Annotated in this window: 48 protein-coding genes (1 of these 48 running past the window's edge); 23 read left to right on the forward strand and 25 right to left on the reverse strand. The window is 65.1% G+C overall.

Features of this window, described 5'->3' with window-relative positions; genetic code table 11:
* Nucleotides 1-15 precede the first annotated feature (15 nt).
* The 7 genes from SFA35_RS10230 to SFA35_RS10260 all read left to right on the forward strand — a co-directional run bounded on the left by SFA35_RS10230 (nucleotide 16) and on the right by SFA35_RS10260 (nucleotide 5482).
* A complete protein-coding gene (locus SFA35_RS10230; RefSeq protein WP_320577877.1) occupies nucleotides 16-537 on the forward strand; it encodes a GNAT family N-acetyltransferase in 522 nt (173 codons plus the stop codon).
* A gap of 278 nt (nucleotides 538-815) precedes the next feature.
* Nucleotides 816-1691, forward strand: coding sequence for a manganese catalase family protein (locus SFA35_RS10235; protein WP_320577879.1), 876 nt, complete (start codon nucleotides 816-818; stop codon nucleotides 1689-1691).
* 67 nt (nucleotides 1692-1758) lie between these two features.
* Nucleotides 1759-1965 (forward strand): hypothetical protein, encoded by a 207-nt coding sequence (locus tag SFA35_RS10240; RefSeq protein ID WP_320577881.1) that lies wholly within the window; start codon nucleotides 1759-1761, stop codon nucleotides 1963-1965.
* A 127-nt stretch (nucleotides 1966-2092) separates the two neighbouring features.
* Nucleotides 2093-2887, forward strand: a complete 795-nt coding sequence (locus SFA35_RS10245) for an SRPBCC family protein (RefSeq protein ID WP_320577883.1) — start codon at nucleotides 2093-2095, stop codon at nucleotides 2885-2887.
* Entirely contained in the window at nucleotides 2887-4056 is a 1170-nt protein-coding gene (locus SFA35_RS10250; protein WP_320577885.1) for a zinc-dependent alcohol dehydrogenase, read from the forward strand. Before SFA35_RS10245 ends, SFA35_RS10250 begins: the two co-directional genes overlap by 1 nt.
* Before the next feature lie 197 nt (nucleotides 4057-4253).
* On the forward strand, nucleotides 4254-4532 hold the full coding sequence (locus SFA35_RS10255; RefSeq protein ID WP_414058510.1) for a hypothetical protein: 279 nt from the start codon (nucleotides 4254-4256) through the stop codon (nucleotides 4530-4532).
* Between the two features lie 35 nt (nucleotides 4533-4567).
* Nucleotides 4568-5482 (forward strand): alpha/beta hydrolase, encoded by a 915-nt coding sequence (locus SFA35_RS10260; RefSeq protein WP_320577887.1) that lies wholly within the window; start codon nucleotides 4568-4570, stop codon nucleotides 5480-5482.
* 40 nt (nucleotides 5483-5522) lie between these two features.
* Here SFA35_RS10260 and SFA35_RS10265 read toward each other — a convergent pair whose 3' ends face one another.
* The 4 genes from SFA35_RS10265 to SFA35_RS10280 form a co-directional block, all read right to left on the reverse strand.
* On the reverse strand, nucleotides 5523-6386 hold the full coding sequence (locus SFA35_RS10265) for an alpha/beta hydrolase (protein ID WP_320577889.1): 864 nt from the start codon (nucleotides 6384-6386) through the stop codon (nucleotides 5523-5525).
* A gap of 416 nt (nucleotides 6387-6802) precedes the next feature.
* Nucleotides 6803-9427 (reverse strand): RNA-binding domain-containing protein, encoded by a 2625-nt coding sequence (locus tag SFA35_RS10270; protein ID WP_320577891.1) that lies wholly within the window; start codon nucleotides 9425-9427, stop codon nucleotides 6803-6805.
* 391 nt (nucleotides 9428-9818) lie between these two features.
* Nucleotides 9819-10205 carry a DoxX-like family protein gene (locus SFA35_RS10275; protein ID WP_320577892.1) on the reverse strand — a complete coding sequence of 129 codons (387 nt, stop codon included), beginning with the start codon at nucleotides 10203-10205 and terminating at the stop codon, nucleotides 9819-9821.
* Nucleotides 10202-10654, reverse strand: a complete 453-nt coding sequence (locus SFA35_RS10280; RefSeq protein ID WP_320577894.1) for a thiol-disulfide oxidoreductase DCC family protein — start codon at nucleotides 10652-10654, stop codon at nucleotides 10202-10204. Before SFA35_RS10280 ends, SFA35_RS10275 begins: the two co-directional genes overlap by 4 nt.
* 156 nt (nucleotides 10655-10810) lie before the next feature.
* Here SFA35_RS10280 and SFA35_RS10285 point away from each other — a divergent pair, with 156 nt between their 5' ends.
* The 3 genes from SFA35_RS10285 (at nucleotide 10811) to SFA35_RS10295 (ending at nucleotide 13214) form a co-directional block, all read left to right on the forward strand.
* Entirely contained in the window at nucleotides 10811-11920 is a 1110-nt protein-coding gene (locus tag SFA35_RS10285) for a saccharopine dehydrogenase family protein (protein WP_320577896.1), read from the forward strand.
* Complete coding sequence (locus SFA35_RS10290) at nucleotides 11917-12387, forward strand: hypothetical protein (protein WP_320577898.1); 471 nt, start codon at nucleotides 11917-11919, stop codon at nucleotides 12385-12387. Before SFA35_RS10285 ends, SFA35_RS10290 begins: the two co-directional genes overlap by 4 nt.
* Before the next feature lie 137 nt (nucleotides 12388-12524).
* Nucleotides 12525-13214: a DUF3313 domain-containing protein gene (locus tag SFA35_RS10295; protein ID WP_320577900.1), complete on the forward strand. Its 690-nt coding sequence runs from the start codon at nucleotides 12525-12527 to the stop codon at nucleotides 13212-13214.
* Nucleotides 13215-13236: 22 nt separating this feature from the next.
* On the opposite strand, the gene SFA35_RS10300 is transcribed toward SFA35_RS10295, so the two are convergent.
* Nucleotides 13237-14244, reverse strand: a complete 1008-nt coding sequence (locus tag SFA35_RS10300) for an HAD family hydrolase (protein ID WP_414058511.1) — start codon at nucleotides 14242-14244, stop codon at nucleotides 13237-13239.
* Nucleotides 14245-14369: 125 nt separating this feature from the next.
* Between SFA35_RS10300 and SFA35_RS10305 the strand changes: the two genes are divergently transcribed.
* Entirely contained in the window at nucleotides 14370-15470 is a 1101-nt protein-coding gene (locus tag SFA35_RS10305) for an AI-2E family transporter (protein ID WP_320577902.1), read from the forward strand.
* A 57-nt stretch (nucleotides 15471-15527) separates the two neighbouring features.
* Here SFA35_RS10305 and SFA35_RS10310 read toward each other — a convergent pair whose 3' ends face one another.
* Both SFA35_RS10310 and SFA35_RS10315 read right to left on the reverse strand, forming a co-directional pair.
* Complete coding sequence (locus tag SFA35_RS10310) at nucleotides 15528-15785, reverse strand: hypothetical protein (protein WP_320577903.1); 258 nt, start codon at nucleotides 15783-15785, stop codon at nucleotides 15528-15530.
* Nucleotides 15786-15867: 82 nt separating this feature from the next.
* On the reverse strand, nucleotides 15868-16527 hold the full coding sequence (locus SFA35_RS10315; RefSeq protein ID WP_320577905.1) for a hypothetical protein: 660 nt from the start codon (nucleotides 16525-16527) through the stop codon (nucleotides 15868-15870).
* A 437-nt stretch (nucleotides 16528-16964) separates the two neighbouring features.
* On the opposite strand from SFA35_RS10315, the gene SFA35_RS10320 reads away from it, so the two are divergent.
* Entirely contained in the window at nucleotides 16965-22484 is a 5520-nt protein-coding gene (locus tag SFA35_RS10320) for an AAA family ATPase (protein ID WP_320577906.1), read from the forward strand.
* A 98-nt stretch (nucleotides 22485-22582) separates the two neighbouring features.
* A complete protein-coding gene (locus tag SFA35_RS10325; protein WP_320577907.1) occupies nucleotides 22583-22993 on the forward strand; it encodes an ester cyclase in 411 nt (136 codons plus the stop codon).
* On the opposite strand, the gene SFA35_RS10330 is transcribed toward SFA35_RS10325, so the two are convergent.
* Nucleotides 22994-23446, reverse strand: a complete 453-nt coding sequence (locus tag SFA35_RS10330) for a MarR family winged helix-turn-helix transcriptional regulator (protein ID WP_320577909.1) — start codon at nucleotides 23444-23446, stop codon at nucleotides 22994-22996. It abuts the gene before it with no gap.
* A 196-nt stretch (nucleotides 23447-23642) separates the two neighbouring features.
* Here SFA35_RS10330 and poxB point away from each other — a divergent pair, with 196 nt between their 5' ends.
* Nucleotides 23643-25361: a ubiquinone-dependent pyruvate dehydrogenase gene (gene poxB / locus SFA35_RS10335; RefSeq protein WP_320577910.1), complete on the forward strand. Its 1719-nt coding sequence runs from the start codon at nucleotides 23643-23645 to the stop codon at nucleotides 25359-25361.
* Between the two features lie 19 nt (nucleotides 25362-25380).
* Here the strand turns inward: poxB and SFA35_RS10340 are convergent, their stop codons facing one another.
* Nucleotides 25381-26148 (reverse strand): SDR family NAD(P)-dependent oxidoreductase, encoded by a 768-nt coding sequence (locus SFA35_RS10340; RefSeq protein ID WP_320577913.1) that lies wholly within the window; start codon nucleotides 26146-26148, stop codon nucleotides 25381-25383.
* Between the two features lie 131 nt (nucleotides 26149-26279).
* Between SFA35_RS10340 and SFA35_RS10345 the strand changes: the two genes are divergently transcribed.
* Together SFA35_RS10345 and SFA35_RS10350 are read left to right on the forward strand one after the other, a co-directional pair.
* Nucleotides 26280-27200 carry a LysR family transcriptional regulator gene (locus SFA35_RS10345; protein ID WP_320577915.1) on the forward strand — a complete coding sequence of 307 codons (921 nt, stop codon included), beginning with the start codon at nucleotides 26280-26282 and terminating at the stop codon, nucleotides 27198-27200.
* Nucleotides 27201-27545: 345 nt separating this feature from the next.
* Nucleotides 27546-28961 (forward strand): MFS transporter, encoded by a 1416-nt coding sequence (locus SFA35_RS10350; RefSeq protein WP_320577917.1) that lies wholly within the window; start codon nucleotides 27546-27548, stop codon nucleotides 28959-28961.
* 157 nt (nucleotides 28962-29118) lie between these two features.
* Here the strand turns inward: SFA35_RS10350 and SFA35_RS10355 are convergent, their stop codons facing one another.
* The 7 genes from SFA35_RS10355 to SFA35_RS10385 are packed head-to-tail and all read right to left on the reverse strand — an operon-like array spanning nucleotide 29119 to nucleotide 35607.
* Nucleotides 29119-30159: an ABC transporter substrate-binding protein gene (locus SFA35_RS10355; RefSeq protein ID WP_320577919.1), complete on the reverse strand. Its 1041-nt coding sequence runs from the start codon at nucleotides 30157-30159 to the stop codon at nucleotides 29119-29121.
* A gap of 14 nt (nucleotides 30160-30173) precedes the next feature.
* Entirely contained in the window at nucleotides 30174-31307 is a 1134-nt protein-coding gene (locus SFA35_RS10360) for an FAD-dependent oxidoreductase (RefSeq protein WP_320577921.1), read from the reverse strand.
* Nucleotides 31304-32644: an NAD(P)/FAD-dependent oxidoreductase gene (locus tag SFA35_RS10365; protein WP_320577923.1), complete on the reverse strand. Its 1341-nt coding sequence runs from the start codon at nucleotides 32642-32644 to the stop codon at nucleotides 31304-31306. Before SFA35_RS10365 ends, SFA35_RS10360 begins: the two co-directional genes overlap by 4 nt.
* Nucleotides 32641-32931, reverse strand: coding sequence for a (2Fe-2S)-binding protein (locus SFA35_RS10370; RefSeq protein ID WP_320577925.1), 291 nt, complete (start codon nucleotides 32929-32931; stop codon nucleotides 32641-32643). Before SFA35_RS10370 ends, SFA35_RS10365 begins: the two co-directional genes overlap by 4 nt.
* On the reverse strand, nucleotides 32931-33725 hold the full coding sequence (locus SFA35_RS10375) for an ABC transporter permease (protein ID WP_320577927.1): 795 nt from the start codon (nucleotides 33723-33725) through the stop codon (nucleotides 32931-32933). The genes SFA35_RS10370 and SFA35_RS10375 overlap by 1 nt, the downstream gene beginning before the upstream one ends.
* A gap of 2 nt (nucleotides 33726-33727) precedes the next feature.
* On the reverse strand, nucleotides 33728-34582 hold the full coding sequence (locus SFA35_RS10380; protein ID WP_320577929.1) for an ABC transporter permease: 855 nt from the start codon (nucleotides 34580-34582) through the stop codon (nucleotides 33728-33730).
* A complete protein-coding gene (locus SFA35_RS10385; protein ID WP_320577931.1) occupies nucleotides 34579-35607 on the reverse strand; it encodes an ABC transporter ATP-binding protein in 1029 nt (342 codons plus the stop codon). The genes SFA35_RS10380 and SFA35_RS10385 overlap by 4 nt, the downstream gene beginning before the upstream one ends.
* Before the next feature lie 251 nt (nucleotides 35608-35858).
* On the opposite strand from SFA35_RS10385, the gene SFA35_RS10390 reads away from it, so the two are divergent.
* The gene (locus SFA35_RS10390) at nucleotides 35859-36698 is read left to right on the forward strand and encodes an IclR family transcriptional regulator (protein ID WP_320577933.1); all 840 of its coding nucleotides are present in this window, start codon (nucleotides 35859-35861) and stop codon (nucleotides 36696-36698) included.
* A 12-nt stretch (nucleotides 36699-36710) separates the two neighbouring features.
* Here the strand turns inward: SFA35_RS10390 and SFA35_RS10395 are convergent, their stop codons facing one another.
* On the reverse strand, nucleotides 36711-38336 hold the full coding sequence (locus tag SFA35_RS10395) for a methyl-accepting chemotaxis protein (RefSeq protein ID WP_320577935.1): 1626 nt from the start codon (nucleotides 38334-38336) through the stop codon (nucleotides 36711-36713).
* Between the two features lie 232 nt (nucleotides 38337-38568).
* Between SFA35_RS10395 and SFA35_RS10400 the strand changes: the two genes are divergently transcribed.
* Nucleotides 38569-39108: a hypothetical protein gene (locus tag SFA35_RS10400; protein ID WP_320577938.1), complete on the forward strand. Its 540-nt coding sequence runs from the start codon at nucleotides 38569-38571 to the stop codon at nucleotides 39106-39108.
* A 1505-nt stretch (nucleotides 39109-40613) separates the two neighbouring features.
* Here the strand turns inward: SFA35_RS10400 and SFA35_RS10405 are convergent.
* The 4 genes from SFA35_RS10405 to SFA35_RS10420 form a co-directional block, all read right to left on the reverse strand.
* Entirely contained in the window at nucleotides 40614-41531 is a 918-nt protein-coding gene (locus SFA35_RS10405; protein ID WP_320577940.1) for a PfkB family carbohydrate kinase, read from the reverse strand.
* Nucleotides 41521-42990, reverse strand: a complete 1470-nt coding sequence (locus SFA35_RS10410; protein ID WP_320577943.1) for a purine-cytosine permease family protein — start codon at nucleotides 42988-42990, stop codon at nucleotides 41521-41523. Before SFA35_RS10410 ends, SFA35_RS10405 begins: the two co-directional genes overlap by 11 nt.
* Nucleotides 42991-43146: 156 nt before the next feature.
* The gene (locus SFA35_RS10415) at nucleotides 43147-44160 is read right to left on the reverse strand and encodes an ADP-ribosylglycohydrolase family protein (RefSeq protein WP_320577945.1); all 1014 of its coding nucleotides are present in this window, start codon (nucleotides 44158-44160) and stop codon (nucleotides 43147-43149) included.
* Entirely contained in the window at nucleotides 44157-44870 is a 714-nt protein-coding gene (locus SFA35_RS10420; protein WP_320577947.1) for a GntR family transcriptional regulator, read from the reverse strand. Before SFA35_RS10420 ends, SFA35_RS10415 begins: the two co-directional genes overlap by 4 nt.
* Nucleotides 44871-45201: 331 nt before the next feature.
* Here SFA35_RS10420 and SFA35_RS10425 point away from each other — a divergent pair, with 331 nt between their 5' ends.
* Complete coding sequence (locus SFA35_RS10425; RefSeq protein WP_320577949.1) at nucleotides 45202-46509, forward strand: MFS transporter; 1308 nt, start codon at nucleotides 45202-45204, stop codon at nucleotides 46507-46509.
* Between the two features lie 1193 nt (nucleotides 46510-47702).
* Here the strand turns inward: SFA35_RS10425 and SFA35_RS10430 are convergent.
* Genes SFA35_RS10430 through SFA35_RS10445 form a run of 4 tightly spaced genes read right to left on the reverse strand, consistent with a single transcriptional unit; the run spans nucleotide 47703 to nucleotide 51093 of the window.
* Nucleotides 47703-48338, reverse strand: coding sequence for an N-carbamoylsarcosine amidohydrolase (locus SFA35_RS10430; protein WP_414058512.1), 636 nt, complete (start codon nucleotides 48336-48338; stop codon nucleotides 47703-47705).
* Nucleotides 48339-48359: 21 nt separating this feature from the next.
* Nucleotides 48360-49112, reverse strand: a complete 753-nt coding sequence (locus SFA35_RS10435; protein ID WP_320577952.1) for an Asp/Glu racemase — start codon at nucleotides 49110-49112, stop codon at nucleotides 48360-48362.
* Nucleotides 49109-49948 carry an alpha/beta hydrolase gene (locus tag SFA35_RS10440; protein ID WP_320577955.1) on the reverse strand — a complete coding sequence of 280 codons (840 nt, stop codon included), beginning with the start codon at nucleotides 49946-49948 and terminating at the stop codon, nucleotides 49109-49111. The genes SFA35_RS10435 and SFA35_RS10440 overlap by 4 nt, the downstream gene beginning before the upstream one ends.
* On the reverse strand, nucleotides 49945-51093 hold the full coding sequence (locus tag SFA35_RS10445; RefSeq protein WP_320577957.1) for an FAD-dependent monooxygenase: 1149 nt from the start codon (nucleotides 51091-51093) through the stop codon (nucleotides 49945-49947). Before SFA35_RS10445 ends, SFA35_RS10440 begins: the two co-directional genes overlap by 4 nt.
* Before the next feature lie 319 nt (nucleotides 51094-51412).
* Between SFA35_RS10445 and SFA35_RS10450 the strand changes: the two genes are divergently transcribed.
* The 4 genes from SFA35_RS10450 to SFA35_RS10465 form a co-directional block, all read left to right on the forward strand.
* A complete protein-coding gene (locus SFA35_RS10450) occupies nucleotides 51413-52465 on the forward strand; it encodes a 2,5-dihydroxypyridine 5,6-dioxygenase (RefSeq protein WP_320577959.1) in 1053 nt (350 codons plus the stop codon).
* Between the two features lie 108 nt (nucleotides 52466-52573).
* On the forward strand, nucleotides 52574-53017 hold the full coding sequence (locus SFA35_RS10455; RefSeq protein WP_320577961.1) for a MarR family winged helix-turn-helix transcriptional regulator: 444 nt from the start codon (nucleotides 52574-52576) through the stop codon (nucleotides 53015-53017).
* A gap of 70 nt (nucleotides 53018-53087) precedes the next feature.
* Nucleotides 53088-53627, forward strand: a complete 540-nt coding sequence (locus tag SFA35_RS10460; RefSeq protein ID WP_320577963.1) for a (2Fe-2S)-binding protein — start codon at nucleotides 53088-53090, stop codon at nucleotides 53625-53627.
* Nucleotides 53620-56614: the 5' portion of a molybdopterin cofactor-binding domain-containing protein gene (locus tag SFA35_RS10465; protein ID WP_320577966.1), read on the forward strand. It continues 584 nt past the right edge of the window; the window shows 2995 of its 3579 coding nt (coding positions 1-2995); it begins with the start codon at nucleotides 53620-53622; its stop codon lies beyond the right edge, outside the window. The genes SFA35_RS10460 and SFA35_RS10465 overlap by 8 nt, the downstream gene beginning before the upstream one ends.

Genomic DNA, 56614 nt, shown 5'->3' on the forward strand with positions numbered 1-56614 from the left:
CCCTGGTAGCTGGCGATGGAATGGTTTGACCCGATGCGCGACTTCTTCGCTTCACGAGGTATGCGCCACTATGCAATGACCGTATCGCTACCCGAGGTGGACATCGTGGCGCGGCGGGTAAAGAGCCAGGCCCACAGCTTCGCCTATCCGGCGCCTGCGTACATGGCATTGATCGAGGCGAACGGGGTGGTGGGGCATGTTCACTATGGCCTGAGTCCGCTGCGCGATCGCCTGTACATCTACAGGCTCGAGATCGAGCCGGAGCATCGTCGGCAAGGCTTGGCGCTGTCCACGCTATGGCGCTTGCACCTGCAATATCGCCTGCCCCTGGTGTCCCTGCAGCCGGTCTCGGCGTTCTGGGCTTCGGCGGCAGTCATCCTGGGGCAGGCCGGGGCGCATATGTCCACCGCCCATGCCAGCCTGGAGTCCTGCCGCTGGGCATTCTTGCAGCCCTTCGAAGAATGTCTGCCGCCCATCGGCGAGTTCCTGGAGTCGCCGCAGTGGGCTGGCATTCTCAACGCCATGGGCGCTGCGTGAAATTTCTCTTATAGCCTGTTATTGTTGTGCGCCAACTATAAGTTCGCCATTAGTTGCGGTTTTACTCCGCCTCATTACCATCGGTCACGAACTAGATAGATAGCTTTTATGGGCTCGATTGCCGAGGTTTATGGAACGTTTCGTCCCGCGCCGCTCGTCTCGCCGTATAAAAATCAATGAATAACTTTTCATCCTCCGCCTCTCTGAGTTCTGACTGCGTTGCAGTAAGCCCTTGAAATGGGCAAACGCTTCCAACAGAGAAAGCCTGAGGAATCGACATGTTCATTCACAACAAGCGTCTTCAATATACCGTGCGCGTTGCTGCGCCCAATCCTGGCCTGGCCAACCTGCTGCTAGAGCAGTTCGGTGGCGCCCAGGGCGAACTGGCGGCGGCCGCGCGTTACTTCACCCAGGGTCTGGCCGAAGACGATCCAGGGCGCAAAGACCTGCTGATGGACATCGCCACCGAGGAGCTCAGCCACCTGGAGATCGTCGGTTCAATCATCTGCATGCTGAACAAAGGCGCCAAGGGCCAGCTGGCCGAGGGCGTTCAGGAAGAAGGCGAGCTGTACCGCGCCATCAACGGCGCCGGCAACGACTCGCACATCACCAGCCTTTTGTACGGCGCCGGCGCGCCCCTGGTGAACTCGGCCGGCGTGCCCTGGACCGCCGCTTACGTGGACTCGATCAGCGAACCCACTGCGGATTTTCGCTCCAACATCGCCGCGGAGGCGCGCGCCAAGATCGTCTACGAGCGCCTGATGAACGTGACCGATGATCCTGGTGTGAAAGAGGCGCTGGGCTTTTTGATGACCCGCGAAATCGCCCACCAGCTGTCGTTCGAAAAAGCGCTGCATGCCATTCAGCCGAACTTCCCCCAAGGCAAACTGCCGGGCATGCCGGAGTTCACCAACAAATACTTCAGCATGTCCGAGCCAAGCCTGCGTGGCCCGTGGAACGAGGGCGGGCAGTGGGAATACGTCGAGTCGCCGACGCCGGCCGTCGATGGCGGTGACGGCTCGGCGTCGGTTGAATTGAGCAGCGCTGATATGCAGGTGCTGGAAGCGCTGAAGTTGCGTACCCAGTCCGACCCTTCGGCCAACCCGGTGACTGGCGCCGATCTGGGCTCAGGGCTGGTGCAGGGCAAGGAATAAGTCTCAATGACCCTGCCGCGCGGTGACCGCCGCGCGGCACTGTTATAGCCACTATGGAGATCCACCCATGAAATCATCAGAACTTCGCGCGGCCAAAACTATGGCCCAGCTTTACTCGTCGAGTTTGCAGGCATTTGAAAATGAGGCGGTCCTGGCGTGCAGGGCGTTACAGGTGACGATGGCAATCAATACGTTTGGCGTAGGAAAGTTGCTGCCGAACAACTTGCCTAATCATTTTCCAACATCGCTCGAACGCTCGCCTGCCAACCCTTGACGCGCCATTTATTCTGGCCGCCGCGCGGCACCGTTCAGCGGGGCGGCGAGAACCCGTCTAAAGCAGAATGAACGCGCTGCGCAGGCCTTGATCACTTTTAGATCATCCTCATCGTGCAGAGCGAACCATGCCTAGACACCTTCCCTCGACGGCAGTCACATCTGTCGCCCCGTCGCGCGAGCATCCAAACCTGGGACCTGCGCAGCGGCTGTTTTCGATATCTGCTGGCCTGGCCCTGATCCTCAACGGCCTCAGGCACCGTAGCCCTCTGGGCGTCGTGCAGGCGGCCGTCGGCCTGGGCGCCGCCTGGCGCGGCTATACGGGTGTGTGCAAGCTGACCCATCAGCTCGACCACACGGCCTATGAGCACTTCCTGCAGAAGGACGCCGGGTGGAGCAGCAGCAAGGCCGTGTCGCGGTCCGTCACCATCAACCGCCCGCGCGCAGAGGTGTTCGCCTTTTTTCTTGATCCGCACAACCTGGCGCCGCTGATGCCCTGGGTTCAGAGCGCCCAGGCCATCGATGCCCACAGCTCGCGCTGGACGGCATCCGGCCCGCTGGACAGGCAACTGAGCTGGACGATCAAACAGAACGTCATCCGCCAGGACCAGGCCCTGCAATGGGACACCGCTTACCAAGGGCCCTGGAAGCACCGCATCGAGGCCAGCTTCAGTGACGGGCCTCAGGGCAGGGGGACGGAGGTGAGGGTGGTGCTGGCCGTCGAACCCTACCCCGGCAGCGCCGCCTATGCGCTGGCCAGCGCCATTGCCCAGTTCACCGACCGAGCCGTGCTCAACCTGTTGCGCCAGATCAAGCAGCAGCTGGAAACCGGCGAAGTGGCCACCAACCGGATGCATGCCGATCACCAGGCGGCCAAGGCCAGTGCGCCGATTACCCTCGATCAGCCGCAGGAGGATTGGTGATGCGCGCATTGACCTGGCAGGGCCCCAACCATCTGCAAGTCGACACCGTCGATGACCCCACGATCCTCAATCCGCGCGACGTGATCATCCGCGTGACCTTGTCCTCGGTGTGCGGCTCCGACCTGCATCTGCTGGGCGGCTACGTGCCGAGCATGCAGGCGGGCGACATCATCGGCCACGAGTTTCTCGGCGAGGTCGTCGAGACCGGATCAGCCGTCACTGGCCTGCACAAAGGCGACCGGGTCATCACCATCTCTATCATCGGCTGCGGCGAGTGCGAACACTGCCAGCGCAGCGACTTCTCGTGCTGCGACAACTCCAACCCCAACCCTTCGGCCACCGACCTGGCCTATGGGCAGCCCTGCTGCGGCATCATCGGCTACAGCCATGCCTTCGGCGGCTACGCCGGCAGCCATGCCACCTACATTCGAGTGCCCTTCGCCGACGTCAACCTGTTCAAGGTGCCCGAAAGCGTCACTGACGAACAGGCGGTATTCGTTTCGGACGCCGCGCCCACCGGCTACTTCGCCGCCGACCAGGCCGGCATCCAGCCCGGTGACACCGTGGCGGTGTGGGGCTGCGGCGCGGTGGGCCTGATGGCCATCAGCAGCGCCTGGTTGCTGGGCGCCGGCCGAGTCATCGCCATCGATCGCATCCCCGAGCGGCTGCGCCTGGCTCGGCAGAAGGGCAGGGCCGAGGTGATCAATTACGAGACCACCGATGTGCACCAGGCGCTGCTGGAAATGACCGGAGGCCGCGGCCCGGATCGCTGCATCGATTGCGTGGGCATGGAAGCCCACGGCACCGAGGTCGACTACCTGTACGACAAGACCAAACAGCTGCTGCGCCTGCACACCGAGCGCGGCACCGTGCTGCGCCAGGCGATTCGCGCCTGCCGCAAAGGCGGCACGGTGTCGATCGTCGGGGTCTACGGCGGCCTGCTCGACAAATTTCCCATGGGCGCCATCGTCAACAAGGCGCTGACACTGCGCGCCGGCCAGCAGCCCGGGCAACGCTATGCCAAGCGTCTGTTCGAGCACATCGAAAAGGGCGAACTGGACACGGCTTACCTGCTCACTCACCCGATGAGCCTGGAGGATGCAGTGCAGGGCTATGCCATGTTCAAGGAGAAAACCGACCATTGCCTGCGGGCGGTTTTCAAACCCTGAAGGGCTTGCAGCAGAAAGAGCGGTTAAGCCGGAGGGCCGCTGTTTCAGCCGCGTCCGGCATTTAGAGGGCATGTGATGGTGCCTTTTGACCAGTTGTTTGGGCGGCTGGATTATTAACAAAGAGCGGCGTACGCTGCCCGCGCACAGGTGTAATGCGCTCACCGGATTGGCAGGCCGTGAGACTCTGACGGTGCGTAATGGTAGCCACCGCCAACGGCGAGAACGTTTCAGTCATATTCACCCGGGAGACTCGCGCCTTGCTGGACGGATTGCTGAGCGCGCTGGCGGAGTTCATCACTGAGCTCATTCTCTATCCCATTGGATGGCCAGTGCTGAAACTGCTCACCTTGGGCAAGTACCCCGTCAAGGGCTCATGGTTGGCTGAAACCAATCAGGCCAACTGGACCCGAGCTACAGGGCTGGCTGTTCTGGTAATCGCGGTGATGGCTGCAGCTCACCAGTTTTCCGGCTATTAGCCTGCGTTTCCATCCACCGACCGAGTGAGTTCCCCATGAATCGCCGTCAATTTATTCTGGGCAGCGGTACGGCAGTGCTGATGCTGAAGTTTGCGGCCGCTCAGGCCAAGGATCAGATCACCCAGCGCGAAACCATCGAACTGTGGGGCGGCCAGCCGCCAGGGGGAGGGGGCCCTTCGGGTGACGAACAGCTGACGTCGAGCGGCGCTCTGAGCAACATTGCTCGCCCTTGTCTGCAAGTGTTCAGGCCGCTCAAGCCCAATGGCAAGGCGGTGATGGTCGCTGCCGGCGGGGGCTATAAACGAATGGAAATGGCCAGTGAGGCATGGCCAGCGGCGACCTGGCTGACGGATCGAGGCTATACCGCTTATGTGCTGGTCTACCGTTTGCCAGATGAGGGTTGGCACGACGGCAACGTTGTGGCGCTGCAGGACGCGCAGCGGGCGCTGCGCATCGTTCGTAGCCGGGAACCTCATGTGACCCTGCTGGGTTTTTCGGCGGGGGGGCATCTGCTGGGTATGGTCGCCACCCAGGGTGACGCCCAGTCCTACCCACCGCAAGACGCTGTCGATGCCCAACCGGCCATGGCTGAAGGCGCGGCGTTGATCTATCCGATCATCACCTTGCAAAGTCCCTACACCCATACCTCGACCCACAAGATACTGGTGGGGCCGCACGCCCGGGCGCAGGACGAAGCGCAGTGGTCGGTGCAAAACCGTGTCACTGCCCGCACACCGCCGATGTTCCTGGTGCAGGCAGAAGACGATCCGATCTCCGATCCGCAGAACACGCTGATCATGGCGGCGGCCTGTGAGCATCAACAGGTTGCAGTGCAGATGTATCGGTACACCACAGGCGGCCACGGCTTTGGTCTCGGCAAACCGGGCACGCCGACGATGCAATGGCCTGAACACTATGAGCAGTGGCTGAGCCGCCTGGGTTCGGCTTAGCCACGGTGCTCATCTACCCGATGACCCAGAGCAGCGACGATCAACCCTTCCAGGGCGCCAGAAACTTCAACAACAGCGCGTTCACCTGTTCCGGCTGCTCCTCCTGCGGCAGGTGGCCGCACTGCTCGATGGCGTGGGTCTCCAGGTCGTCGGCCATCTCGGCCCAGACCTTGGGCATGTCGAAGAGCTTGCCCACCGCCTGAAAGTCCGCGCCCCACAACGACATCGTCGGCACCGAAATCTTGCTGTCGGCATCTTCCTGGTCCTGAGCGACGTCGGTGGCGTTGGCGCGGTAGTCGGCCATCGCCCCACGCACAGCGCCCGGCGCCTGATAGGCCTTGACGTAGGTGTCGAAGGCTTCACCGGTGATGGTTTGCGGGTCGTGGCACCAGTCGGAAAAGAAATGCCGCAGCCAGATGTGCTCGCGTCCAGCGATCAATGCCTCCGGCAGGTCCGGGACCAGGTGAAACAGAAAGAACCAGTACGCTTGGGCAATCTTGGCGTCCAGCTCACGGGAGACGACGCGGGTGGGCACATTGTCCATCACCACCAGTCGATCGAGCAGCGGCGCAAAATCCTTGGCAAAGCGTGTGGCCACCCGAGCGCCGCGGTCATGACCCACCAGCGCGACCTTGGGAATGTCCAGCTCGCGCATCAGCTCGCGGATGTCCAAAGCCATGTTGCGCTTGTCGTAGCCGGTGGCAGGCTTCTCGGTCTCGCCGTAACCGCGCAGGTCCGGCACTATGACCCGGTAACGCTCGGCGAGCACCGGAATCTGAAAGCGCCACGCATAGCCGGTTTCCGGAAAACCATGCAGCAGAATCACCGGCGGCCCATCGCCGGCCTCGACGACATGCTGGCGAATGCCGTTGGCGTTGACCGAATAGCTTTTCAAGCTGGACATGACGACCCCTGTGAGATGTGGTGCTGTGATGGCAGGCCAGCGTCGGCGAGCAAAAAACGGCCTTGGCCGTGCGGGCTTTGAATGCTGGACAGGATGATGGGTATGACGGGCGTGGGGGGCGGGTCGTTCAGTTGGAAGGGGCGATGGGGGTGGATTCGTTTCAGGGCTTTGGTGATGGTTGTAGTGGTCGACTGATCTCGGACACTGCGTTAATTTTTCTGGGGAGCGGCAGGCGCAAAGCCTTCGTTGAACTGGTCACGTGGCAGTCAATTGAATCAATTGAAGCAATGTGCATTATCAATACTTAATGCATGAGTTTCTGTAGTGGCTGATTAAGATTGTCGCCCTGATACAAATAAACACAAGAGAGGGGCCTGCATTGGCCCCTCTGAGTACAGCAGGATTTTCAACTCGAGTTAGCTTATGTATTTTTTGAGTCGAAGACGAAGTTCATCCAACCCTAGCTTAAAGGCTTCCACGAGGTCCTCATCAACCCCTTCCTGCTTCTTGATTGTGCCGTGAATGTGTGCAAGCGTTTCGAGCTGAACGTTCATTGCGGCTTCGGTTTTCGCGTTAAAGTCATCACGCTGCTCGACTGCATCCCACCACGCTTTAAGATACTCCAAGCCTATGTAGAGGATGCGCGGGCTTCGAACAAACGAGTCAAAACAGAATACTGAGGCAAGCCAGATGTCGATGTAATCGTCTGCATCAGAGGTATTGTTCTTTGTTAGATAAAAATAAGTTGCTAAAAGGTTCTTTCGGGCCTGTTTGAGATCTACAACTGCTCCGGTAGCCTTGTTCATTTTGAAAACATTATTAATTTCAATGCCTGCTTCTCGACAACGGGAAGCCGCAGACATGTAGCTCCGAGCCTTAATGTCGATTTGAGCTAGGTTTTCAACGGCATTAGCTCTTGCGAGCAAAATGTCCACATCAGGCACTTTTTTCTCGCTGAAAGCTGTAATGTCTAATACTCCACTCCAATCACCCATTAACGATTTAGCTTCTATCCATAATGTTAGTAGCTCTGGGCGTCTACATTCGAGTTCATGTGCAGTGCGCAAGTTGACCTCTGCCTTTCGAGGGTCCGGTTGCTCGATTTGCAGGTAGGCACGCCCAAGGAGACATTTTACGTCAGGATGATTTGGGTGCTGCTTGTCGAGTACAATACTGTGTTCCAGAGCTTCGTCTGGTGCTCCAGCTGCCCACAACGACACGATTCGTTTCACGTCATAGCCAATGTCTTTTTTTGACTTGCCATTTTTTGATCTCGACTTAGCGCAATCTGATTCAATCCGTTTTGGATTCTTAATTTTTTCTTTCAGGATGTCCTTCATCATACGGATGCTTGAAGGGACTGCGATCCGGTTTCCGCCCGGAAGATGAGATTCTGCGTTAGTGATGAGGTGGTATCGCCTTAGCTCCGCAAAATCGTCTCTTACCTGTTGCTCACTTCTAGTGAGTATAGTGCTAAGTTCAACTAAGTGGCTCTCGGAGAGAATGCACAACGCGTACAAGGTTGCGCGTGCAGCGTCGGAAAGTTGGTCAAGTTCCCTCTGAAAAGCGAAGCGGCGTACGTCTTCTCCATCGGCGTTTTGCCATTTGATCAACGCCTTTTCAACTGACTCCCCTAGAGATACCAATCGAAGTACCGAGGAAGCAAATGTTGGAGAACCTTCAGTCAAGACATGGAACCGTTCAGTACGCTTTGCATTGGCCTCAAAGCGTGTATGTAGCTCTAGCGCTTCTGACGTCATGTTAATGAAATCAACAAACTCGTCGAATTCTAGGCCCTTTACTCGGATGACTTGCCCTGCGCCGGCACCCAAATCCAAACGAGCTGTTAGCAACGCTCGTGAACCTACAGGAGACTTTCCTATAGTTTGGCTGAATATGGATAGCAGTGTATGGAAGGTGTCGTGTTGCTGATCTGGCTCGAGTGAATCGATATCATCAATGACTATTAGTGCTGGCATATCACGCAGTGCGTTGATGGTTAGCTCGATTAACTCTTCTCGTGAGGCGTCTTCCTTGACTTCTTCTTCTAGCAAGCCCAGCTCAAGGCAAATTTTTCTGAGCATGCTATCAGTGCCTTCAAAGTCTACTCGCGTGGAGGCGACGTATTTTCCCTGCACTGCGGTAAAAAACTGCTTCTTCGCGCTGAGCCAGACAATCTTCTGGAATTCGAACGGTGCTGCGCGCGCTACCTGCTCGCTAAATTCGCGGGCAAGAGCTGTCTTGCCAACGCCCCCAATCCCAGCAAGGAGTTTCACTGGATTGAAACGGTCGACGAACCATTTCCATAAACTTGATATGTAAGCCTCTCGTCCTACAAAGTCGATGAAACCAGGATCCCTAGGACCCAAATTAGTATCTAGGATCGGCAAATTCGTAACATAACGCTCAGCATTTATAACACGCCTGCCCGGCGTGTACAGAAGCGCAAAGTTTTCTGTGGACTTGGCCGGAATGCATTGGTCGTCCACTCGTAGGTAGATGTCATTCCGGCTGAATGCGCGCTTAGTATTTTTTTGATCAGCGTCTTTAGTGAATTGGACCGGGATTTCATTGTCACCCCGTTTGGGAATGAAAAGCAGACCAACTGTATATCTTTTAGCTTGTGCGGTGACGGCGTGTTTCTCAAAGAAACAAGGGATTTTCCGCCCCGTGAAAGCGGTAATGCGCTTGTTAAATTCGTCGCAGTCGAATTCCCCTTCGAACCCAACAATCTCCTTCGGGCTGTCCTTAACGCCTACGACAATATATCCACCGTAAGAGTTATGGAAGGCAACAGCGTCTTTGATGATTTCGCAAAGCGCACCATCGTATATCGCTGATTCTTCTTGCGTAAGCTTCTTGCCCTTGGTTTTCTGTGGAAGGAGAAGCTTGTAGTCCCATAACTCACGCTCATACTCCAACGGTATACCCTTGGGCAGCAAAGCCTCAATCACAGCTGAGCCAATTTCACCTTGAGTCGCCAGGGTGTAAAGGGTATGGCGATGCATGAAAACATTGCTACTTGGTTCGTTAGAGCTCATTGATTCCCTTCCTATGATCAAAACTGGCTGGCACGATTACAGCTGTTAGCCCGAGATTTGCCATTATCAGTGTTTCCAGGGCAAAAGGCTATCATGCGGATAAGGATATCATTAAGCTCAAATTATGTAAGTCGACGCCATCACTGATATTCAAGATCAAATGACTGCTCCGTGTCGAAATCGATATCTTCGTCCTAGCCCCCAGGTTTGGCATCGAGTTGCCGCCCGACTCGCACTCTGCCGCACGCGCTAACGATATCGCTTTGTCTACCCTACTGAAGCCTGCCACTAACCGTACCTGATTCCTGGGAAGCGCCTGACTGGCCTCTTTTGGCCGATCGCTGCCCCCGAACGAAGGGCCGCTTCGGGTCGTTATCTGCCCCTACGGCACCTACAGAACCTTCCCCCAACCCCCACCCGTCACCCACCCAATCCAACCCAACGCCATCCCCGCCACATTCAACGTCACCGGATTGAACGCATCGACCAGCATCGCCGGCTGCACCACCGCCACATCCACCAGCAATGCCAGCAAGATCGCCCCGCTGAACAGCAACGGCCACGCCAACCTGGGCAAAAACACCAACACCGCCGCCAGCACCAGCTCGGCCACGCCGGCCGCCTGGGACAACCAGGCCGCGTTTTCCAGGCCGTGGGCGCGCAGCAGCAGCTGTTCGCCGGGGCTCAGCTGGATGAGTTTCGGCACCAGGCCGTGGTAGGCGAACATGAACGCCAGGCTGCCCCGTGCCAGCCAGTGCACCTGGCGGACCGGGTTCACTGTGGGCCCTGGAGAAAGCGCCGCGGGTGATCGGCGGTGGGCAGCAGGCAGACGTCGTGTTTGCCGAACAGGCGATAGCGGTTGAAGGCAATGCGGTCGTAGGCCCAGTCACGCAACCACTGCGGCACCACCCGCAGCCCGCGCAGCAGCGGCCAGGCGGCGGGTAACTGCGCAGCCACCTCGAAGAACGCCTCCGAGCGCACCCAGTAGTGCCGGTCGCGGATCACTGCCATGGTGTCGAAGGCATCCTCGGGCAAGCCGGCCCAGGCCAGCAGGGCCTGGCCTTCAGGGGACTGGACCGTGGCCAGGCGCACGCGATGCTGGCGGTCATGGCGGATCAGAAACTTTGCCCAGCCGTTGCACAGCTTGCAGACGCCGTCGAACAGCACCACGGTTTCACCCGCGGCCTGCAGCGGCGCGGGAGTAGGGCGGACTCGTGAGGTCGGCATGGCTGAGGCTCAGGGGGTGGATGAGGGGCATTGTATGCCGCGCGCGCCATTGAACGGCAAGTCACACCTAGTTACTCTTGCCCGGGCAATCACTGCACCCAGCATCGCCGCATCCAACGCCGCGACTATTGCCGCAACCGCATTCAAGGAAGAGCCATGCGCATCATTGTCATCGGAGGGCTGGGCAACTTTGGCGCGCGGATCTGTCAGCGGCTCGCGCAAGTGCCTGGCTTGCAGGTCATCGCTGCCAGTCGCAGGCCGCACCACAGCGTGCACAGGTTCGAGTCGGGCGTGACCCTGGCGACGGTCGCCCTGGATATTTTTGCTGCCGACTTCCAAGCCCGTCTGGTTGCCGCGGCGCCCGAGCTGGTCATTCACTGCGCGGGGCCGTTTCAGGGGCAGGACTACCGGGTGGCGCTGGCGACCTGCGCGGCGGGCGCGCACTACCTGGATCTGGCCGATGGCCGAGATTTCGTTGCCCATTTCGCGGCCCAGGTCGATGCAGCGGCCAAGGCGGCGGGGGTGCTGGCGGTGTCCGGCGCCAGCAGCGTTCCCGGGTTGTCTTCGGCCGTGGTCGACCAGCTGGGCCAGTCGCTGGCGCGCATCGACGCCATTGGTACGGTCATCGCCCCTGGCCAGCAGGCGGCCAGGGGGGTCGCCACCATCCAGGCGGTGTTCGGCTACGCCGGCCAGGCGTTCGCCCGCTGGAACGGCGGGCGCTGGGCCCGGCAATATGGCTGGCAGGATATCCGCCGCTTCAGCTTCGCCGGGTTGGCGCCACGCTGGGGGGCGGCGTGCGACGTACCGGACCTGGCGTTGTTCCCCGAACGCTACCCCAGCGTGCGCGATGTCGAGTTTCATGCCGCCCTGGAGTTGACCGTGCAGCATGTTGCGCTCTGGGTGGCTGCGGCGCTGGCCCGGCTGGGCATCCGCCTGCCGATGGCGCGTTGGGGTGCAGGCCTGGACCGGCTCAGTGCGCTGGTGCTTGACCGTTTTGGCAGCGACGTCGGCGGCATGCGCGTGCAGGTGAGCGGGCTGCGGGCGGACGGCGCAGCGCGTTGCCTGACCTGGGAGCTGACCGCGCCGGCCGGGCACGGGCCGCAAATCCCTTGCATGGCGGCGGTCCTGCTGGCCTGCAAGCTGGCCAGGGGCGAGCTGGCGCTTCGCGGGGGCCGCACCTGCATGGGCTTGCTGACTCTGAAGGAATTCGACGCCGAGTTTCAGCGCTGGAATATCCAGACGCAGATCACCGAGCAAGCGCGATGAGCCGGCGCCGAATCGTGCTGGTCATGCCGGCCAGCGCTGCCCAGGTCTTCGAAGCCTTTCACAACCACAGCCTGCGTACGCAGTGGGACACGCTGTTGTCGCGGGCGGCGGTGGAGGGCGGCGGCTCGCATCCCTACATAGGGGCGATCAGCGTGAATGAGGGGCGCGGCTGCAAGCGCCTGTTCGCCATGCGCACTCGCTTCGTCAACTACCGGCCGCCTTTGGTGGCCGCAGCGGTGCTGGTGGAGCCGGCAGGTTGCTTTCACGGGTGGGCTGCGTCCATGCGCCATCGCGAGATCGATGGCGCGTCTTCGCAATTGATCTACACCTTCAGCGTGCAGTTGCGGCCCCGCTGGCTGGGTCGTGTGCTCGACCCGCTGGTCAACCGGATCTTCGAATGGGAAACCCGCCGGCGGTTCGCGGCGATGGCGCACTGGCTGCGAGCGCGCAGAAGTCAGGCAGACTGAATGCCCCGGCGTAATGCTGTTACTCGAGCAGAAAAATAAACGGGCTGCCTGCCTCGCTGTTGCTAGGCTCGAACTCTGGCTATGGCCATGGCATCGACCGACCATGCCCGTGATACCCCACCCAAGAGTAGCGTCCGATGAACACAGCGTCTGGTTACCTGCTTGGTTTTGTCTTGAGCAGCCTGCTACTGGGGGGGTGTACCTCGCAGATCACGCAAACGCAGGAGTATTCCGGTTACCTGAGCGCCTACAACAACCTGCAGCCGGTCACCACCAGCAGTGGCCAGACCGCCATGCGTTGGGTCAGTCCGTCGTGGAACCCCAACGCTTACGACACGGTGGTCTTCAACCGGCTCGAACTCTACCCGATGCCCCGGCCCAACGAGCGGGTCAACCGGCAGACGTTCCAGCAGCTGCAGGACGAGATGACCGACAACGCCCGTGGTGTGCTGGGCCAAAAGTATCAGCTGGTGCCCACGACGCAGTACGCCAGGCCGGGCGCGAAGGTGCTGATCCTGCGCGCGGCCATTACCGGGGTCAATGCCTCGAACCAGGGCATGCGCTGGTATGAGGTGATTCCGGTAGCGGCGGTGATCGGCGGCGTGTCGTCGATCACCGGGCATCGCGACCAGGATACCGAGCTGTACATCGAGGCCGAATTCATCGATGCCGTCAACCATCAAACGGTGGCCAGAGTGGTGCGCAAGGTGTTCGGCCGGACACTCGACAACGCCAGTCAACCGGTCACCAGCGATGACTTCAAGAGGGCGATCGGCGCGTTGACCCGCGATTTGCAGGCATTCACCAGCAACGCCCCAGGCTATTGACCGCGGTTGGCCTGGAGGCGGGCTACGGGGCCTCGAACGGGTAGACGCGCTTCCAGTCCCTGGCCATATCAACGACGGTCCAGCCTCGCTCGTTCGCCTCGTCCAGCGCCTTGTTCAGCGTGCCGACTCTGGACTGGCGATCATAGGCCCACTCGCGTCTCGCGTCGGTGTGGTGCACCAGGCCGGCGAAACGCTTGCCGCTGCCGGCGGCGGTCCACTGCAACATCTGCAGGTCGCCGTCGGAATTGCCGAACGCCAGGATCGGCCGCCGGCCGATGATCGCTTCGATGCTCTCCGGTTTGCCGGGGCCGTCGTCGTTGTGCGCAAGCTTGGGCAGTCGCAGGATGGACGGTTGGCCTTCATCCGGCTGAAACCGGGTCTGGAATGTGCTGCCGATCACCTGTTCCGGCGGTATGCCGTAGACCTGCTCGGCAAAGGCGCGCATGAAGGCGACTTCGCCGCCTGACACGATATAGGTCTTGAAGCCGTTTGCCCGCAGGTAGTCGAGCAGTTCCAGCATGGGCTGGAAGACCATTTCGGTATAGGGTTTGCCGGTTTTTGGGTGCCTGGCCTGGGCCAGCCAGGCCTTGGCATTGGCCGTGAAGGCCTCGCTGGTGATGCCGGTGCTGGTGGCCGCGACGATTTTCAGTAAACCGTCGACGCCTGCTGCAGCCAATGCCTGACGGTCATTTTCCAGCACCGCCTTGAACGGCTGCGTCGCTTTCCACTCTGGATGTTGGGGCGCCTGGCGCTTGACTTCATCGAGGGCGAACAGCAGCTGGAAATACAGCGGTTGCTCGCTCCACAGCGTGCCGTCGTTGTCGAACACCGCGAGGCGTTCGCCGGGGCGGACGAAGTCCTGGCTGCCCTCGGTGGTCACGGCCTGGACGAAACGGGTGATCGAAGCCTTGGCTGGCCCGTCGTTCCACGAGGCCAGGGGTTCGCCGGCCTGGGCCAGCACGGGCAGCAGCAACGCCAGGGTCATGCAGCGCAGCCAGTTCACACAAAGGATTGCTTTCAATGTGATCATCCTTGAAGAAATTCTCTGGAGGAATTCTTTGAAGAAAGTGTCGGATGCCGCTCGTGCAGCCTGCGGGCCTGCACCAGTATAGGATGCATAACCGTTTTCCAAGTCACGTTGCCGGAGCCTGCCCCATGAATGCCTTGTCACCCCGTTCCGGGGCCCTGTCCCGGGTACTGCTCGATGTACTGATCCGCGCCGGCTTGATCGCGGCGCTGGCGATGTTCTGCTTCGACCTGTTCCGGCCCTTCCTCAACCTGGTGATGTGGTCGCTGATTCTGGCGGTCACCCTCTACCCGCTGCACCAGCGGTTGGCCGCGCGGCTGGGCCAGCGCCGCGTCATCGCCTCGATCATCCTGGTGGCCCTGGGCCTGGTGTGCCTGATCGCTCCTGTGGGGCTGCTGGGCGCTTCGATTGCCGAGACGATTCGCACCGGGGTCAAGTCATTCGAAGCCGGGCAGCTGGAGCTTCCCGCGCCCCCGGCCAGCGTCGAGCAATGGCCGATGGTGGGCGAGCCGCTGTACTCGCTCTGGCTGCAGGCCTCGCAGAATCTGACCTGGGCATTCCAGCAGCTGATGCCGCACCTCAAGGGCTGGAGCGGCATCGCGCTGCATCACGCGGCCGGCATCGGCACCGGCATTGTCACCTTCCTGCTGGCGTTGCTGATTGCCGGCTGGGTCATGGCCGAAGGCGCCGCCGGGCGACGGGTGGCGGAGGCGATCGCCTCGCGCTTGTTCAATCCGGCACTGGGTCCGCAGATGGTCGACCTGTGCACGTCCACCATCCGCGCCGTGGCGCAGGGCGTGGTCGGTATTGCGTTCATTCAGATGGTGCTGCTCGGGGTCGGCTTTGTGGTCATGGGCATCCCGCTGTCGGGGCTGCTGGCACTGATCATCCTGCTGATGGGCATCGTGCAGCTGCCCGTGGTGATCGTCGTGGTGCCGGTGGTGATCTACGCATTCGCCCATTTTGGCAGCGGTGTCGGCACCATTGCATTTGCGGTGTGGACGGTGCTGGCCGGGCTGGCCGAACACGTGCTCAAGCCGTTGCTGCTGGGCCGAGGGGTGGCCGTGCCGATGCCGGTTATCTTGATTGGCGCGCTGGGAGGGATGATCAGCAATGGCATCATTGGGCTGTTCATTGGCCCGGTGATGTTGGCGGTGGGGTATGCATTGTTCAATCGCTGGGTGCAAGGCCCTGAACCCGTGCCGAGCGTGATCCTGCCGGCTGATTGACGCGAAGCCAACCAGGCTCGGTCTGCCAGGGCGCAAGGCCATGGCAGACCGCAGGGGTCACTTCTTCTTTTTCGCAGGCTTGTCGGCTTTTTCGGCCTTGTCGGATTTCTTCGACTTTTCCGGCTTGCTGTCAGCGGATTTCAGCGACTTTTTAGGCGCATCATCCTTCTCCTTGTCTTTCTTGTCGGAAGACTTGGACAGGGCAGCCGAGGCAGCCGACTTCTTCAACGGCGAAGCCTTTTTGTCTTTCAGGTCTTTGCTGGTTTTCGCAGCATCACTTTTGCTTTTCTTGTCATCTTTAGCCACGGTAACCACCTCTCGAATTTTGCCGTTATTGGCATATTGCCCAGCTAATTTTGCATGGACTGAACATTAGGCGACCGTCTACCAAGGCGGTTCAGATTTTTTTCAAAGGTTCGGTCGGCGGCTGGGTAAAGGTTTCCTGGTGCAGGGTGGAGGCGGGGTCGACCGCAAGCTCGGCCTCGTCAGCGCGCACCGGAACCCGAGTGACCCGAGCGGGTTCGGCTTTGCCCACCAGCACATCCTCGCCGGCCGTCGGCACCGGCGCGTGGCTGGCGGCGTTGTCGAGGTTGCGATCCAGGGCCTGCGAACGGTCGATGTCCAGGTGAGTGCCGGCCAGATGGGTAGTGGCGCTGACATCCGCCCCCTCGGCATTCCACGACGCGGAGCGCTCATCGATATCGATCGCGCCGTGGCGCTCGAGGATCTCCTCCACCAGGTCAGCCTGTTCGTCGGTGACGGTCGTCACGGTCAGCACCGTGGCACCGCGGTGATAAGCCTGGGTATAGGCCACACCGTGGCGGTGGGGCTTGTCATCTGCATCGTTGCCGAACAGCGAGCTGAAAAACTGGCTGATCTTGTGCCCGAGCGACTCGTCGTGCGCCGGCTCGGCCGTGCTGGTCACGGTGGCCGCCGCCTGCTCGGAGGATGAAGACAGCTGGATCTTGCTGTCCAGCACCTGCTGGACCAGCAGTTCGGCTTTGGCGGCCTGGGCGGCGGCTAGGGTATCGAAGGCAGCTACTAAAGTGTGAGTCATGATGGATCTCGCTGTTTGAGCCTGATGTTCATCGGGCAGCTCGGCCGGCGGTGCCCCAGGCCTAGGGGGCCATGGCGCGTTCGGCGCGCTGCATCTGATCAGCTGAGTGCTCGTTTCGCGGTTCCGTTCAACCCATGCGCCGGGCGGTGTGTAGTCTCGAATTGGAAGGCGGCGCTCCTTCCAGAAGGCAGGTTCACTTCCGCATGGAGTGGGGCCGGCCACCCTGATCAATCAAAAAGCTCCATAAGTTATAAGTAATCAATATAAAAAACGCCCCATCCTTAATAGCGTTTTAAGTACTTACCCCAAGGGATAAGATCGTTGTTCATTATCGTCTTACTTTATCTTTTCACACTTTGGTTTTTATGCTGTCATGCCTCAAGTTGACAATCCAATGAATTAATCGCTCAGCCAGCACCAGGACGGTAACCGAGCCCATGACCACCAGGCCCCCCCACAACCCGCTGAGCCCCCAGGCGCATGCGCGGGCGCAGGTCGAAGGCTTCGATGAACACTGGCTGCGGCATCTGCATTGGACGCTGCTCGACGAAGACGGCGGCCTGGTGCGCTGGCGCGTGCGTTCGCCGATCGCCACCCGCGACTGGTTGATCCTGCGCCCGCGTTCGGACGCCAGCGACGCCGACTTTCGCCGCATGGAGCGCGAGTGGAACCTGGCCGGTGAGCTGCACGCCGCCTGGGCGCTGGTGCCGGTGGCCCAGCTGCACACCCCGGAAGGTCCGATCACGGTGTTCGACGACCACGGTGGCCAGCCGCTCACGGCCTTGGCCGACGGCAAGATTTCGGTGGAGCGCTTCCTGCGCCTGGCCACTTCGGCGGCGGCGGCCTTGGCCGGTGCGCACCGCCACGGCCTGGTGCACTGCGACATCAAGCCGGCCAACCTGATGCTGGGCCGCGACGATCAGGTGCGCCTCAGCGGTTTCGCCCTGGCTCGGCGCCTCGGCGAGCACCCGGCCAGTGCCGGCGGCATCTACGGCAGCCTGCCCTACATGTCGCCCGAGCAGGGCGGCCGGCTGGCGCAGGTGGCAGACCAGCGCAGCGACTTGTACTCCCTGGGCGTGAGCTTCTACGAACTCTTGACCGGCCACCTGCCGTTCGACGCCCACGACCCCGTGGCCTGGCTGCATCAGCACGTGGCCGTGCCGGCGCCAGCCCTGTCGCTGTGGCGTGACGACCTGCCGCCGGCCTTGCAGCCGCTGCTCGAAGACCTGCTGGCCAAGACCCCGGACGCCCGCACGGCCAACGCCGATGCCCTGGAGCTGCGCCTGCGCGAAGCCTTGAGCGAGTGGAACGAATTCGGCCACCTCAGCGCCCAGCGCCTGGCGGCGACGCCGGCGCGGACCCAGCACGAACTGCCCTTGCCCAGCCGCACCGCGCTGCTCAACCAGTTGATCGACGCCAGCCAGCGCCTGCAACGCCGGCAACCGGGTGGCGTGATACTGCTCGGCGCGGCGGCTGGCATGGGCAAGACCACGCTGGCCAGGCAACTGCGCCGGCACCTGGGCAGCAGCCCGGTGCTGTTCGCCGGTGCGCGCTTCGAGGCCGGCCAACAGCATCGCCCATACGCGGCCATCGCCGGCATGCTCGGGGCGCTGCTCGCGCGCCTGGCCGGGCTTGGCGCCAAGGCGCTGGCCGACTGGCGCGAACGGCTGTTGGCCGCCACCGCGCCCCACGGCCAGCTGCTGGCGCGGCTGGTGCCCGAACTGGAACAGGTCACCGGGCCGCTGCCGCCCAGCAACGAGCCGGCCGAAGGCGATGCGCGCGGCCGTCTGCGCCACTTGCTGTTGCGCACCTGGCGCGCCTTGACCGGCCCGCAGCATCCCTTGATCGTGCTGCTCGACGACCTGCACTGGCTGGACGACGCCAGCCTGGCGCTGCTCTGCGAGTTGCGCCGTGAAGACTTCGACCACCTGTTGCTGCTCGGTGCCTGCCGCGATGACCAGGCCCATCGCAACCCGCTGCTCGAGCAGTGGATCGCCCACTGCCACAGCCTGCAGATCCCCTTGACCCTGTTGCCCCTGCCGGACCTGACCCTGGCCGACACCCGGGCGCTGGTGCACGCCTGCCCGGGCGTGGCGGAGGCGCAGGTGGACCAGCTCGCCGAGTGCCTGCACCCGCGCACCGCCGGCAATCCCTTGTTCATCAGCCAGCTGTTGCAGGCGATGCAGGAGTTGCCCCATGCCGGCGAGGGGCAGGCCGATGCCGCGCTGTCGGACATCTTCGCCCTGATGGGCACGCGCCTGGCCCGGCTGCCCGAACGTACCGCGCAGCTGCTCTACCGCATGGCGCTGTTCGGCCAGCACGCGCCGCGCGCCGAGCTGGCGCTGGCCGGGCAGCTGTCGGTCAACCAGCTGCCGCCGGTGCTGGCGCCGGCGATCCACGCGGGGTTGATCCGTGAGGACCACAGCGGCTTGAGCTTCTGCCACGACAGCGTGCGCGACGCCGCGCGCGCCCTGCAGCCGGCCGAACGGCACGGTGCCGAGCACGCTGCCATTGCCTGGCGCCTGGTCGGCAGCCTCGGCCCGGCGCCGAGCTCGGACAGCCTGTTTCGCCTGGCCGCGCAGGTGCTGCAGGCAACCGTGAGCGGGTTGCCGGCGCTGTGGCGGCGGCGCTTTATCGAGGTGCTGGCGCAGGCCGCGCTGCGCGCCAAGGAGGCCGCCGCCGCACCCTTTGCCCTGCAGTACCTGGCCCAGGCGCAGCACCTGCTGAGCCTCGACGGCCGCCAGCGCGACCGCGACAGCCAGTATCAGCTGGGCTACCTGCAGGCGCAGTGCCTGATCCTCAACGGCGACTACGGCCAGGCCGACGCGCAGATCGTCGAGCTGCTCGAGCTGGCCCGCAGCGCGGTGGCCGTTACGCCGTTGTACCTGCTCAAGAGTGAGGTCATGGCGCTGGCAGGGGACTATCCGGCGGCGGTGCAGGCGGCGGTGGACGGCCTGGCGGTGGTCGGCCTGCGCATCGCCAGCGACCCGGACGACGCCCAGGTGCAGGCCGCGGCGCAGGCGCTCGACGAGCACCTGGCCGGGCGCAGCATCGCCAGCCTGATCGACCTGCCCGAGCTGGACAACGCTACGGTCGCCCGGCAGATCGAGCTGCTCGCGCGGGCGGTGATTCCTGGCTCGTTCATTCGCGCCAACCTGATGTTCGTGCTGCTGTGCCACGCCGTGCGCCTGACCCTGCAACACGGCATCAGCCCAGCCGGAGCGCAGGCGTGCGCCTGGTTCGGGGTGGCTTCGGCGCACCGCAACGACGCCCATGCCCGCGGGTTGCAGTGGGCGCACCTGGCGCTGCAGCTGGTCGAGCGCCACGCCTATCACCCGCACAAGGCCCCGGCGCTGCTGGTACTCGGCCAGCTGAGCGTGTGGCAGCAGCCGTTGTCCCAGGCCCTGGGCTATGCCGAGCAGGCCCTGCGCGAGAGCCTGGCCAGCGACATGCCGAGCATGGCCTGCTACGCCAACAACCACATCGTCTCCGACCTGCTGGTGATGGGCGCGCCGATCGAGCGCATCCTGCGCCAGATCGACACCGGCCTGGGCATGGCGCGCAACCTGGAATTCGCCGACTCGCAGAACATCCTGTTCATTCAGGCGCTGTACATCCGCCGCCTGGCGGGCACCCCGCAGGGCGCCGTGAGCATCCCCAGCCGTGCCGAGCTGGGCCGCCGCCTGGCGCACACCCGTCATGGTCGCGCGCTGTTCTGGTGGAGCCTGTTCGAGGGTCTGTTCTTCTACCTGGAGGGCAACTTCGCCGAGGCCGGCGCGCACCTGGACCGCGCCTGGGCGCAGAGCTGGGTGACCCCGGCGCACATTCACCTGATCGACCTGGCGCTGTTCTCGGTGCTCAACGCTGCCGCCAGTCTCGGCCAGGCCGCCGGGGCCGACGTGCAGGCCCGCGCGACCCTGCAGCGCGGCATGCAGCGCCTGCGCTATTTCGCCGACCTCAACCCCAGGGCCTTCGCCGACCGCCATGACCTGGCCCTGGCCGAAGTGCTGCGCGCCGACGGCCAATTGCTCGAAGCTTTGCAGCAGTACGACCGCGCCATCGCCCGGGCGATTGCCTGCGGCGCGGTGCACATCCAGGGCCTGGCCTACGAACTGGCCAGCCGCTGTCATCTGCAGTTGGGGCTGCAGGTGTCGGCCCGCGCACACCAGCGCCAGGCCCGTGACGCTTGGCGGCGCTGGGGTGCGCTGGCCCTGGCCGAGCAGATGGAGGCGGCCCATCCGCACTTGCAGACGGCACCCAGCGCCACCCGGGCCTCGGTGGAACTGCCCGGCGGCCAGCAGCAACTGGACCTGTTGTCGATCACCAAGGCCTGCCAGGCGCTGTCGCGGGAGATCGAGCTGGACCGCCTGATCGAGACCTTGCTGAGCAACACCTTGGTGCACGCCGGGGCCAGCCATGCCGTGCTGCTGTTGCTCGACGAGGGCGGCTTGCGGGTGCGCGCCAGCGGCCAGGCCGGGCATGGCGGCGTGGAGTACAGCGCGCACAACCATGTGGCCGAACCCGAGGAGCTGCCCCTGAGCCTGATCCGCAGTGCCGTGCGCGGCCGCCAGCCGCTGGTGCTCGACGACGCCGGCAGCCACCCGCGCTTCGCCGACGACCCCTACCTGCGCCGCCACCCCTGTGGCTCACGCCTGTGCGTGCCCTTGCTGCAGCAGAACGAAAGCATCGGCGCGCTGTACCTGGAGAACCCACTGACCTACGGGGTGTTCAGCCCGGCGCGGGTCGATGTGCTGGAGCTGCTGGCCGCCCAGGCGGCGATTTCCATCAGCACCGCGCGCCTGTATCGTGACCTGCTCGAAGAGAACCGCAGGCGCCGGGACAGCGAGGCCACCCTGCGCACCTCGCGGGCGCTGCTGGCCCTTGGCGAGACCGGAGGGCGGCACGGTTCGTTCATCTGGAAGCCGGCGCTGGACCGCTCGTTCTGGTCGCCCGAACTGTTCGCCCAGCTGGGCCTGGTGCCGGCGCCGAGCGCCCCCGGGCAGGCGCGCCGGCTGGAGCTGGCGGCCCACGTGCACCCCGACGACCGCGCGCGCTTCGACCGCACCTTGCAGCAGGCCAGCGCCGCGCACGAGCCCTTTCGCCTGGACTTTCGCGTGGTCAGCCAGGGCGGCGAGATCTGCCACCTGCAGGCCTTGGGCGAACCCGATGGCGAGCAGCTGTACCTGGGCGTGGTCTTCGATGTCAGCGAGCGGCGCCGCACCGAGGCCGCGTTGCGCAGTGCCCGCGCCGAGCTGGGGCGCACCAGCCAGGCCACGGTGCTGGGCGAGCTGGCGGCGTCGATCGCCCATGAGGTCAACCAGCCGCTGACCGCGATCCTCAGCAATGCCGGCGCCGCGTTGCGCTGGTTGCGCCGCGACACCGCCGTGCTCGACGAGGCGGTGGCGAGCCTGGAAAGCATCGTGCTGGACGGCCAGCGCACTGCCGCCATCGTCGGCGCCCTGCGCGCCCTGGCCCGCCAGGCGCCACCCGAGCGCCAGGCGCTGGACCTGGGCGGGCTGATCCGGCATGTCCTGAGCCTGACCGCCAACGAGCTGCAGGACCGCTACACCACGGTGGCCCTGGACCTGGCCGACCTGCCGCCGGTGCAGGCCGATGCCGTGCAACTGCAGCAGGTGATTCTCAACCTGGTCAATAACGCCGCCGACGCCGTGCAAGGCCTGCCGCCCCTGGCGCGGCGCCTGCGGGTGCAGACCCGGGCGATTCCCGGCGGTGTCCTGGTGCTGGTGGAAGACAACGGCTGCGGCCTGGACGCAAGCCTCGGTGGCGACATCTTCAAGGCTTTCTTCACCACCAAGGCCAACGGCACCGGCATGGGCCTGGCCATCTGCTCGTCGATCGTCACGGCCCATGGCGGGGTGCTCTTGGCGCTGAGCGGGCGGCAGGGCGAGACGGTGTTTGCGTTTACCTTGGCGGGTGGGCAGGGCTGGCCCGGGTAGGTCAGAGCGTTCAGGGCTTGGCTCTTCCCATCGCTTGTTAATATACAGTCAGACTGTATATATTGGACCTTCAATCATTGATCGATCGAGGAGGCCCCATGTCGCAAGCCAACAAAGCCGTCGTCATTGCCTTCAATCAGCAGGTCATCGAACAGTGCAGCCGCACGGCGTTCGAGTCGCTGGTCGCCGAAAACTTCGTCAACCACTCGGCGCCGCCAGGCCAGCCCAATGGCCGTGAAGGCTTGTGGAACACCTTCAGCCGGGTGCTGCACCCTGGCCTCACCGGGCTCAAGGTCCAAGTGCTCGACCAGATCGCCGAACACGACAAGGTCACCAGCCGCAAACGCATCACTGGCCGCCACAGCGGTACGCTGCTGGGCGTGGCCGCGACCGGGCGCGAAGTGGTCATCGAGGTCATCGACATTGTGCGCATCGAGCACGGCCAGTACGTCGAGCACTGGGGCATCAACTCGTTGCCCAGTGTGCTGGCGGCCTTGCAGGGTGCCTGATCAGCCGGGCGCGGCGTTGGTCAGCAGGCGCTCGAGGATCTGCACGGCACCCGCCAGGGTCTGGCGTTCGGCGGCGCTGCTGTGCGCAAGCCTCAGGGCCAGCCAGTCGCTGCGCTGCAGACGGTCCTGGGCCAGCGCCGCGCGGCCTGCTGCGCTCAGGGCAATCAACTGCTTGCGCGCATCGCCGGGGTCGGCGGCGCGGGTCACCAGGCCTTGCTGCTCCAGCTGCGCGACCACCAGGCGCATGCTCTGGTGCTTGACGTGCCGGTGGGCGGCCATGTCGCTGATGCTGCTGGGGCCGTGGCGATCGAGCAGGCCCAGGGTCTGCGACTGCGCCGAGGAGGGCGTCTGCGCGCCGCTGCGCACCTCGCGTACCAGGTTGCCGATGACTCGGCGCAGGTCTTCGGCCAGTTGCTCGGTGGGCAGAGAGTCTTCGTGGCGGGGGTTGAGCATGTGCAACGGTTTCTCGGGCGGGATGGGAGGCGGGTCAGGATAGCTCAGTCTGTCAGGCGGGCGGCCGTTTTGGCGGCCTTGTCTCCTTCCACCTGGCCAGCAGAGGGCGTGACAAGAGTTTCACAAACGCGCTGGAACGCCCTGCCAGAGCGGTACTCAGATTCTTGCACTCACCCACTTCAAGGAGCCTGCACCCATGCCTACCGCTGCCGATTTCATGGTTGAAACCCTCAAGCACGCCGGCGTCAAACGCGTCTATGGCGTGGTCGGTGACTCGCTCAACGGCTTCACCGACTCCATGCGCCGCCTCGGCGGCCTGGACTGGATTCACATGCGCAACGAAGAAGCCGGCGCCTTTGCCGCCGGCGGCGAGGCGCACCTGACCGGCGAGCTGGCGGTGTGCGCCGGCAGCTGCGGGCCGGGCAACCTGCATCTGATCAACGGGCTGTTCGACTGCCACCGCAGTGGCGTACCGGTGCTGGCCATCGCCGCGCACATCCCCAGCAGCGAGATCGGCATCGACTATTTCCAGGCCACTCATCCCGAGTCGTTGTTCAAGGACTGCAGTCACTACGTCGAGCTGGTCTCCAATCCCGCGCAGTTGCCGCAGGTGCTCGAGCGCGCCATGCGCGTGGCGGTCAGCCGCCGGGGTGTGGCAGTGGTGGTGATCCCCGGCGATGTCGCCCTGGCCCCGCTGGAGGCCAGCGTCAGCCAGTGGCATGCGCCTACGCCGCCAGTGGTGGTGCCCGAGGCCGCGCAGCTCGATGCGCTGGCCAGCCTGCTCAACAGTGGCCAGCGCATCACGCTGCTCTGCGGTGCCGGCTGCGCCGGAGCCCACGCCGAAGTGGTGGCGCTGGCCAAGCAGCTCAAGGCGCCGATCGTCCACGCCCTGCGCGGCAAGGAACACCTGGAGTACGACAACCCGTTCGACGTCGGCATGACCGGGTTGATCGGGTTTTCCTCCGGCTTCAATGCCATGAAGGACTGCGACACCCTGCTGGTGCTGGGCAGCAACTTTCCCTACCGGCAGTTCTACCCCGAACATGCGCGCATCGCCCAGATCGACCTGCAGCCGGAGGCTCTCGGCAACCGTTGCTCGCTGGCCCTCGGCCTGATCGGTGATGTCAGGCACAGCCTGCAGCAGCTGCTGCCGCGGCTGCATGAACGCACCGACAGCTCCCACCTGAACAAGGCGCTGGCCGACTACGCCAGCGCGCGCAAGGACCTGGACAGCCTCGCCGAGAGCGGCCCGAACAGCAGCATCATCCACCCGCAATACGTCAGCCGGCTGGTCAGCGAACTGGCCGCCGAGGATGCCGTGTTTACCTGCGACGTGGGCACGCCGACCGCCTGGGCTGCGCGCTACCTGAAGATGAATGGCAAGCGCCGCCTGATCGGCTCGTTCAATCATGGATCGATGGCCAACGCCATGCTCCAGGCCATCGGCGCCCAGGCCAGCCATCCGCAACGCCAGGTGGTGTCGATGTCCGGCGACGGCGGTTTCGCCATGATGATGGGCGACTTCCTGACCCTGAGCCAGGCCAACCTGCCGGTCAAGGTCATCGTGCTCAACAATGGCACCCTGGGTTTTGTCGAGATGGAGATGAAGGCCGGTGGCTTCGTCGACGTCGGCTGCGAGCTGAAGAATCCCAACTTCGCCACCTTTGCCGAGGGCATGGGCATCAAGGGCATCCGCGTGGAGAAACCCCAGGACCTGGAGCAGGCCTTGCGCACCGCGTTCGCCCACGATGGCCCGGTGCTGGTGGATGTGGTCAGCGAGCGCCAGGAGTTGATCATGCCGCCTGAGATCACCGCCGCCAACGTCAAGGGCTTTGGCCTGTTCATGCTGCGCGCGGTGCTCGATGGCCGGGCCCGGGAACTGGTGAGCCTGGCCAAGAACAACTGGTTGCGCTGAGCCGCAGGGCCCCGGCAGGTCAGATCTGTGCCTGGCCGCCGTCGACGAACAGCTCGATGCCGTTGACGAAGCTGGCATCGTCCGAGGCCAGGAACAACGCGGCGCTGGCGATCTCGTCCGCTTCGCCGACCCGGCCCATGGGGATCAACGACGCCAGGTAGTCCAGCAGGCCCTGCTGCTGCGCCGCGTCGGGACCGGCCAGGTCGACCAGGCCAGGGGTGCGGGTGGCGCCGGGGCTGATGGTGTTGATGCGCACTTGCCGGTCCTTGAGGTCCAGGATCCAGTTGCGGGCGAAGGCCCGCACGGCGGCCTTGGAAGCGGCGTAGACGCTGAAAGCGGCGGTGCCCGAGCTGCCCGCCGTCGAGCCGGTGAGGATCACCGAGGCCTTGGCTGCCAGCAGCGGCAAGGCTTTCTGCACAGTGAACAGTACGCTCTTGACGTTGCGCTCGAAGGTCTCGTCGAAGTGCTGCTCGGTGATCTCGCCCAACGGCACCATCGAGCCGCCGCCGGCGTTGACGAACAGTACATCGAGATGGCCATGGGCAGCGCCGATCTGGCTATACAGCTGGTCCAGTTGCCCCAGGTGGGTAGAGTCGACCTGCACGCCGGTGGCGTTGCCGACCGCCGCGACGGCGGCGTCGAGTTCGGCCTGGCGGCGGCCGGTGATGTAGACGTGAGCGCCTTCGGCGGCGAACCGCTTGGCGGTGGCCAGGCCAATGCCGGTGGTGCCGCCGGTGACCAGGGCGATCTTGCCTTCGAGCTTACGAGTCGATTGGATAGCCGTCATGATGTTTCTCCACAGTCGTTGATGATCAGTTGGATTGAGTTGCGGTGTGGGAGAAGCATATCGACGGCCGTGAGACTTCAAAATAGAATTGTCGGCAATATATCGTTGCAAAAATGAAAGGATAACCAGGGATGAGCAAGCTTCCGGATTTCGAAGGCCTGGCCATGTTTGCCAAGGTGGCGGAGGAGGGCTCGTTCGCGGCGGCGGCGCGGGTGACCGGGGTGTCGGTGCCCACCGTGTCGCGCGCCGTGGCGCGCCTGGAAGAGCGCCTGGGTGGACGCCTGTTCAATCGCACCTCGCGGCAATTGGCGTTGACCGAGTTTGGCGTCAGCCTCGCGGCCAGGGCCGGGGACATCTATCGGCAAGCCGAGGAGGTGCAAAGCGAGGCCCAGGAGATGGCCGTGCAGCCGCGTGGCCAGGTGCGCCTGGCGGTCCCCATGTCGTTCGGCCTGCGCTGGGTGGCACCGCTGATGCCGCAGTTGCTGCGCCAATACCCCGAGCTGTCGGTGGATCTGCACCTGTCCGACGCCTCGGTCGACCTGATCGCCGAAGGCTTCGACGCGGCGCTGCGCATTGCCGTACTGCCCGATTCTTCACTGGTGGCGCGGCGCATCTGCGCGGTTGCGCAATACCTGGTAGCGTCCCCCGGCTACCTCGCCGAACACGGCCACCCCGGCCACCCACGGGAGCTGGCCGGCCGCCGCTGCCTTAGCTATGCCTACCGCGCCCGCAGTCAGGTGTGGCGTTTTACCCACGGCGATGGCGCTGAAGAAGACGTGGTGCCCAACGGGCCGCTGCGAGTGACCAACGCCGACGCGCTGTTGCCCGCGCTGCTCGACGGCCAGGCCATCGCCGAGCTGCCGGAGTTCATCGCCAGCGAATACCTGGCGGACGGGCGCCTGGTGGAGGTGTTGCCCGAGTGGCACATGATGCGCGGCGGCCTGTACTTCGTGACGCCCTCGGCGCGCAGCCGCCCGGTGAAGATCAAGGCACTGTCGGACTTTTTCGCCAGGCACCTGGCAGAGCCCAGCTGGCGATGGCCGTCCTCATGAACCTTCATGACGGAAAGGATAGAGCCGGCGGCCATCGCGTGATCGAGCCCGCAAGCCAACCGGCCTGACGGCCTCTCGGGGCTTCGCCCCTCTCACCTTGACTGCGTCGCCAACGGGAGGGTGCGAGCGTCTCGGGATAGGGATAGGGACCCGCGTCCCACCCAGCAACGTCAGCGGACATCGTCCCGCGTGGCCCCACACCGCAGGCTTGAGCCTTGCGCCGATTGCCAATAACCCGTCGTTATCAAACCCTGATTATTCTTCATTGGCGCTTATCGCCGCAGGCTTCTAGCGTGAACCTCGTTCGGGACAGACCGCATTATAAAAACAACAGCGAGGCTCATCATGAACCCAGTCACCCGCGATTCGCGCGCCCCGGCGCCGGATGCGAAGCAGTTGCGTCGAGCGATCTTCACCGGGGCGGTCGGCAGCGCCCTGGAATACTATGACTTCGCCCTTTATGGCCTGGCGTCGGCGCTGGTCTTCGGGCATATCTTCTTTCCCTCCCTGGGCACCAAGGGTGCCTTGCTGGCCAGCTTCGCCACCTACGGTGCGGGCTTTCTGGCGCGGCCTTTCGGCGGGCTGTTCTTCGGCTCGCTGGGGGACCGCAAGGGGCGCAAGATCGTGCTGCTGCTGACCATCGGCCTGATGGGCGTGGCCACCACCTTGATCGGCGCCCTGCCCACCGGCAGCGTTGGCGCGGTGCTCCTGGTGTTGCTGCGCTTGCTGCAAGGGTTCGGTGCCGGCGCCGAGCAGACCGGCGCCGCCACCTTGATGGCCGAGTTGGCGCCGCCCAAGCAGCGAGGCTTCTATGCGGCCTTGCCCTTCGTTGGCATTTTTACCGGCCTGGCGCTGGCCACCGTGACCTTCCGGGTCATGCAGGCGTTGCTGACCCAGGAGGAGATCCTCGAATGGGGCTGGCGCCTGCCGTTTCTGTCCAGCATCGTGCTGATCGCCATGGCGGTGTGGGTGCGCCTCAAGCTCAAGGAAAGCCCGGTGTTCAAGGACCTGGCCGAATCCAGGCATGTCATCCACGCGCCGATGCGTGCGGTGCTGCGCAATGGTCGCCGGCCCCTGCTGGCGACCTGCATGATGCGCCTGGCCGAGCAGGGCTGCTCGACCCTCTATACCACGGTGGCGATCGCCTTTTTGACCGGTTTTGCGCTCAAGCAAGGAGCGCCCGACGGCGCCAACTTCGGCACCATCGGCACCAATGCCGTGCTGTTGGCCAGCACGCTCAGCGTATTGACCACGCCGCTGTTCGGCGCCTTGTCGGACCGCCTGGGGCGGCTGGCGGTGTACCGCTTCGGCGCGATTTTTACCCTGCTGTGGGCCTACCCGGCCTGGTGGATGATCGACAACGGCAGCCCCCTGCTGGTCTCGCTGGCGGTGGTCGGCGGCTTTGCGATTGGCGCCAACAGCATGCTGGGCTCGCAGTGCGCGCACTTTTCCGAGTTGTTCGGCAACCGCTATCGCTACTCAGGGGTCGCCCTGTCACGCGAAGTCGGGGCCATGCTGTCGGGCGGCCTGGCGCCGATCCTCGGGATCTTTCTGGTGGGCATTGCCGGCGGGGCATTCTGGGTGATGGCGGTGTACACCATGGTCCTGGCCGGCTTGACCCTGATCGGCACCTTGCTGTCGGTGGAGACGCGCGGGCGCAGCCTGACCGACCTGGCCGACGCGGTCGGCAGCGGCTCGGTGTTGAGCGCCGAAGAGCAGGGTATAGAGCAGGCCGGGAGCGCTCGGCAAGCCACCGCCTGAGTCAGAAACCGAGGTGATGCCCTCGCCAGCTGCGCCGGCTCCTACATGGGTCCTGGATGCCACACAGGTGGCGTAGGAGCCGGCGAAGCTGGCGAGCGAGACAACACCGAACCAGTTGACACCGGTAGCCCTCATAGCGTCGCTGCAGCGGGCCCTATCACCGCTCGATCGAACGGCTCCACCGCGCATTCCACTCCGGGCGCAACTGGTTGACCTGGTCCCAGTCGATGGAAATCGCCGTCTCCAAGTACTTGTTCATGGCCTCTACCTGGCCGCGGGTCTTGTCGGTGGTCGGGGTTTTGGGGTTCGACGGGATTTGGTCACCTTTCTCCAGGGCCGGCCCTTGCGCCTCTGGCGACAGCAGGAAGGCGGCGAGCTTTTGCGCCAGAGCCGGCTGATCGTTGTTGGCGATCGCGCATTCGGCGACGTTGAGCACCACAGCGCCTTCCTTGGGCTGCGCGTAGGCCACCGGGATGCCCTTGAGTTGCAGGGTGGTGACGCCGGTCGGGGTCAGTGGGAACACGGCGGCTTCGTCGGTCTGGACCATTTCCGAGATCTTCGCCGAGCTGGCGATGTACTCCAGTACGTTGGGCCCGACGGTGTTTGGCCAGGCCTTGAAGCCGGGCTCGACGTTGCCCTCGTTGCCGCCCTGGATGCGGTTGAACATCAAGAAGCCGTGCAGGCCGAAGGTGGAGGACGGCAGCGACTGGAACACCACCTTGTCCTTGAAGCGCGGGTCGGCCAGGTCCATCCACGAGGTGGGCGCGGTCCAGCCCTTGGCCTGGAACAGCCGGGTGTTGTAGGCCAGGCCCGTCACGCCGAGCGTCACGGCGGCGGCCTGGTCCTTGATCCGCGCCTTGGCCGGGATGTCGGCCAGCTGCGGGCTGTCTTCGAGCTTGCTGCACAGGCCCATGGAGATGGCGCGGTACATGATGCCGTCGTCGAGGAACATCACGTGGATCTGCGGGTGGTCCTTGCTGGCCTGGACCTTGGCGAGGATGTCCGAAGAGGTGCCGGGCACGATCACCACCTTGACGTTGTTGGCCTTCTCGAAGATCGGCAGCACTTCGTCGGCATAGACGCGCTCCATGGTGCCGCCGTTCATGCCCAGGTAGAGGGTCGGCTCGGCCTGGGCGGCGCCGGCGCCGAGCAGGGCGAGGAGGGGTAAGGTTCGAGCGATGCGGTGGATGGGTTTCATGATGCGACTTTCCTCTAACGGGCATCCAAAGGGGCAATGGCGGGAAAACGGCAGATGGAAAACGAGTCGATGGGCTGTGTCGTGTGGCCGTCGCAGACCCACTCGGCGAGGGCTTCGCCCACGGCCGGGCCGATCTGGAAGCCTGCGCCGGCGAAGCCGAAAGCGTGCAGCAGGCCAGGCTGGGTGCGGCCGGGGCCGATGATCGGTTGGCGGTCGGGCAGGTAGCCTTCGGTGCCGCTCCAGGTACGGATGGCCTGGGCGCCGGCGAGAAAGGGGTAGAGCTCGGCGGCGTTGCGCAGGATGTCGAGCACGGCGGCCTGGCCGGGGCGCGCGCGGGCCGGGCCCAGCGCGAAGCCCTGGCCGCCACCCAGTACGCAGTTGCCGCGGGCGACCTGGCGGGCATAGATGCCGCCACCCTCGACGCCGGTGCTGACGTCCATCACCCGCGGCAAAGGCTCGGTCACCAGCATCGCCGGGTGGCCGCTGGTCAGCGGCACGCCGTCGCCGAACTGCGCGGCCAGCTCGCCCGCCCAGGCCCCGGCGCAGTTGAGCAGCCAGGGCGCGCGCCACTGCAAACCATCGGCCGTGTGGACAAGGAACCGCGAGCCATCGTGCTCGACCCTGCCGACGGGCGTCTGCTCGAACACCTCGGCACCGGCCCGCCGCGCCGCCTGGGCGAAGGCCGGGGCCACCAGCCGGGGGTTGGCGTGACCGTCGTCGGGGCACAGCGAGGCGCCCACGGCGACGTCGCCGACCCAGGGGAAACGCTGGCGCAGCTCGCTGCGGTCGAGCAGTTGCAAGTTCAGCTCGAAGCCGCTGCTGGCCTGCGCGTAGTGCTCCAGCGCGGCCATGTCGGCGTGGCTGCGAGCCAGCTTGAGGTGGCCCGAGCGGACATACTCGCCGTCGATGCCGAGCAGCGCCGGCAGCTCGCCCCAGATCTGGTGAGCCCGCTGCGCCAGCGCCAGCTGGTTGAGGGGGCGGCCCTGGCGGCGTACGCCGCCGTAGTTGACGCCGCTTGAATGCGAGCCGCAGAAGTCGCGCTCCAGCAGCGTCACGCGCCGGCCGCGGCGGGCCAGCCAGAGGGCCGCCGAGGCGCCGACGATGCCGCCGCCCAGCACGATCACTTCGCTCTCGTGCACGCGGCTCATGACTCGTTCTCCACGCCGAACGGCAGCGGCTTGATCGGCGCCTGGGCGCGCAGGCGGCCGACCTGATCGATGCCGCGGCCGCTGCACTGGGCGATGATCTCGGCCGCCGCCGCGCCGCACATGCGGCCCTGGCAGCGGCCCATGCCGACCCGGCAGTGCGCCTTGACCCGGTTGATTTCCCAATGGCCCTCGCGCACGACCTGGCGGATTTCGCCGGCGCTGATTTCCTCGCAGCGGCAGATCAGCGTGGCGTCGGCAGTGGCGGCGGCCCATTGCGTAGGGAAGGGGAAGGCGCTTTCCAGGCCGTCGCGAAAGCGCGCGATGGCCGCCAGTTGCCTGACCAGGCGCTGCACCCGCTGGCCATCGACGGCCACACCGCTGTCGCCGAGCAGGCTCAAGGCGGCCAGCTCCCCGGCCAGCTCGGCCGCGTCGGCGCCCATGATGCCGGCACCATCGCCCGCCAGATACACCCCGGGCACGCTGCTGCGGCCTTCGCCGTCTCGGCTGGGCAGCCAGCTGCGGTTCAGAGGGCTCCAGGCGAACCGACACCCGAGCAGGTCGGCCAGCTGCGTTTCGCTGCGCAGGGCGTGGCCGATGGCGACGGCGTCGCAGGCCAGCAGGCCTGCGCTGCCATCCACCCCGGTGACGCGCTGCTCGCCGTGGATGGCATGCAGCACTGCGCCATTGTGCACCGGCACGCCATGGGCGCTCAGCCAAGCGCGGTAGTACATGCCCTTGGCCAGGGTCGAGGACTGCCCGAGCAGGCCCGGCAAGGCGCGCACCTGGGCGCTCAAGGGGGCGCTGTCGAGCACGGCCACCACCTTGGCCCCGGCCTTGGCGTATTGGTAGGCGACCAGATACAGCAGCGGGCCGCCGCCGGCGAACACCACCCGCTCGCCGATCGCGCAGCCTTGGTACTTGAGGGCAATCTGTGCAGCGCCCAGGCTGTAGGCGCCGGGCAGGGTCCAGCCCGGCACTGGCAGAATGCGGTCGGTGGCGCCGCTGGCAACGATCAGTTGCCGATACGCCAGCCGCTGGGCACGCCCCTGGCTCAGGGTGTCGAGCTCGCCGTGTTCGGCGTTCCACACCAGCGTGTCCGAGCGGTAGTCGATCTGCCCGGCGAGGCGGTCGATGACCTGGTGCACGCGCGTGGCCTTGGCCGCCTCCAGGCCGTACAAGGCCTTGGCATCGCGCTGGAAATTGGCCGGCGGGCGGCGGTAGATCTGCCCGCCGCCGCGCAGGCCTTCGTCGATCAGCACCGGCCACACCGCATGTTCGAGCAAGGTCTGCGCGGCGCGGATACCAGCCGGCCCGGCCCCCACGATCACCGGCTTCACAGCACGGCTCCCGGTTCCCGGCAGACACTGTCGCCGGCCTGCAGCAGGGTTGCGCAGGCGCGCACGCGGCGCCCGTCGCCCAGCTTCACCCAGCAGTCCTGGCAGGCGCCCATCAGGCAGAAGCCGGCGCGCGGCGCGGCGCTGAAATCGCTGCGGCGCAGGTGCTCGGCCTGGGTCAGCACGGCGGTCAGCAGGGTGTCGCCCAGCAGCCCGCTGGCCGGTTGGCCGTCGAGGGTGAAGGGCAGCGCCGGGCGCGCGGTTTCGGTCAGTCGCTTGAACAAGGCCATCAGTGTCTACCCACCAGCACGCGGTCGAGGCCGTAGACCCGATCGAGCACGATCATCGCCACGGCGGTCAGGGCAATCACCAGCGCCGAGACGGCCGCCATCATCGGGTCGATCGACTCTGTGGCGTACACGTACATGCGCACCGGCAGGGTCTGGGTCGCTGGCGAGGTGACGAAGATCGACAGGGTGACCTCGTCGAAACTGTTGATGAACGCCAGCAGCCAGCCGCCGGCCACGCCGGGCAGGATCATTGGCAGGGTGATCTGGCGAAACAGCGTGAAGCGTCCGGCGCCCAGCGATTGGGCCGCCTGTTCGGCGCTGCGGTCGATGCCGCGCGCCGAGGCCAGCACCAGGCGCAGCACGTACGGCGTAATGATCAGCACGTGGGCGAACACCAGCCAGGTGAAGCTGCCGTTGACCCCCAGCAGGGCGAACAGCCGCAGCAGCGCCACCCCCAGCACCAGGTGCGGGATGATGATCGGCGAGAGGAACAGGCCGTTGAGCCAGCCACGGCCAGGAAATTGATAGCGGGTGATGGCCAGCGCAGCGGGGACCGCAATCAGCGTCGCCAGGCTGGCGGCGATGAACGCCAGCAACAGGCTGTTGTAGAACGAGTCGATGAAGTCGGCGCGGTCGAACACCGCCTGGAACCAGCGCAGGGAAAAGCCGTGGGTCGGCAGGGTCAGGGTATTTTCCGGGGTGAACGCCACCAGGCACACCACCACCAGCGGCGCCAGCATGAACACCACCACCAGGGCATGAAAGGACAGCGCGAGCGGGCCATTGCGCGACATGGTCATTCCCCCAGGGCTTTCTTGAAGCGGCCTTCGACCATGCGGTTCCACGACAGCATGATCAGCAGATTGGCCAGCAACAGCACCACCGCAATGCTGGCGCCCATCGGCCAGTTCAGCTCGGAGAGGTACTGGTCGTACACCACCGTGGCGACCATCTTCAGCCGCCGCCCGCCCAGCAGGCCGGGGATGGCGAAGGAACTGGCCGCCAGGCCGAAGACGATCAGGGTGCCCGACAGCACCCCCGGCATCACCTGCGGCAACACCACCTGGCGCATCACCGTGGCCTGGCTCGCACCCAGCGACAGCGCCGCCTGCTCGGCCGCCGGGTCGAGTTTCTGCAGCGAGGTCCACACCGGAATGATCATGAACGGCAGCATCACGTGCACCAGGGCGATGATCACCGAGAACGGCGTGTAGAGCAGCTTCATTGGCCGCCCGCCCAGGGCCTGGATGGCCTGGTTGACCAGGCCGTCGGCGCCCAGCAGCAGGCTCCAGCCAAAGGCGCGGACCACTACCGAGATCAGCAAGGGGGTAAGGATCACGATCAGGAAAATCGAGCGCCAGGGCGGGCCCATGCGGCTGAGCACATAGGCCTCCGGCACGCCGATCAGTACGCAGAGCAGGGTCACCAAGGCGCTGATCCAGAAGGTGCGCCAGAAGATGCCGTAGAAGTACGAGTCGCTGAACAGCGCCAGGTAGTGGTCCAGGGTCCAGGCGTCGTTGCGCACGCCGACGCTGTAGTCGAACACGTTGAACGACAGCGCCAGGGTCAGGCATAGCGGCACCACCAGCAAGGCGCCGAACAGCAGCAGCGCTGGGGTCGACAACCCGTAACCGCGCAGGCTCTGGCTCATGCGCGCACCTCGTCTTCGGCCAGCACCCGCAGCAATTCGGCCGGCCAGTCCAGGCCCACCGCGGCGCCTACCGGCAAGGGCGCGCTGCCGTCGTTGCGGCGCACCACGGTGAGCTCGCCCAGGGCCGTGCCCAGGCGATACAGCCACTGGCTGCCGAGAAAGTAGCGCACGTGCACCTGGCCTTGCAGGCGGCCGCTGCCGGCGGGCAGCAGGTCGATCTTTTCCGGGCGCAGGCTGAGCACCAGCTCACCTGCACCGGTGGCGTTCGCCACCTCGACCGCGCCCCGCGCATCGAGCCGACCGGGCAGCAGGTTGGCCTTGCCGACGAAGTCGGAGATGAAGCGCGTGCGCGGGTGTTCGTAGAGCTTGTACGGCTCGTCGATCTGGGTCACCCGCCCGCCCTGCATCACCACCACACGGTCGCTGATCGACAGGGCCTCGGCCTGGTCGTGGGTGACCATCAGCGTGGTGATGCCGACCTCGGTCTGGATGCGGCGGATCTCGAACTGCATTTCCTCGCGCAGGTTGGCGTCCAGGTTCGACAGCGGCTCGTCGAGCAGCAGCACCGGCGGCGCGATCACCAGCGCCCGGGCCAGCGCCACCCGTTGCCGCTGGCCACCCGACAGCTCGCGCGGATAGCGCTCGGCGTGGGCTTCAAGGCGCACCAGTTGCAGCACCCGCGCCACGCGGCTGGCGATCTCGCTGGCGGCCACCTTGCGCATGCGCAGGCCGAAGGCGACGTTGGCCTGCACGGTCATGTGCGGGAACAGCGCGTAGCTCTGGAACACCACCCCAAGGCCACGGCTGCTGGGTTTGGCATGGGTGATGTCGCGCCCGTCGAGCAGGATGCGCCCGGCGCTGACCTCGACGAAGCCGGCGATCATCTGCAGCGTGGTGGTCTTGCCGCAGCCGGAGGGGCCCAGCAGGGAGACGAACTCGCCCTGGTCGATGTCCAGGTCGGTGGCAACCACGGCCTGCATCGAACCATAGTGCTTGGACAGACCTTGCAGCTGCAGAAAAGCCATGGGCGCGTTCCACCAGTGTGTCGGCCCCTGAAGCCGGGGCGCTGTGCAATGAGGGCAGATGCGAAGCAATGCTGTGTGGGGGAGTTGCCTGGCGCGCGCTCTGCGGTCGGCTGCCGGCTGTTGTTATTCGTTCGCCCCTGTAGACCCGAGATTAGGGCGAGAGCTAGGATGGGCTCAAGCGCAAATTTCACTGAAAGGTATTTATTTTCATTTCCTTTCACTTAACGAAATAGCTATGGGTTTATTGGGTTATGAATTCCACTGAGCGGAATATCGAAGGGTCGGAGCCGGGACCTGGCAGCGTGTCGCGACTGTTCGCTCTGCTGCGCTGCCTGGGGCAGGTGGCGGAGAACGGCGAGAAGGTCTCGCAGTTGGCCCAGGCGGTCGGGTTGTCGCAGCCGACCACCCACCGGCTGCTGCGCGGGCTGGTGGAAGAGGGCATGGTGGAACAGGACGCGCGCAGCAAGCGCTACCGCCTGAGCCTGGAGTTCTTCGCCCTGGCCGCTCGGGCCGGGCACAGCGGCAACCTGCGCGAGCTGGTGCGGCCCAGCCTGCTGCGCCTGTCGGCCGCACTGGGTGATTCGCTGTTCCTGCTGGCGCGCACCGGCTTCGACGCCATCTGCCTGGACCGCAGTGAAGGCCCGTACCCGATCCGCACCTTTACCGGTGACATCGGCGGCCGGGTGGCGCTGGGGGTCGGTCAGGGTAGCCTGGCGATCCTGGCATTCCTGGCGTCAGAGGAGCGCGAGACGGTGATCCGCTACAACCTGCCGCGCTTGCAGGACTTTCACCTGTACGACGAGGTGTTCCTGCGCGCCGAGATCGAGACGGTGCGGCGGTTGGGTTACGCTGGGCGCAACACCAATGTACTGCCGGGTATGGCCGGCCTGGCGGTGCCGATCCTCGACCGCAACGGCCACGCCGTGGCGGCCTTGAGCGTCGCCACCCTCAGCGACCGGCTGGGGCCCGATCGCCTGCCCACGGTGGTGCAGATGCTCAAGCGCGAGGCGGCTGCCATCGGGCCGCAGATCAACCCGTTCGACCCGACCTTGCGCTATCCGTCACAGGCGTTCGGCACGCCGGGCGGCTGAGCGCGGGCGGGCTCAGGTCTTGAACTTCCTGACCATCTGATCCAGCCCCACCGCCAGCGCCGACAGCTCGCTGCTGGCCGCCAGGGTGTCGCGGGTGCCGGCGCTGCTCTGCAGGGCCAGGTTGCGGATGCTCATCAGCGCACGGTCGACTTCGCGGGCGACATGGGCCTGCTCCTCGGAGGCGGTGGCGATCTGCTGGTTGCGCTCGTCGATCACCTGCACCGAATCGCTGATCACCTGCAGCGACACCCCGGCCTCGTCGGCCGAGCGCTGGGTGGCGTGCACCTCCTGGGTGCTGCTGCCCATCGACGCCACCACCTGGGAGGTGCCGGCCTGGATGCTCGAGATCATCTGTTCAATTTCCTGGGTCGAGGTCTGGGTGCGGTGGGCGAGGGCGCGCACCTCATCGGCCACCACGGCAAAGCCGCGACCTTGCTCACCGGCGCGTGCCGCCTCGATGGCGGCATTGAGGGCCAGCAGGTTGGTCTGTTCGGCGATGGCCCGGATCACGCCCAGTACCTTGCTGATGTCCTGGGCCTGGCCGGCCAGGCCTTGCACCTGCTCGGACGTCAGCTCGACGCGATCGGTCAGGCTGCGCATGGCTTGCAGGGTCTGCCCGACCTTCTGGTTGCCGGTCGCCGCCGCCTGGGTGGAGTCCTTGGCGGCCTGGGAGGTGGACGTGGCGTTGCGCGCCACTTCGTCCACCGCCGCGCTCATCTGGTTGACCGCCGTGGCCGCCTGCTCGATCTCGCTGTTCTGCTGTTGCAAGGTGCGGTTGGCGGTGTCGGTAATGCTGGTCATGTTGTCCGCCGCGCGATTGAGCTGCGCCGAGGAGCCGGCGATCTGCTCGATGGTGGCTTTGAGGTTGGTCTGCATCAGTTGCAGCGCCTGCATCAGCCGAGCCGCTTCATCGGCGCCGTGGCTGTCGATGCTGCCGGTCAGGTCGCCCTGGGAGATGCGTGTGGCCAGCACCAGCGAGGCATTGATCGGGCGGGTGATGCTGCGGGTCAGCAACACCGCCAGCAGCACGGTCAGTGCCAGGGCGATCAGCACCACGCTGATCACCACCGTCACGCTGTTGTTGTACACCTGCAGGGCGGTCACCCCGGCCTGGGCCACGTCCTGGTTGTCGGCGTCGCGCAGCGCGGTGAGCTCTTCCTGGTAGTTGGTCGCGTTCTGGGCCTGGGTGGTGTTGGCGAATTCCACCGCCTTGGCGTGGTCGCTGGCGTCCAGGCTGACGATCTGATCGAGGCCGGCCATGTAGGTCTTCATCAACGCCGAAGCCTGCTCGAACTTGACCACGTCGCCCGCCTCGGTGACGAAGTTCTGCCGGTACACCGCCGTGCGTTCATTCATCTGCTTTTTCGCCGCGTCGATATTGGCCAGTACCTTCTGGTGAGCGGCCGGGTCGCTGGTGGCCAGCAGGCGGATACTTTCCAGACGCGCGTGCAACAGCGCGATCTGCAGGTCGTCACCGACCTGAATGCTGGGCAACAGGTTTTTCTCGATCCACTGCTCGGTCTGGCGCAGCTGGTTGAGCTGAACATAGGCGAACACGCCCAGGGCGATCAGCAAGCAGGTGATGGCGGCGAAACACAACGAGGCACGGGGGGCGATATTGACGGAACGCAGGTTCATGGGTGGCCTCGGGAGGCAGGGCTTAACTTATGCACAATTGCATATTTGTATAGGTGTCGGCGGCGCGGGGGAAACCTTGATGGCAAGTTGCCTTTAATTTTGCTGCCGGGGGTGGGCACTGCCCATAAGAAAAACCGATACCTGCTTAAGCATTTAGCGCAGGCGTGGCCGCCGGCCCAGGCCTAGAGTCAGGCTCTCGGTGTTTCTCCCACAACAATAAAAAGGTGAAAGCATGAGTCACGACACAAGCTTGGGCGTCAATGGCGCGGCCTTGCACAGCGGCCTGGCCGGTTCGGCGGACCGTCAGAACCTGGCCGCCACCGTGCGCGCCGGCGCCATCGGCGGGCTGACCGGTGCGGTGTGCATCTGGGTGTACGAGGCGCTGGTCTGGGTCGGCGTGCAGCACCTGATGCCCTTGGCCGGAATCCCGCGCAACGCCACCGGGCTGGTCTTCGGCAAGGACGTGCAGCAATCGCTGGGGCTGTGGGCCTACCTGCTCGGCACGCTGATTCACTTCGTCTTCGCCATCGGCTGGGGCGTGCTGTTCGCCGCCGTGTGGCCGTATTTTCGCCGCCGCGGTTACGAGGCGACCTTCATCGCGCTGTTCTACGCGATCATCGCCTGGATCGCCATGCACGTGGCCATCTCCATCGCCTCCGACAATCACCCCAACTACTACGACCCGGCGGTAATCATCGGCGGCTTCATGTCGCACTTCGTCTTCACGGTGCCGCTGGCCTTGACCGTCAAGCGCCTGCTCGCCGGGCGCTAGGCGGGCGTCGCGCGCCAGCACTCTTCAGCGAGGTTGCCGACAGCCCCGCCACCCGCGCCACCATGACCGACCGGCTGGACGCCCAGCAACAGACGGTGGCCGCCGACCAGCGCGCCTATGACCTGTGCCCAGCAATCCCAGATGCATACGCCCGAAACAAATGTAGGAGCGCGCGAAGCCCGCGATAGGCCGCGCGGGCGGCCGCTGGTGGCCATGATTGAATTTCAGGCCGGAGGTGGGAGGGGCAAAGCCCCGAGAGGCCGCCAGGCCGGTTTGATCTTCCTGGCGCCCGCCGAAATGTCCAATATGGCCACCAGCGGCCGCCCGCGCGGCCTATCGCCAGCTACGCCGGCTCCTACATCTGTTTCGATTTATAGGCATCCAGTGGCATCGCCTACCTTTGAGGCCGGTGGTGGCCATGATTGAATTTCAGGACAGACGTGGGAGGGGCAAAGCCCCGAGAGGCCGCCAGGCCGGTTTGATCTTCCTGGCGCCCGCCGAAATGTCCAATATGGCCACCACCGGCCGCCCGCGCGGCCTATCGCCAGCTACGCCGGCTCCTACATCTGTTTCGATTTATAGGCATCCAGTGGCATCGCCTATGACCGCCTTTGAGGCCGCTGGTGGTCATGACTGAATTTCAGGACAGACGTGGGAGGGGCAAAGCCCCTAGAGGCCGCCAGGCCGGTTTGATCTTCCTGGCGCCCGTCGAAATGTCCAATATGGCCACCACCTACCGCCCGTGCGGCCTATCGCGGGCTTCGCACGCTCCTACATCCGTTTCGATTTATAGGCGTTCAGTGGCATCGCCTATGACCGCCTTTGAGGCCGGTGGTGGCCATGATTGAATTTCAGGACAGACGTGGGAGGGGCAAAGCCCCGAGAGGCCGCCAGGCCGGTTTGATCTTCCTGGCGCCCGCCGAAATGTCCAATATGGCCACCACCGGCCGCCCGCGCGGCCTATCGCGGGCTTCGCACGCTCCTACATCTGTTTCGATTTGTAGGCATCCAGTGGCATCGCCTATGACCGCCTTTGAGGCCGGTGGTGGCCATGATTGAATTTCTGGACAGACGTGGGAGGGGCAAAGCCCCGAGAGGCCGCCAGGCCGGTTTGATCTTCCTGGCGCCCGTCGAAATGTCCAATATGGCCGCCACCGGCCGGCCGCGCGGCCTATCGCGGGCTTCGCACGCTCCTACATCTGTTTCGATTTGTAGGCGTTCAGTGGCATCACCGCGACCGCCTTTGCTGTTCGACCATAGACCGGCAAGATTGAATTTCAGGACAGACGTGGGAGGGGCAAAGCCCCGAGAGGCCGCCAGGCCGGTTTGATCTTCCTGGCGCCCGCCGAGATGTCCAATATGGCCACCAGCGGCCGCCCGCGCGGCCTATCGCCAGCTACGCCGGCTCCTACATCTGTTTCGATTTATAGGCATCCAGTGGCATCGCCTAAGACCGCCTTTGAGGCCGGTGGTGGCCATGATCGAATTTCAGGCCGGACTGATCTTCACCCCAGCAAGGCATCCACTTCATCGCGCCCCGGCGCTGTCGCCGGACCCCAGCGGGTGACGGCGATGGCAGCGGCGGCGTTCGCGCGCAAGGCGGCCTGATCGGCGCTGCAGCCGTTGGCCAGGTTGGCCAGCAGCACGCCGGCGTGGGCATCGCCGGCGCCGTTGGTGTCGACGGCGGTGATGGCAATACCCGGGATGTGGCGGGTCTTGCCGGCATGTTGCAGCCAGCAGCCGGACGGGCCGTCGCGCACCACGATCAGCGCGTTCGGCTGCAGGCTCGACGCCAGGCTCTGCAGCGCCTGGTCGATGTTCTCGCAGCCGGTGAACTGCAGCGCTTCTTCACAGTTGCTGGTCCACAAGGTGATCAGCGGCAGCACAGCCTGCACCTCGGCGCCGGCGGCGCAATCGATCAACGGGCCGGGGTCGAAGGCCACGGCGGTGCCCCGCGGCAAGCCGCGCAGCCAGGCGAGCAGCGCCGAGACCTTGTTGGCGTGGACCAGGCTGTAGCCGCTGACGAAGACGATGTCCTCGCCGGTAACCGTGACGCCGGCGAGGTCGGCGGCGGACAAGCCGCCCTCGGCGCCGACGTGGGAGATGAACGAACGCTCGGCCGAGGCTTCGACCAACGCCACCGCCAGCCCGGTGTCCTGGCCGGGCGAGGGCGCCGTGGCGATCTCGATGCCTTCGGTGCCCATCGCCTGGCGCGCCAGGTCGCCGAAGCGACCCTCGCCGTGGCGGCCCAGGTACAGGGTGTGCAAGCCATTGCGCGCGGCCGCCGCCATGACGTTGAAGCCGCCGCCGGTCTCGAAGCTGGCGCTTCTGGCGAGGACATCGCCGCCCGATGCCGGCAGGTGGTCGATGGCCATGACCAGGTCGACCACGACCTGGCCGGTGTAGAGCAATCTAGCGGGCATGAGCAGCCTCTTGGTTGACGGCGCGGCGGTCGCGAGAACCGCCCAGCAGCGCGTAGAGGCCGCCGGCGACGATGAAGGTGACGATCCAGCCGAGGCCGTTGTGGCCGAACCACGAGTCAGCCAGCAAACCCTTGAACACCACGTGTTCCGCGGTGGTGGCGACGGTGGTGAAGCTGAAGCCGAGAACGATGGCCAGGGCCCACGAACCCAGGGCACGCCATTCGATGCCGCCGCGGTACCAGTAGGCGCTGCGCGGGCTCAGGTCCATCAGGTCTTTGGGTGCATAGACCTGGCGGTGCAGCAGGTCGACGATGAAGATCCCGACCCAGGCGGTGATCGGCACGGCCAGCATCGAGATGAAGGTGATGAACGGGCCGTAGAAACTGTCGGCGATCAGCATGAAGTAGATCGAGCCGGCGAAGATCGCCACGATGTCGACGATCACCGCGTGCACGCGCTTGATCTTCAAGCCCAGGGTCAGGGTGGTCAGGCCGGCCGAATACACCGACAGGTTGTTGGACAGCAACAGGCCACCGAAGGCGGTGATCAGGTAGGGCACGGCCATCCAGGTCGGCAGCATCTCGCGAATGGCGATGATCGGGTCCGTGGCCGAGGCGAGGTGGTCATTGCCGACCGAAAGCAGGCCGCCGAGGGTAATCAGCAGCACCAGGGGAATGCCTGCGCCGAAGGCGGCCGAGGCCACCAGCCGGGTGGCCTTGACGCTCGCGTGTTGGTAGCGCGACATGTCGGCGCCGGCGTTGGCCCAACCGATACCGGTGCCGGCGGCCATGGTGCCGACGCCGATGATCATCGCGCTGAGCGGCGCAGGGGTGGCATTGAACACAGCCGTCCAGTCGATGTGTACCAGCAGGAAGCCGCCGACCACAATGTTCAGGGCGCCGAAGATATAGGTCGCCCATTTCTGGATGACCAGCAAGGTGGCATGGCCCAGGCCTGACACGGTAAGGGTCAGCAGGACGAAGATGGCGATGAACAGCAGGGTCAGCCCCGGCGAGCTCTTGGCCTCCACCGGCGTCCCGAACAGGATCGCGCACAACGACAGCAGGACGAACGCTGCGGTGGTGGTATTGACGGTTTCCCAGCCCAGCCGCGACAGCAGCGAGACGATGGTAGGGCCAATGTTGCCGCGCACGCCGAAGATCGCCCGCGACAGCGTCAGGCTCGGCGCGCGGCCACGGCGCCCGGCGATGGAGATGACCCCGACCACGGCGAACGACCCGGCCGCGCCGAGAATGGCGACGATGATTGCCTGCCAGATGGCCAGGCCCCGAAAGGCTACCAAGGTGGCGCCGAGGGGCAGGCCGAGGATGCTGATATTGGCGGCGAACCAGACCCAGAACAGCTGCAGCGGATGGCCGTTGCATTCGTTTTCCGGGACCGGCTCGATGCCGCGGGTTTCCAGTTGGCCTGCGCCTTGATGTTGTGACGTTGAACTCATGAGGGTTGCTCCTGTTGCCTTTATTCTGGTTGTGGGCAGTTCGTCAGCAAGTGCGATCCATCGTAAAAGGGCTTTCTCCTGGGCGAGAAGGCCCGGTCGCCGCTCCAGCGAGGGAGCGCGACAAAGGTCTTGTTGTATTCGGCAGGCGGCGCTGTATCAGCCCGCGCGCAGTACCAGCAGTTGCTCGACCAGCGGTTCGAGGTCCAGCGAATTCACCGAGTCGAGTTGCTCGATCAGCGGTTTTGGCCAGGCCTGCATGCCTTCGCAGGCGCCGAGCATGGCGCCCAGCACGGCGGCGATGGTGTCGGTGTCGCCGCCCAGGCTGGCCGCCGTGCACAAGGCATCGAAGGCACTCAGCCGACCGTCCGCGACGCGGTGGGCGAGGGTGAACGCGGCCACTACCGACTCCTGCGAGGCTACCGAGGTGCCGATCACGTCGTGCACCCGGTCAGCCAGCTCGGCGTCGCTGCAGTCGGCGCACAGCGCTTTGGCCCAGTGAATGCGCGCAGCGATGCGTCCGCCGGCGATCCAGTGACCATGCTCTTGGGCGGCGAGGGCGACATCGGCGCCGATCGCCAGTGCCTGGCTCAAGTTTGCGCCGTTGATACCGGCGGAAACCACTGCGGCCACGGCGGCCGCGCTGGAAATGCCCAATGTGGTGTTATGGGTCACCTGGCAGGCCTGTACCACGTGGGCGATGAAGCCCTGGCGGTCGTCGACGTCAGCGGCGATACCCACCGGGGTGATGCGCATGGCCGCGCCGTTGGTAGTGCCGAACCGCCCGGCTTCTTCGGGGCTGTGGCCGGCGAGGATCATCTCGATGGCGCGCTTGGTCGAAGGCCCAAGCAGGTCATGCGAGCCCTTGGCTTTCATCGCCGCTTCCCATTCGATCAGGCTGTGGGCCAGCGCCGAGGGCTCGATACGACCGTTACCTGCGATCAGCAGTTGCGCGACCAGCACGGCCTGCTCGGTGTCGTCGGTGATCGAGCCGGCAGGCATGTTCGGGGCGATGGGCTGGTCGGCATCGGCGGCGATCAGGCCGGTGATGCGGCCGTAGCGCTGCTGGATAAGCGCGCGCGGTAGCGATTGCGTCGGCATGCCCAGGGCGTCGCCCAAGGCCAGGCCGTAGAAAGCGGCCAGTGCTCGATCATGATTAACGGCGGCGGTCATGTGGACGATCCAAAGGCGAGGTGTAGACGAAAATGCACGGGGTCCAGCAGGCTCTCCACGTGCTCCATGAAACGGGCGCGGCGGTCGAACGTGGTCCGCACGGCCTTGAGAAAAACCGAGCCGGGCTCGCGACCGAGCAGCGTCGCGTCCTCGCGATTGAGCGGTTCGGCGCCGATCCATTGATCGCCCTTGTCGCCAACGAAACCGTGGGCGGCCATGGTGACGGTCAGTGACTGCTCCAGCAGGCCGTCGCGGGGCAGGTGTTCGAGGCCATCGACGGCCGGAATCAGCGCGCGCTCCAGCGACACCACATGGCCTTGGCCGTCGATACGCCGACGGTCCAGGGCAATGAAGCTGCTGGTGCCGAATCGCACCTCCAGATCAGGGCGCTCCACGGCCACCAGGCGCAGGGTTTCGGTGCGCACACTGGCGCCGCTGTCGGCGAGCGCCTGGGCCCAGCCGGCACGCTGGTCCAGCGAGAAGCCGTCATAGGTGACGATCGAGCCGACGCCGGTCTGAGTGGCAATGAACTTGCGCCGCTTGAGCTCCAACAGCGCTTCGCGCAGGGTGCCGCGGCTGACGTTGAACTCCTGCGCCAGCATGTTCTCGCCGGGCAGCAGATCTCCGGAGTTCATCTGGCCGCTCTTGATGCGACGCACGAGCTCGTTGATCACCTGGGTTTTCTTGTCAAATCGAACCTGTCTAGTCATGTACAATTTATAGGCCTGGTGAGCGGCGTGAGGCAAGCTTTTTTTATGCCGGTGGATGAAGTGGATAGAGCCGTGCGCTGTCGCGGTGCCGTCGGCAGGGAACGCGCACTGTTTTCGGGATAAGAAGCGTATACGCTATTAAATGAGTATTCTTTATCGGCATCTCAGGGAGAGGCGTATTGGAATGGCTATTAGAAATAACACGTTAAATCAGACAGGTAAAAATTTCTATACGGTGAACTGATCGGCTATTCCGTGTGGCCCGGCTTTTGCTTTGACTGGTATATCAAGCGTGTAAATTATTTACGCCGGTCCTCACAGGAGATTCACCATGTCTACCAGCAGTGTAGCCTCGGCCGAGCTGGGCGCGTCCGACACCCAGCCGATCTACCGCAAGGTGATCTGGCGGCTGATCCCGTTTTTGTGCTTCTGCTATCTGGCGTCTTACCTGGACCGCATCAACGTCGGCTTCGCCAAGCTGCAGATGCTCGACACTCTGCACATGAGCGAGACCGCCTATGGCCTCGGTGCGGGCCTGTTCTTCGTCGGCTACATCCTGTTCGAAGTGCCGAGCAACCTGGCGCTGGAGAAGTTCGGTGCGCGGATGTGGATCGCGCGGATCATGATCAGCTGGGGCCTGTTGTCCGGCCTGACCATGTTCGTCTCCAACGAGTGGCAGTTCTACTCGCTGCGGTTTGCTCTAGGTGTGGCCGAGGCCGGCTTCCTGCCGGGGGTGCTGTATTACCTGAGCCAATGGTTTCCATCGTGGCGGCGCAGCCGCATCATTGCCCTGTTCATGATCGGCTTGCCGTTGTCCAGTCTGCTCGGCAGCCCGCTGTCCGGCTGGATCATGGGCAACTTCAACGGCGTGTCGGGTCTGGCCAGCTGGCAGTGGCTGTTTCTGCTGGAGGCGCTGCCGACCGTGCTGCTGGGCTTTCTCTGCCTGGTGGTGCTGCCCAATGGCATCGGGGATGCCAAGTGGTTGAGCGACAGCGAGAAGGCCGAGCTGCGCGGTGTGCTGGCGGAGGATCAGGCCGAGAACAAGGGTGGCCATTCCTTTCGTGACGGCTTCTTCGATATCAAGGTGTGGATGCTCGGTGGCATCGACTTTTCCATCCTGCTCAGTGCCTACGCCATGGGCTTCTGGCTGCCGACCTTCATTCGCAATGCTGGCGTTGCTTCGCCGGCCCAGATCGGCCTACTGGTGGCGATCCCCAGCCTGGCCGGCTTGTTCGGCATGCTGGCCATCGGCGGCAGTTCGGACCGCCATCGCGAGCGGCGCTGGCACATCGTGGTGCCATTCATCATCGGCGCCGGTGCGATGTTTCTCAGTACGTTCTTTACCCATAACGTGGCGGTAACGGTGTTGCTGTTCTCGCTGGCGTCGCTGACCATCATCGGCGCGGTGCCAGTGTTCTTCAGCCTGCCGGCCACTTTTCTCAAGGGCACGGCGGCAGCCACAGGCTTCGCCCTGGCCTGTTCGGTGGCGAACATTGCCGGGCTGGTGAGCAATTCGTTGATGGGGGCGGTGATGGACCATTTCCACAGCCCGCAGGTGGCGATGTGGATCTTCGCCGGTTGCCTGCTGCTGAGTTCGTTGCTGGTGCTGGCGTTGCCGGCGAAGACGGTCAATCGGTAAGGACGGATACGCGAGGGCGGCTGGCGAGATGTCCAATATGGCCACCACCGGCCGCCCGCGCGGCCTCTCGGGGTCTTCGCCCCCTCCCACAATGGATTCGCGATCAAAGTGGGAGGGGTCGCAGACCCCGAGAGGCCGCCAGGCCGGTTTGATCTTCGGGCGCCTGGCGAAATGGCCAATATAGCCACCACCGGCCGCCCGCGCCGCCTATCGGGGTCTTCGCCCCCTCCCGCAATGGATTCGCGATCAAAGTGGGAGGGGTCGCAGACCCCGAGAGGCCGCCAGGCCGGTTTGATCTTCGGGCGCCTGGCGAAATGTCCAATATGGCTACCACCGGCCGCCCGCGCGGCCTCTCGGGGTCTTCGCCCCCTCCCGCAATGGATTCGCGATCAAAGTGGGAGGGGTCGCAGACCCCGAGAGGCCGCAAGGCCGGTTTGATCTTCCTGGCGCCTGGCGAAATGTCCAATATGGCCACCACCGGCCGCCCGCGAGGCCTCTCGGGGTCTTCGCCCCCTCCCACGATGGATTCGCGATCAAAGTGGGAGGGGGTCGCAGACCCCGAGAGGCCGCCAGGCCGGTTTGATCTTCGGGCGCCTGGCGAAATGTCCAATATGGCCACCACCGGCCGCCCGCGCGGCCTCTCGGGGTCTTCGCCCCCTCCCACAATGGATTCGCGATCAAAGTGGGAGGGGTCGCAGACCCCGAGAGGCCGCCGGGCCGGTTTGATCTTCGGGCGCCTGGCGAAATGGCCAATATAGCCACCACCGGCCGCCCGCGCGGCCTATCGGGTCTTCGCCCCCTCCCGCAATGGATTCGCGATCAAAGTGGGAGGGGTCGCAGACCCCGAGAGGCCGCCAGGCCGGTTTGATCTTCCTGGCGCCTGGCGAAATGGCCAATATGGCCACCACCGGCCGCCCGCGCGACCTCTCGGGGTCTTCGCCCCCTCCCACGATGGATTCGCGATCAAAGTGGGAGGGGTCGCAGACCCCGAGAGGCCGCCAGGCCGGTGTGATCCTCCTGGCGCCTGGCGAAATGTCCAATTTGGCCACCACCGGCCGCCCGCGCGGCCTATCGCGGGCTTCGCGCGCTCCCACGATGGATTCGCGATCAAAGTGGGAGGGGTCGCAGACCCCGAGAGGCCGCCAGGCCGGTTTGATCTTCGGGCGCCTGGCGAAATGGCCTTGACGCGATCCCTAAACGTTCCCGCGCCCCTGCAAATACTCCAACACCTCTTCACGCAACACCACATCTCCATACTTGCTGTCGATATCGAACAGGTTGGCCTCGTGTGGCGCTTCGTGGCGGTCGCCGACGCATTCGCGCACGACGATGCCGCGAAAGCCGTATTGCACGGCATCGACGGCGGTGGCGCGCACGCAACCGCTGGTGGAGCAGCCGGCCATGATCAAGGTGTCGATACCCAGCGACACCAGCATCGGCGCCAGGCTGGTGCCGAAGAACGAGCTGGCGTACTGCTTGGTGTACACCACCTCTTCAGGCAGCGGCTGCACCTCGCTGCAGAACGCGGCCAGCGGGTTGCCTTCGACCATGTCCTTCATCACCGGCGCCTTCTTCACCCACATGCCGCCATCGGCGAAATGCCCGGGGTGGTAGCGGATGTTGGTGTGGATCACCGGGATGCCGGCAGCACGCGCTGCCGCCAGCAACGCCACACTGTGCTCGACGGCGCTGACCACGCCCGGCGCATACAGCGGCGCGCCGAGGGTGGTGTAGCCCTGCATGAAATCGATCATCAGCAGCGCCGGGCGCTGGCCGAAGCCGATGCGGTTGCCCCAGACGCCGGCGTAGTTGTCCTGTGCAGTGGTCATGCCGATTCACTCCTGATCAGTTCAATAGGCGCCGGAGAGCAGGGCGCCGGCGCCGGGAACGATGGGTTCCAGCTGCAGGGCCTTGAGCATGGCGTAGGTGGTGGCGATGGCGGCGGTGAGCACCGGCTTGCCGGTCTGTGCCTCGACCTTGGGTACGGCGCCCAGCGAAGGCATCTGCACGCAGGCCGAGAGCACGATGACGTCGACGCCTTCCAGGTCCAGGCCGGCGACGATGCCTGGCAGGTTGGCCGGGTCGTGCCGGGCCACTTCCAGGTTGTCGGGAATTTCCAGGGCGTGCCAGACCTTGACTTCGATGCCTTCGTGCTCGATGTAGTCGACCACCAGTTCGGTCAGCGGCTTCATGTAGGGGGCCACCAGGGCGATGCGCTTTGCGCCGAGCACCTTTAGGCCGTCGACCAGCGCGCCGGCGCTGGTAATCACCGCGGCCTGGCTGTCGTTGTCACGCACCACCTGGCCGAGACGCTGCTGGGATTCGCGGTGGTAGCCCCGGCCCATGGCCATGATCGCCACCAGGCAGGCGTAGCCGAGCACGTCGACCCGCGCGTCGGAGAGCTCCAGTGCGCAGCGGTCGGACTGCGCGTCCATGGCTGCCAGCTCGTCCTTCTTCACGTGCTTCATGCGCATCCGCGCGCTGTGAAAGGTAAAGCGCTCGGGGCGGATCAACTGGCGCGCGGTGAGCATCGCCGGAATCTCGGTTTCCATGGTGGTGTTGGAGCTCGGCACGATCTGGCCGATGCGGTAAGGCTTGTTCATGGGCGCTCCGCTGAGGTAGGCGTCGTGGTGCTGAAGGGGTTGCCGAGGAAGGTGCCAAAGGCCTTGAAGAAGCCTTCGAAGTCGTCCCACGGAATCATGTGGCCGCCGTCAGGCACCCGCACCGTTTCGATCGAGGGTTGCAGGCTGCGGATTTCCGCTTCGTCCTGGGCATCGATGACGCCGCCCTTGCCAGCAATCATCAGCAGGGTCGGCAAGGTGTTTTTCGGGAAGTCCTGGTGGATGTCGACTTCGTGGAAGTCGCGGTGGGCCTTGAGGATCGCCGGCTCGTAGCAGGTGTGCAGCCATTCGGCGCGCAGCGCGCGCTGCTCCAGGGTCCAGGTTGGGCAGAAGGTCAGCATGTCGTCGGCGCTCATGCCCTTTTCGGCCTGGCGAATCGAGTCGACGTACCACGGCAGCTTGCCCGGGTACTCGCGCCGGCCCGGGCCGGACACCGGCGGGTCGACCAGCACCAGGCGGCTGATGCCCGCGTCAGGGTGGCGAGTGGCGGCGCGCAGGATGAAGCGCGCGCCCATTGAATGGCCGACCAGCACGTAGTCCTGCAGCCCCAGCACCTGGGCGAAGGCGACGATGTCATCGGCGCAGGCGTCGGTGCCGTAGTCAAGGTCGGGCCCGCTGGCCGACAGGCCGCGGCCGCGGGCATCGAGCACGTAGACGTCGAAGTGCTCGGCCAGGCGCTCGGCGACGAAGCCCCAGGTGATCGCCGGGCTGGTGATGCCGGGGATCAGCAGCAGGGCCTGGCCCTGGCCGCCGTAGCGCAGGTAGTGCTGGCGGATCTGGTTGGCGTGCACGTTGGCGCCGTGAACGAAGCGGCTCATGCCGGTACCTCTGTCTTGAGCGGGTGGTCGAACAGTTCGTAGCCATAAACCCAGGCCGGGTCTTCCTGGGTGCGCAGCCAGGTGTTGGCGTTGGACACCGCCTGCACCCGCGAGGCGCGGTCCTTGCGGTTGGCTTCATAGAGGCGGAACGCGGTGCTGTAGTCGCTGAGCCCGGTCTCCTGCAGGCAGCGGGCGAGCATGGCGCCGTCCTCGATGGCCATGGCCGCGCCCTGGGCCATGTGCGGCTTCATGGGGTGGCAGGCGTCGCCCAGCAGGACCATGCGCCCGCGGCTCCACACCGGCAGCGGCTGACGGTTGAGCAGCGGCCACTTGGTGATGCTGTCGGCGTTGGCGATCAGCGCCTGCACCGTGGGGTGGTAGCCGGTGAAGGCTTCGTACATGGCTTCGCGGCTGCAGTCGACAAAGCTGGCGTCGCCGCCTTCCCACTGGGCCTGGGGCACGCCGCTGACGAAGTAGTATTCGTCGCGCTTGCCGGTGGTGTAGTAGACCATCAGGTGGCGGTCGGACGACCACCACTTCACACAGTCTTCGAAGTTGAAATCGTACTGGGCCAGCTTCTCTGCCGGGATCAGCGCGCGGTGGCCGACCCAGCCGCTGTAGGTCGGCGCTTCGGCGCCCAACAGGTGTTCGCGCACGCGCGAGTTGATGCCGTCGGCACCGATGACGATGTCGGCGCGGGCGGTGCTGCCGTCGGCGAAGGTCAGCAGCACATCGTCGCCGCTTTCGTCCAGGCTCAGCAGGTGCTTGCCCATGTGCACGCTGTTCGGCGCGATGGCGGTCATCTGCAGGGCGTGCAAGTCGCCGCGGTGCACCGTGAGGTAGGCCGCGCCGTATTCCTTGCGGGCGAACTCGCCCAGGGGGATGCGCGAGAGGTATTCACCGTCGGCGTCGCGGCTGAACCAGAAGTCCGGATGCGAGCCCATCGCCTCCAATTGCTTCTCGATGCCCTGGCGGCGAAAGATCTTCAGCACGTTGGGGCCCATGTGGATACCGGCGCCCTGGCGGGTGAACTGCGCCGCCTGCTCGTAGATGTTGACCTCGAAGCCTGCCTGTTGCAGCGACGCTGCTGCAGCGGCGCCGCCCAGGCCGCCGCCGACGATGGCGATTCTTTGTGTTGCCCGCATGGGGTGTCTCCTCGTTAGCCTGTGCCGGTGAACCCGGATAATGGTGAAACTAAAGTGTGTACGTTGTTTATTTGCAATGCGAAGAGCGTGCCTGAATCGACGGGTGGAGGTCCGCTATTTGCCTTGAAAAGCTTCATAGCTGTGCTATCTCGGGGAATTTGCTCGGGCCTGGGGATTGGCTCGGGCATTGCACGGGCTTTCGGGAGAAATTCGGATTTGTTGAATAACTAGCGTACACATTGCAGCTATTGCACCATTCAAGCGCTTGCTGCTCCCCGATGGTGCATTTTGCCCAACGATTTCAGAGAGGAAACAGACGATGGCCGTCAGTGATGTTGAATTGACCCAGATGTTCGAGCACGTGCTCAAGCTGTCCAAGGTCGATGCCACGCAAAGCGTCGCCTTACTCAAATCCCATTACTCCAACCCGCGTACCGTGCGCGCCGCCACCGAGGCGGCACAGCGCCTCGGCGCCCAGGTGTACGCCGTGGAGCTGCCGTCGTTCAACGCGCCGGTGGCCATGGGCAACGACATGACCGCCTACTGCGGCGACACCGCCCTGACCGGCAACCTGGCCGCGCAGCGTGCGCTGGAAGCGGCCGACCTGATCATCGACACCATGATGCTGCTGCACTCGCCCGAGCAGGAGCAGATCCTCAAGACCGGCACGCGCATCCTGCTGGCCGTCGAACCGCCGGAGGTGCTGGCGCGCATGCTGCCCACCGAAGCCGACAAGGTTCGCGTGCTGGCCGCCGAAGAGCTGCTGAAGAAGGCCAGGACGATGACCGTGCGCTCGGCCGCCGGCAGCGATTTTCGCGCCGCGCTGGGCCAGTACCCGGCGGTGACCGAATACGGTTTCGTCGACCAGCCCGGGCGCTGGGACCACTGGCCGAGCGGCTTCCTGTTCACCTGGCCGAACGAGGAAACCGCCGAAGGCGTGCTGGTGCTGGACGTCGGCGACATCCTCCTGCCGTTCAAGACCTACTGCCGCGAGCGCATCACCCTGGAGATCGACAAGGGCTTCATCACCGGCATCCACGGCGGCTTCGAGGCCGAGTACCTGCGCGACTACATGAAGTACTTCAAGGACCCCGAGGTCTACGGCATCTCGCACATCGGCTGGGGCCTGCAACCGCGAGCGCAGTGGACCGCCATGGGCCTGCACGACAAGAACGACGGCATGTGCATGGACGCCCGGGCGTTCTATGGCAACTTCCTGTTCTCCACCGGCCCCAACACCGAGGTCGGCGGCAAGCGCAAGACCCCGTGCCACATGGACATCCCGCTGCGCCACTGCGATATCTACCTTGACGACCAGGCCGTGGTGCTGGCCGGCGACGTGGTCGCGCCAGAGGCATCCATCGCCCGTTGACGGCAGGCCCTGCGACCCTCGCACGCCATCTCCAGGCATGGAGATCGAGGGTCGAGCTGGGGTATCTTATGGCGCTTTCGTCCGCCCAATTCGAGCCTGTACCCATCCATGAGCCTGCCTCCAGCGCCCTACGTCTTTTCCGAGCAGATCGGCCACTTGCTGCGCAAGGCCTACCAACGCCACCTGGCGATTTTCCAGCAGAATGTCGGCGACTCGCAGCTGACCGCCGTGCAGTTCATCACCCTGTGTGCCCTGCGTGACAACGGCCCCTCGTCGTTGACCGAGCTGGTGGCGCTGACCGCCGTCGACCAGGCGACCATCCGCGGCATCGTCGAACGCCTCAAGGCCCGCGAACTGGTGACCCTGGGCCATGATCCGCAGGACAAGCGCAAGGTCATCGTGCACCTGAGCGACAGCGGCCTGCAGGCGGCCGAGCAGACCGTGCCCAAGGCGCAGACGATCAGCGAACTGACCCTGCGCAACCTCAACCCGGGGGAGCGCGTGGCGCTGACTTTTCTGCTGCGCAAGATGATCGAAGACCCGGTCGAATAAGGCTTTTTGCAAAGCTGGCATCGCTCTTGCTGTTCACCCATGCAGTACTTCATGAGTGAAGAGCCGAGACATGAACAAACCCCTCACGCGCACGGCCACCGCCAGCGTCAGCTGCACGGTCAATGGCCAGCCGGTGACCTGCACGGCCATGCCCGACACACCGCTGCTGCTGGTGCTGCGCAACGACCTGCAGCTCAACGGCCCCAAGTACGGCTGCGGCCTCGGTGAATGCGGCGCCTGCACGGTGATCGTCGACGGCAAGGCCGCGCGCTCCTGCGTGATCCCCATCGGCGGCATGGCCGGGCGCAACATCACCACCCTCGAAGGGCTGGGCAGCCGGCAGCACCTGCACCCGGTGCAACAGGCCTTCGTCGACTGCCAGGCCGCCCAGTGCGGCTACTGCCTGAACGGCATGATCATGACCACCAAGGCCTTGCTCGAACGCAACCCCGACCCCAGCGAAGAGCAGATCCGCCGCGCCTTGTCGGCCAACCTGTGCCGGTGCGGCACCCACCTGGAGATCCTCGCGGCCGTGCGCCGCGCCGCCCAGCTGTGCCGTGCCCAGCCTTGTGATGCCCAGCCTAAGGATGAGAGTTCCAGCGATGCGTGACGCCACCACCCCGATTCCGACCCAGGCCGAACTGCTGCAGCGCGATGGCGTGCTGCTGGTGGTCGACCAGATCCAGCCGCCCTCAGGGCTGGTTCCCAAGGGCCAGACCCCGGTGCTCAAACCCAGGGAGCTGGGCCTGTTCATCGCCCTGTGCGCCAGCGGCGAATACTATGCCTTCAACGGCCACGTCGACCTCGGCACCGGCATCCAGACCTCGCTCGGGCAGATCGTCGCCGAGGAGCTGGACCTGCGCATGGACCAGCTCAGGGTGGTGCTGGGCGACACCGCGCGGGCGCCGAACCAGGGAGCGACCATCGCCAGCGCCACCTTGCAGATTTCCGCGATACCGCTGCGCAACGCTGCTGCCGAGGCGCGCCGCTGGCTGCTGGCGGCGGCGGCCGCGCGCCTGGGCAGCGAAGCCTTGAGCATCGAGGCTGGGGTGATCAGCGCCAGCGACGGTCGCTCGCTGAGCTTTGCCGAATTGCTCGAAGGCCAGCACGTCGAATTGACCATCAGCGGCAGCGCACCGCTCAAGGCCGCCGCCGACTACAAGCTGGTCGGGCAAAGCTCGGCGCGGGTCGACATTCCAGCCAAGGCCACCGGCGAGCGCACCTTCGTCCACGACATGCGCGTGCCCGACATGCTCCATGGTCGCGTGGTGCGGCCGCCCTACGACGGCTACGACACCGGGGTGTTCGTCGGCAGCAGCCTGCTCGATGTGGAGCGCGATTCGATTGCGCACATCGAAGGCGTGGTCGAGGTGGTGGTGATCGGCGACTTCATCGGCGTGGTCGCCGAACGCGAAGAGCAGGCGATCAAGGCCGCCCGCGAACTGGTGGTGCACTGGAAGCCCTGGCAGCAACACCTGCCGGATCTCAGCGACATCGAGCAGGCGCTGCGCAACAACCCGTCCATCGAGCGCGTGGTGCACGACACCGGCGGCGTCGACGCGGCGCTGGCCAGCGTCGCCACCCGCCTGACCCGCCGCTACCTGTGGCCGTACCAGCTGCACGCCTCGATCGGCCCGGCCTGCGCGGTGGCCGACTATCACCCTGAAGCGACCCGCATCTGGTCCGGCACGCAGAACCCCCACGCCTTGCAGGCTGACCTGGGCTGGCTGCTGGAATGCGACGAGAAGCGCATCGAGATCATCCGCATGGAAGCGGCCGGCTGCTATGGGCGCAACTGCGCCGATGATGTCTGCGCCGACGCGGTGCTGCTCTCGCGGGCGGTGGGCAAGCCGGTGCGGGTGCAGCTGACCCGCGAGCAGGAGCATGCCTGGGAGCCCAAGGGCACCGCGCAGTTGATGGACGTCGACGGCGGCATCGACGCGGCCGGCGACCTGGCTGTGTACGATTTTCGCACCCATTACCCGTCCAACGGCGCGCCGACCCTGGCGCTGCTGCTGACCGGCCGGGTCGAGCCGGTGCCGGTGGCCTACGAGATGGGTGACCGCACCGCCGTGCCGCATTACCGCTACCCCGAAGTGCGGGTCAGCATCGAGGACATGGCGCCCATCGTTCGCGCGTCCTGGCTGCGCGGGGTCTCGGCGTTGCCCAACGTCTTCGCCCATGAATCCTATATCGACGAGCTGGCCCATGAGGCCGGCGTCGATCCGGTGGAATACCGCCTGCGCTACCTGCCCGACGAGCGCGCCGCCGAGCTGGTGCGCGCCACCGCCGAGCGCGCGCAGTGGGCGCCGCACACCCAACCGCGGCAGACCCCCGCTGAAGACGGCGTGCTGCGCGGTCGCGGCTTCGCCTACGCGCGCTACATCCACAGCAAGTTCCCTGGCTTCGGCGCCGCCTGGGCGGCCTGGGTGGCGGACGTCGCCATCGACAAGAGCACCGGCGAAATCGCCGTGACCCGCGTGGTGGTCGGCCATGACGCCGGCATGATGGTCAACCCGGCCGGGGTGCAGCACCAGATTCACGGCAACGTGCTGCAGTCCACCAGCCGCGTGCTCAAGGAGCAGGTGACCTTCGAGGAGTCGCGGGTGACCAGCAAGGAATGGGGCGGCTACCCCATCCTGACCTTCCCCGAGGTGCCGCAGGTGGACGTGATGATGATGCCGCGCCCCAGCGAACCGCCACTGGGCGCCGGCGAATCGGCCTCGGTGCCGAGCGCGGCGGCCATCGCCAACGCGGTGTTCGACGCCACCGGCATCCGTTTTCGCGAGTTGCCGATCACCGCCGAGCGGATTCTCGCCGCGTTGCAGGCCAATTCGCCCAAGGACCCGACCGACCCGGTAGGGCTGCCGTATGCCGCGCCGGTCAAAAGCAAAAGGCGCAAGTGGCTGTTCGGCGGCCTCACCGGGCTGCTCGGCGCCGCCTTGGGCATCGGCCTGACCGCCATGCCCTGGCGCATGGAGATCGCCCGGGTGGCCCCGCCGGGCGCCGGTACCTGGAGCGCCGCGACCCTGGAGCGTGGCCGACAGTTGGCCGCGGCCGGCGACTGCGCGGTGTGCCATACCGCGCCCGGTGGGGTGGCCAATGCCGGCGGCCTGGCCATGCAGACGCCGTTCGGCACGCTGTTCAGCAGCAACATCACCCCCGATGCGCAGACCGGCATCGGCAACTGGTCGTTCGCCGCCTTCGACCGCGCCATGCGCCAGGGCATCAGCCGTGACGGCAAGCACCTGTACCCGGCCTTTCCCTACACCGCCTTTCGCAACATCAAGGAAGCCGACATGCAGGCGCTGTATGCCTACCTGATGTCGCAACCGGCCGTGCCGAGCACGCCGCCGGCCAACCAGATGCAGTTTCCCTACAGCGCGCGGCCATTGATGGCGGGCTGGAACAGCCTGTTCCTCAAGCAGGGCGAATACCAGGACGACCCCACACAAAGCGCCCAGTGGAACCGTGGCAGCTACCTGGTCAACGGCCTCGGCCACTGCGCCGCCTGCCACTCGCCACGCAACCTGATGGGGGCGGAGCAGGGCGGCGCGCGCTTTCTCTCCGGGGCCATGGTCGATGGCTGGGAAGCGC

Source organism: Pseudomonas sp. HR96, from assembly GCF_034059295.1.
Classification (GTDB): Bacteria; Pseudomonadota; Gammaproteobacteria; order Pseudomonadales; family Pseudomonadaceae; genus Aquipseudomonas.

Excerpts from the sequence above, each read along its gene's own strand:
- SFA35_RS10230 (WP_320577877.1), top strand. The coding sequence starts at position 16 with ATGGAATGGTTTGACCCGATGCGCGACTTCTTCGCTTCACGAGGTATG.
- SFA35_RS10235 (WP_320577879.1), top strand. The coding sequence starts at position 816 with ATGTTCATTCACAACAAGCGTCTTCAATATACCGTGCGCGTTGCTGCG.
- SFA35_RS10240 (WP_320577881.1), top strand. The coding sequence starts at position 1,759 with ATGAAATCATCAGAACTTCGCGCGGCCAAAACTATGGCCCAGCTTTAC.
- SFA35_RS10245 (WP_320577883.1), top strand. The coding sequence starts at position 2,093 with ATGCCTAGACACCTTCCCTCGACGGCAGTCACATCTGTCGCCCCGTCG.
- SFA35_RS10250 (WP_320577885.1), top strand. The coding sequence starts at position 2,887 with ATGCGCGCATTGACCTGGCAGGGCCCCAACCATCTGCAAGTCGACACC.
- SFA35_RS10255 (WP_414058510.1), top strand. The coding sequence starts at position 4,254 with ATGGTAGCCACCGCCAACGGCGAGAACGTTTCAGTCATATTCACCCGG.
- SFA35_RS10260 (WP_320577887.1), top strand. The coding sequence starts at position 4,568 with ATGAATCGCCGTCAATTTATTCTGGGCAGCGGTACGGCAGTGCTGATG.
- SFA35_RS10265 (WP_320577889.1), bottom strand. The coding sequence starts at position 6,386 with ATGTCCAGCTTGAAAAGCTATTCGGTCAACGCCAACGGCATTCGCCAG.
- SFA35_RS10270 (WP_320577891.1), bottom strand. The coding sequence starts at position 9,427 with ATGAGCTCTAACGAACCAAGTAGCAATGTTTTCATGCATCGCCATACC.
- SFA35_RS10280 (WP_320577894.1), bottom strand. The coding sequence starts at position 10,654 with ATGCCGACCTCACGAGTCCGCCCTACTCCCGCGCCGCTGCAGGCCGCG.
- SFA35_RS10285 (WP_320577896.1), top strand. The coding sequence starts at position 10,811 with ATGCGCATCATTGTCATCGGAGGGCTGGGCAACTTTGGCGCGCGGATC.
- SFA35_RS10290 (WP_320577898.1), top strand. The coding sequence starts at position 11,917 with ATGAGCCGGCGCCGAATCGTGCTGGTCATGCCGGCCAGCGCTGCCCAG.
- SFA35_RS10295 (WP_320577900.1), top strand. The coding sequence starts at position 12,525 with ATGAACACAGCGTCTGGTTACCTGCTTGGTTTTGTCTTGAGCAGCCTG.
- SFA35_RS10300 (WP_414058511.1), bottom strand. The coding sequence starts at position 14,244 with ATGATCACATTGAAAGCAATCCTTTGTGTGAACTGGCTGCGCTGCATG.
- SFA35_RS10305 (WP_320577902.1), top strand. The coding sequence starts at position 14,370 with ATGAATGCCTTGTCACCCCGTTCCGGGGCCCTGTCCCGGGTACTGCTC.
- SFA35_RS10315 (WP_320577905.1), bottom strand. The coding sequence starts at position 16,527 with ATGACTCACACTTTAGTAGCTGCCTTCGATACCCTAGCCGCCGCCCAG.
- SFA35_RS10320 (WP_320577906.1), top strand. The coding sequence starts at position 16,965 with ATGACCACCAGGCCCCCCCACAACCCGCTGAGCCCCCAGGCGCATGCG.
- SFA35_RS10325 (WP_320577907.1), top strand. The coding sequence starts at position 22,583 with ATGTCGCAAGCCAACAAAGCCGTCGTCATTGCCTTCAATCAGCAGGTC.
- SFA35_RS10330 (WP_320577909.1), bottom strand. The coding sequence starts at position 23,446 with ATGCTCAACCCCCGCCACGAAGACTCTCTGCCCACCGAGCAACTGGCC.
- poxB (WP_320577910.1), top strand. The coding sequence starts at position 23,643 with ATGCCTACCGCTGCCGATTTCATGGTTGAAACCCTCAAGCACGCCGGC.
- SFA35_RS10340 (WP_320577913.1), bottom strand. The coding sequence starts at position 26,148 with ATGACGGCTATCCAATCGACTCGTAAGCTCGAAGGCAAGATCGCCCTG.
- SFA35_RS10345 (WP_320577915.1), top strand. The coding sequence starts at position 26,280 with ATGAGCAAGCTTCCGGATTTCGAAGGCCTGGCCATGTTTGCCAAGGTG.
- SFA35_RS10350 (WP_320577917.1), top strand. The coding sequence starts at position 27,546 with ATGAACCCAGTCACCCGCGATTCGCGCGCCCCGGCGCCGGATGCGAAG.
- SFA35_RS10355 (WP_320577919.1), bottom strand. The coding sequence starts at position 30,159 with ATGAAACCCATCCACCGCATCGCTCGAACCTTACCCCTCCTCGCCCTG.
- SFA35_RS10360 (WP_320577921.1), bottom strand. The coding sequence starts at position 31,307 with ATGAGCCGCGTGCACGAGAGCGAAGTGATCGTGCTGGGCGGCGGCATC.
- SFA35_RS10370 (WP_320577925.1), bottom strand. The coding sequence starts at position 32,931 with ATGGCCTTGTTCAAGCGACTGACCGAAACCGCGCGCCCGGCGCTGCCC.
- SFA35_RS10375 (WP_320577927.1), bottom strand. The coding sequence starts at position 33,725 with ATGTCGCGCAATGGCCCGCTCGCGCTGTCCTTTCATGCCCTGGTGGTG.
- SFA35_RS10380 (WP_320577929.1), bottom strand. The coding sequence starts at position 34,582 with ATGAGCCAGAGCCTGCGCGGTTACGGGTTGTCGACCCCAGCGCTGCTG.
- SFA35_RS10385 (WP_320577931.1), bottom strand. The coding sequence starts at position 35,607 with ATGGCTTTTCTGCAGCTGCAAGGTCTGTCCAAGCACTATGGTTCGATG.
- SFA35_RS10390 (WP_320577933.1), top strand. The coding sequence starts at position 35,859 with ATGAATTCCACTGAGCGGAATATCGAAGGGTCGGAGCCGGGACCTGGC.
- SFA35_RS10395 (WP_320577935.1), bottom strand. The coding sequence starts at position 38,336 with ATGAACCTGCGTTCCGTCAATATCGCCCCCCGTGCCTCGTTGTGTTTC.
- SFA35_RS10400 (WP_320577938.1), top strand. The coding sequence starts at position 38,569 with ATGAGTCACGACACAAGCTTGGGCGTCAATGGCGCGGCCTTGCACAGC.
- SFA35_RS10405 (WP_320577940.1), bottom strand. The coding sequence starts at position 41,531 with ATGCCCGCTAGATTGCTCTACACCGGCCAGGTCGTGGTCGACCTGGTC.
- SFA35_RS10410 (WP_320577943.1), bottom strand. The coding sequence starts at position 42,990 with ATGAGTTCAACGTCACAACATCAAGGCGCAGGCCAACTGGAAACCCGC.
- SFA35_RS10415 (WP_320577945.1), bottom strand. The coding sequence starts at position 44,160 with ATGACCGCCGCCGTTAATCATGATCGAGCACTGGCCGCTTTCTACGGC.
- SFA35_RS10420 (WP_320577947.1), bottom strand. The coding sequence starts at position 44,870 with ATGACTAGACAGGTTCGATTTGACAAGAAAACCCAGGTGATCAACGAG.
- SFA35_RS10425 (WP_320577949.1), top strand. The coding sequence starts at position 45,202 with ATGTCTACCAGCAGTGTAGCCTCGGCCGAGCTGGGCGCGTCCGACACC.
- SFA35_RS10430 (WP_414058512.1), bottom strand. The coding sequence starts at position 48,338 with ATGACCACTGCACAGGACAACTACGCCGGCGTCTGGGGCAACCGCATC.
- SFA35_RS10435 (WP_320577952.1), bottom strand. The coding sequence starts at position 49,112 with ATGAACAAGCCTTACCGCATCGGCCAGATCGTGCCGAGCTCCAACACC.
- SFA35_RS10440 (WP_320577955.1), bottom strand. The coding sequence starts at position 49,948 with ATGAGCCGCTTCGTTCACGGCGCCAACGTGCACGCCAACCAGATCCGC.
- SFA35_RS10445 (WP_320577957.1), bottom strand. The coding sequence starts at position 51,093 with ATGCGGGCAACACAAAGAATCGCCATCGTCGGCGGCGGCCTGGGCGGC.
- SFA35_RS10450 (WP_320577959.1), top strand. The coding sequence starts at position 51,413 with ATGGCCGTCAGTGATGTTGAATTGACCCAGATGTTCGAGCACGTGCTC.
- SFA35_RS10455 (WP_320577961.1), top strand. The coding sequence starts at position 52,574 with ATGAGCCTGCCTCCAGCGCCCTACGTCTTTTCCGAGCAGATCGGCCAC.
- SFA35_RS10460 (WP_320577963.1), top strand. The coding sequence starts at position 53,088 with ATGAACAAACCCCTCACGCGCACGGCCACCGCCAGCGTCAGCTGCACG.